This window comes from Nitrospira sp., assembly GCA_037045225.1.
Taxonomy (GTDB): domain Bacteria; phylum Nitrospirota; class Nitrospiria; order Nitrospirales; family Nitrospiraceae; genus Nitrospira_A.
This window is the reverse complement of record JBAOHZ010000009.1, coordinates 2816358-2874028: the sequence shown is the minus strand read 5'-3', so window position 1 is coordinate 2874028 and position 57671 is coordinate 2816358. Positions and strand designations below refer to the sequence as shown.

Sequence of the window (57671 nt, the reverse complement as noted above, 5' to 3'; positions counted from 1 at the left end):
GAAGATGGGGCGAAGGGACCGGGGATGAGGGAACAACGGCAGTGCTAGGCAAGCGATTGGTCCGCAAAGACCCTTGCATGAGCACCAGACTAAGCCTCGCCGGCAACCGGCGCAACAGCGGCGGGACAAAAAACAACCGATATCCCCGGCATCAAGGGCCGAGGATCCTTCGGCGGACGTCACTCCAGGAAACGAGGTGAGGGTGAGACGACTCGAGGTCCTTGAAGCGGCGTGCGACTTCCTGCTCCCAATCCGTTTCGGTGGCCGCATCAACACTCGTATCCAGGTTGCCCAACAAGGACCCAGTCATGGCAAGCGTTCTTTTCAGACTTGCGGTAAAATATCGCTGTAACGAGTCGCCTTCCCTTCAGGAGGCTTACATGACACGGAGCAACCAGTCTCAGCGCGACCACGATCTGCGAGAACGTGCGCTCAAATTATTTCCGTGGATCTGTGCGCACTGCGGGCGTGAATTCGACGGGAAGAAACTGAGCCAGCTCACGGTCCACCACAAGGACCATAACCATGCCAACAATCCGCCCGATGGGAGCAACTGGGAGTTGCTCTGTCTCTACTGTCACGACAATGAGCACCAGCGATACCAAGCCGCTGGCGAGTCGGAAGAATCGCCGCCTCGCCGGAAGCAAGACCAACCTTCGACCTTCACGCCCTTCGCCCATCTCTCAGACTTGCTCAAACACAAAACCTAGCCAAAGAAACAATCGCCGCGAAACGGACGGGAAGCCTCCACGCTAGCGCTGGTGGCATCTTCAGCCTGACTCACGGCGACGAGTCGGTCTGCCCGACCAGCAGTGCACCTCTACCTACACCACAATAACAGCCTGACCAAACCGCTCCTCCCCTCACGATAATTTGATTGCATGCCCTCCCGCAGAATAGTAACATTCGAGTTACTATTCTGCGTCAGAGATACGCATCCTCGAATATCTTGACCTCAAATCTAGGTCGCCTTTTGCCACATGGTTCGAAGGCCTCCCTGCTGTCGCTTCAGCAAAAGTTGCCGCAGCGCTCTATCAGCTAGCTGCTGGAAACTGGTCGAACGTGAAGGGGGTTGGGGCTGGAGTCTTTGAGCGGAAGATCGATGTTGGGCCGGGATATCGTGTCTATTTCGGTAAGGACGGAGACCGTCTTGTCATCCTACTAGGCGGCAGCACAAAGCAACGCCAGCAACAAGCGATCGAGACGGCTAGAGAGCGCTGGGCAAATTACCGTCGTCGTAAGGATACCAAGAAAACGTAACAGGGAACGGAGAAACCTATGCCACTCACACGACAGTTCAAAGACACGGTCACGGCCCGCGTGGAGCGTGATCCGCGCTTTCGTGAGGCGCTGTTTACCGAGGCGATGAATGCCTATTTCGCCGGCGATACCACTGTGGGCAAAGCCATCCTCCGTGATCTGGTTAATGCCACCATCGGGTTTGAAGAGTTAGCCCTGACCCTCAAGAAGCCGAGCAAAAGCCTGCATCGGATGTTGGCCCCGCGCGGGAATCCAAGTACAGACAACTTCTTCAGTATCTTAAGCGCGCTCCAGAAGAAGACTCACGTCAAATTGCGCGTGACGGCCAAAGCCAGCTAAGAGCGAATGGCTTTGTGCCTGCGCCACTCTCACTCCCTTCGGTTGACTCCGCTTCCGCTTGACGATGAACGCGCTTCTCGCCAAGTAGAAGGGCGACTAGCCCGCATTATTCAGGAGTGCACATGCCCCACGTATTGATCATTCACGACGTCGATGCCTACCCAGCCTGGAAAGCCGTCTTCGACGACGCGGCGGATCTCAGGAAACGTGCCGGGGAAATCAGTTACCATCTCCTGCGGTACGATGAGGATGCCAACCGCATCGTCCACTTCTCGGCCTGGTCTTCGTTAGAAAACGCCCGGCGATTCTTCGAGTCGCCGGAGTTGGTCGAATTGAGGCGAGCCGCCGGCGTGAAGGCGCCGGAGTTTCTGTATCTACACGAAATTGAGCGAGGGATCCTCTAGCCACGCCCTCCATCGGAACAGAGAAGAGGGCCGGCGGTGTAAAGCCACCGGCCCTCTCACACCCCGCCATGTTAACCTAGCGGGATGCTGGCTCATGCTCCTTGAGATCGGAGAGGGCCTCTTTGATCACCCTCATCGTATGCTCGATGTCATGATTCTTCTCCCGCTTGGACTCTCGTTTGGCATCCCGAGGCTCTTTTTTCAGCACCGCCCCATGCTCCATCAACGATTCCTTGAATCGTCCGAGATAGTATTCATAGTCGGTCCGCCCTAGGGTCGCGATGGCCTGCTCCTTTTTATCAAGAAGAGCGCTCGTATAGAGCTGCCGTGCCTCCTCGATTCGAGGGGCGGTGTGACGGAGACGACCACCGGCCTCCTTTGCGGACGCCACCTCCCCCATCCGATCCCCCATGTCGAGCACCTTATAGTCCTTCGCCAGCGGCGCAGCCAACGCCACACGCGCATGAAAAGCCACCGCACGATCGCTGAACCGGTCACTCACCTCCCGGAGCGTCTCGTTCCCTTGACGGAGTATGGCGCTCCCATCGAAATTGAGGATACGACCCACGTCGTCAGAGAAGAAGTCCTGCGCAATAAACTCTTCGTCGTAGCCCCGTGGAGGAGCGACACGGAGGGTCAGGGCTTCAGAGACAATATCTTCCGTCTCCATATGGAGGGCGATCTGGATCGTGTAGTATCCCGGCTCGGCAATATCCCACCCGTTCCGCCCGACCGAGACGAAGAGCGAATCGGTCACAAATTCCCCGGGCATCACCACCTGAGCCTGCAGATCGTGGCAATAACGCGCAAACGGCATGTACTGCCGAGCCGCCTTGCCCCGCTTCTTGACGATGACGGTCATATGATCCGTCATGGACAACAACTCCTTTTCCAGCACCAGCGGGCGCGAACCGATATTGGTGAGCTTGAGCTCAAGCACGACCGGTTCGAGGAATTGGTAGGTGGCTTGTGCCCGATCGACTCGAAGGTTGAGCTTCAACGCGGGCTCCGGTGACACGTTCGCCTGCTCGAATCCATGGTGATCGAACCAGTCGGCATTCCCCATCTGCACAAACCGCTCCGGCGCATGGCGCATGAAGACCAACTCGTTGTCACTGAACCGAAAGGCAAAGTCGGCAAAAAACGCGGTCTGTCCGCCGGACACGTTGTATGGATAATTCATGAAACTGCGGGCTTCCGGCTCGTTCGCCAACGGGATCCATGGAGTCCCCCAGTCCGGCGGGTGTTGCTTCTGCCACGAGTGCGCCAGGTTGAACGCATGTCCCATTTCATGGCACGCCGTCCAGAACCGCATCCGCTCGACCCACGCCGCCGGTTTGGCATCGCCGGTCGGGGCTGTCGCAATGAACGACTCGTTGAAAATCGCCGTCCCCTGGCGATGGTTCGACCCGATATCGTCGAACATGATGCCGCCCAGACTCGTGCCTTGCTCGTGCAGCCTGGCAAACAACACCCACAGCGACCACTGCGCCTTGCCCGCAAATCGCGACCAGTACACTTGCATCGCATCATGCATCTCATTGTCGCTCCACCGCGCATTCGGGCCCGCATCGCCGATGGGAACGATGCTATCGCTGCCGGACTTCCGCACATCGAACCCGGCCCTTCGATACACGTCTTCAATGCTGAGCGTCTCGTTCGGCAACGTGGCTGGACGATTCGGGTGGGCATGGGTACCGATGCGCGTGGTTGCGGTGACGCCGGTGGCGCAATCGAACTCGAATTCCACCTGCCTGAAATACGATGATTTGAACGCCAACGTTCTCGTACGAACGGATGTGCCTCCTCCTGAGAGTCGCACCACGGCTTTGCGCTGGCTGGAAAGAAAGGACGCCGTCGTCGTGATCTCGACGGTGGTGTAGGGAAAACTGGCGACAGCGCCATCCTTGAACCAGATCGAGCCGGTCCAGGCGTTCGGCCCGGATGCGGTGAGACGGGCAATCCAATGCACACGTGTGGCGACAATGCCATAGAGCGTTCCGCTGGCCATCATTTGCGGATAACGCCCGTCGACATCGAGACGCAGCTCTTCACGAAGAAAACTCCAGGGAAGGAGTTCTTCAATTTGCCCCGGACCGGCTGCTGGTGTCGCCGCACCCGGCAATGGTTGAGGCAGGGGAATGGGCTGAGTCGGCAAGGGGCCCGGCACCGGGACGGGAGACGTGACGATCCGGGAAACGGCATACAAACCGCTCACACGAACACGAAGCGGCCAGGGCAGGATGGGGATGAGAGGCTCTACTCCCGGACGGACTCGTTCGGCGGCTTCGGCAAGATACTCCTGATCCATGTGGTCTTGCTCTTCCATGTTGCGCCTCCTGTTGTGATAGGTCGCGACCGTCATGCGTAACCGCTGATTCGGCACACCTCGTCACAGGTACCCGAAGGGTTCGTACGAAGTTTTCCAGGCGAGAGTCCCTTCCGTTGTGAGTGACACACCGAGATAGGTCGGACGATCCACCGGAACCGATGTCGTTTGGGCTACCCCCCTCTTGCCCAGCACGACCACGACCACGACCGGGGTATGAGTGACGTCGACTTCCACAGCAGCCGCATATCCCGTCTGTCGCCGCGTCGTGAGGTCGGCGCTGACCAACGCCTCTCGAGCATCCACCAGCACACGCACATCGTCGTGATGAAAACCTTCCTGCAACGCGATGTGCAGCAACACGAGCCACCTCGTTCAAACCGTGGAACGATCGACATTGCCTAGGGGAGACATCCCCTGCGTTTCGCTGCTGATGAATAGGAGCAAACGGTGTACCGAGTGACGTGGTTGTCCGAACGGGAAAAGTGAGAGAAATACGGGCATTTAGAAGACAGCGAAATGTCTTGCCGCTCTCAGCAGGGTGACGCTGAGCAGGCACACACGACGCAGACTTCACGGGACTCGTGAGGCCTGCCAACGGGTGTCCTCGTATCCGATACGATACGAGGGCGGTATCTGATGCGATACACGCGTCCTGGTCGCAGCTGCGAATCCGCGATGGCGACAGCAGCGCTCGTGAATAATACAGGCTAGGCCTTCTGGAAGATTGACTTCGCCCTGGCGGGTCGGTACGATCACTTTCGACAGCTAGGGGTGCCATCCGGCTGAGAGTCCGAGTGATCGGGCGACCCTCACAACCTGACCTGGGTAATACCAGCGTAGGGAAGCGACCGGTTGACTGGCTTCGTGATCGCGTTAAGCCGCACCCTCGCTGGATGCGGCTTTTTTTATTTCGGCTGTCAGACGCTCACCTTCGACGAAAGGATGTCCGCTATGAGCGAGGCCCATACACAGAACGGTTCCAACAACGGCCACGGCTCCAAGCCCTCGACCGCACGCCTCACCACGACCCCGTTTGCGGCCTCGCACAAGGTGCACGTCGACGGTGCGCTCCCCGGTGTCCGAGTCCCGATGCGCGAAATCAGCCTGACGCCCACACAGTCGGCCAACGGCCAGGGCTCCACACCCAATCAGCCGATTACGATTTACGACACCTCCGGCCCTTATACCGATCCAAATGTAACGATCGATGTGCGCGCCGGGTTGCAACCCTTGCGCCGGGCCTGGATCGAGAGTCGTCAGGATACGGAAGAACTTCCGCAGGTCACGTCCCAGTATGGACGTCAGCGAGCGGCGGACCCGAAATTGACCGACCTCCGGTTTACCCATATTCGGAAGCCGCTTCGGGCCAAGGCAGGACACAACGTCAGCCAGATGCACTATGCCAAGAAGGGCATCATCACACCTGAAATGGAATTCATCGCCATCCGGGAGAACCAATCCAGGGCAAGGGCCAAGGAGTTGATGGCATCGAGCAACGGCCATGGCGGCGGCGTGCTGCAGCATCCCGGTCAGGCCTGGGGTGCGCGTATTCCCGCCATCATCACCCCCGAATTCGTGCGCGACGAAGTGGCCCGCGGACGCGCCATTATCCCGAATAACATCAATCACCCGGAAACCGAACCGATGATCATCGGCCGGAACTTTCTCGTGAAGATCAATTCGAACATCGGTAATTCCGCGGTTGCTTCCTCGATCGAGGAAGAAGTCGAAAAGATGATCTGGTCGATCCGTTGGGGCGCCGACACCGTCATGGACCTCTCGACCGGGAAGAACATTCACGAGACACGCGAGTGGATCATCCGGAACTCCCCCGTGCCGATCGGCACCGTGCCGATCTATCAGGCACTCGAAAAGGTCAACGGCAAGGCCGAAGATCTGACCTGGGAAATTTTCCGGGATACACTGATCGAGCAGGCCGAACAGGGCGTCGATTATTTCACGATCCACGCCGGCGTCCTGCTGCGCTATGTCCCGATGACGGCGAAACGCATGACCGGCATCGTCTCACGTGGTGGCTCCATCCATGCCAAATGGTGCCTCTCGCACCATCAGGAAAACTTCGCGTATACCCACTTCGAAGAGATCTGCGAAATCATGAAAGCCTACGATGTGGCCTTCAGCCTGGGCGATGGCTTGCGGCCCGGTTCGATTGCCGATGCCAATGACGAGGCGCAGTTCGCCGAACTGGAGACCTTGGGCGAACTCACCAAGATCGCATGGAAACATGATGTCCAGGTGATGATCGAAGGGCCCGGCCATGTGCCAATGCATATGATTCAAGAGAACATGGAGAAGCAGTTGAAAGAATGCCAGGAGGCGCCCTTTTATACGCTGGGGCCGCTCACCACGGACATTGCCCCGGGGTATGACCACATCACGTCAGGCATCGGTGCGGCGATGATCGGCTGGTATGGCTGCGCAATGCTCTGTTACGTCACGCCGAAAGAACACCTTGGCCTCCCGACCAAGGAGGACGTGAAGGTCGGAGTCGTCACGTACAAAATTGCCGCCCACGCCGCAGACCTGGCCAAGGGCCATCCTGGCGCGCAAGTGCGTGATAATGCCTTATCGAAGGCGCGCTTCGAGTTCCGCTGGGAAGATCAATTCAACCTGTCCCTGGACCCGGACACCGCTCGCTCGTACCACGATGCCACGCTGCCGGACAATGCCGCGAAGGTCGCGCATTTCTGCAGCATGTGCGGACCGCATTTCTGTTCGATGAAGATCACGCAGGACGTCCGCGACTATGCCGCGCAGAAACAGCTGGAAGAGCAACAGGCCATCCAGATCGGCATGAAAGAAAAGTCTGAAGAATTTAAGAAGGCCGGTGCCGAGATTTATCTGTAGGCTGAAAAAATAGCTGCCAGGCAAGGCCGCAGGCGACTCCACACCGGAGGTGTCCCCTCTCAGGGGTACGTTGAGGATGTGGAACAGCTGAGCACGAAGCCGGAAGCCGTTTTCAACAGCCGTTGAAGGGAAAGACCGCATGGGGAAGCCAAAACCGGCGCCATTACGCGAGCGCGACATCACCCGCCAGATTGCGCGGGAATACTATAAAGAGTTCGATCAGCTGATCGAGAGTGACGTCATCATCGTCGGCGCCGGGCCGTCCGGCCTCATTTGCGCCCACGATCTTGGTCGGATGGGCATCAAGACCCTCATCGTCGAACAAAGTCTCGCCCTGGGCGGCGGTTTTTGGTCCGGCGGGTATTTGATGAACAAAGCCACCATCTGCGCCCCCGCGCATAAGATTCTCAAAGAAGTGGGCGTGCCCTGTAAGCAGATCAAGGAATGCCCAGGCATGTATATGGTCGATCCTCCACATGCCACCGGAGCCTTGATTGCCGCCGCCTACAATGCCGGCGCGAAGATTATGAACCTGACGCGGGTCGTCGATCTGATCCTGCGCCGCGAAGGTGTGCTGGAAGGCGTCGTCGTCAACAGCACCACCGCCGAAATGGCCGGGCACGATATCATTCATGTCGATCCGATCGCCTTGGAGAGTAAAATCGTGGTCGATGCCACCGGACATGACGCCGTGGTGGTCAACCTCCTGCACAAGCGCGGGCTCTACCAGCAGGTGCCGGGCAACGGCGCGATGTGGGTGTCGCGGTCGGAAGAGGAAGTGATGGACCGGACCGGGGAAGTCTCCCCCAATTGCTTCGTAATCGGGCTGGCCGTCGCAGCCGTGTTCGGCACGCCACGGATGGGCCCGGCGTTTGGATCGATGTTACTCTCAGGCCGGTACGGTGCAGAGTTGATTCAAAAGAAGCTGAAACAAGGCAAGAGCGTATAGCTGATAGCAAATGGCTGGCGGCACGGAACCAGACACTCTGATCTGCTATTCGCCATAAACCATCGGCTCTTGTGACCACACATGGATGTACAAGATTTTCTCATACAGGGCGACGGCAGCGAAGAAGACAAGCGCGAAGCCTGGCAGCTCTTTCAGCAAGCCTACGAACAGCAGATGAAGGGGAAGCTGGAAGAGGCCGTGAATCTGTATAAACTCTCGCTTGCGACGCATCGGACGGCTGAGGCCTATACGTTCCTCGGATGGACCTACAGTTTCATGGGCAAGTTGGACGAGGCCATCGACGAATGCCACAAGGCCATCGCCTGTGACCCACACTTTGGGAACCCGTACAACGATATCGGCGCCTACCTGATCGAAAAGGGCGATCTGGACGACGCGATTCCCTGGTTTCAAAAAGCCATGCAGGCTCAACGCTATGAAAGCCCTGCTTTTCCCCACCTGAACCTGGGCCGCGTCTACGAACGCCAGGGCAAGTGGAGCGAAGCCATCGACTGTTACAAGCAAGCGCTGGCCCTCAACCCGAACTATGCGCTGGCAAAAAAAGCCCTGGGCCGGCTTATCAGTTCATTGAATTAGCGACCCACAGGACAGGAATACGATGAGCACCACTATTTTAGTGGCCGTGACCGACATTTTCTTTTACACCAAGGTGCGCGATGCTTTGCGGCCGCAGGGCTATACCCTGGACCGGATTCGTACCCAGGACGAGGTCGCGGAGAAAACGGCTTCAGCCACCCCGGCCGCCCTGATTCTCAACATGAACGACCTGACCCTTGATGCCTTCAAAGCGCTGGAAACGCTGCGAGCCAACCCCGCATTGCGCTCGCTCCCCATCCTGGCCTTTGCCAATCACGAAGAAGTGGACACCTGGCGTCGTGCCAAGGAACTGGGCGTGACCAAAGTGGTGTCCCGAAACGAATTTTCCGCACGAATGAGAGAGTTGGTCGAAGAAGTCACCGCCAACAGCGCTCAGCCATCAGCCGTCAGCTCCGAGCTGAATGCCGACCGCTGAACGCAGAGAGCAACCATCCAATGAAACAATCCCGACTCCACGATCAGCACCAACAACTGGGCGCCATTTTCGAGGACACCGCAGGATGGTCGATACCGACCCACTACGGCGACCCTGCAGCGGAATATGCCGCCGTCCGTGGCGCCGTCGGCCTGTCCGACCTGTCACACCGCGGGAAGATCAAGGTGACCGGCGACGATCGCGTCAAGTGGCTGCAGAGCATTATCAGTAACGACCTCCTCCCGCTCCAAGCAGGGCAGGGACGCTACTCCAGCTTCCTGACCCATAAGGGGAAAATGCTCGGCTACTTCCGGGTGTATGTTCAAGCCGATGCGGTGTGGATTGAAGATGTGGGCGAAGTGGGTGATGCCACGTTTCTCGCGCTCAGGAAATTTCTCCTCTACGGCACCAAGGCGAAGATGGAGAATGGCGGAGAAAGCTGGGGATTACTGTTGGTGAGCGGGCCCAGATCGGCGGAGGTCATCAAGGCGGCGTTCGGAGTCGAACTCACTGCCCTTCAGCTCTTGCACACCCTCCCCGCCACAATCGACGGGCAGCACGGACTGATCCTGCGGACCGAAGAAACCGGCGAACAGGACTTTGAAATCTTGCTGCCGGCCGATGCGGTCCCCGCCGCCTGGAACCAGCTCATGGCAGCAGGCGCACCGTTCGGCATCAAACCCGTCGGCGCACAGGCGCGCGAACTGTTGCGCATCGAGGCAGGTCTCCCCAAGGCCGGCCCGGACCTCAACGAAGAGATCGTCCCGCCGGAAGCCAACCTGGAAGGCAAGGCGTTCAGCCTCTCGAAGGGTTGTTACCCGGGACAGGAAGTCGTCGCTCGGATGGATACCTATGGGAACGTGCGACGGCATCTGGTCGGATTGATCATCCAGGATACAACGGTTCCGCCTGCGGGATCGAAGTTGTTCAGCGGAGATCGGGAAGTGGGATGGGTCAGCAGCGCCGTCTTTTCGCCGCAACGCAATGCCGTACTGGCCTTCGGGTTTCCCTTGCGCGACTTTTCAGCCCCTGACACGGCACTGACGGTCGACGTGGCAGGGACGCGCCATCAGGCTACCGTCCATGCCCTTCCATTTCAGAAGCACTCGTAGCAGGATATTGAACACGTCCGCCGGCGTCGTTCCCTCGTCGTTCAGCGCTGCCCGTACCTCTGAGGCTACGCGTCAGCGCGTCACCGGCCGCGGTCTTGCTGAACGACCACCTTAAACATCCTGCGGGGCGTCAATCACTCACACCGATGACCGCCCTTTGTCGAGTTGCAGCGGTGCGCTACTTTTCAGGATTGCGTACGGCCGACACGGCTGAGGCGAATCCGAGCAGGCTCTTCCGCTCTTCATCATCCAACGCCAACAACAGATGCGTCTCTTCGGCGTGCATCAGCCGGAGGCTCAGGAAAGGCTCTTCCCGGCGCTTCTCACGGTTGTCCCACATGGCGTCGATCACCTGCACCTTATCCAACTGGCCGACGGACACGACATCGTAGCGGAAATAGGAATCCCCGATGACAATGTCGAAGATCACGTTGCCGGCAGTGAGCAGCACCAGATTAAACCGTCCCTGATCCTCGTACCCTTCGGGTAGGAATTTATTGATATGGCATCGTGCCACCTTGCGATCGCCCAGCGCGGCCCGGAACTTGAGCTGCAAGGCGTCATAATCGATTTGGAGCGCCTTTTCATCGGCACTGGTCGCGCCGACCGCCACATCCTTCGCCTTTTCAAAAATCTCGTCTGCTGACAACAACCCTGCCATAATTCCTTACTCCTTCGTTACAAGACTGCCGATGTTTATTGTATCTAGGCGATTTAGAGGCTTCGCACTGTCCGTCTGGCGCGAATCGCCCGGGCGACTCCCACCAGTGCAATACCGGCCCACGCGAATTCCAGCAGGACAAAACCCACCCGTCGGTCTTCAATGGCGACGATTCCCAACAGCAACGACCCCACGATGTTCAGCGCCAAATACCCTGCGTCCAATTCCCGCCACGTTCCGGCTTGAATCAGGCCATACGCGATGAGCACCATCAGTGCTCCGACCACCGATATCACTTGCATCGCCATAGTATGCTCGCGCGCTTGGTGCCGGACGTCACGGGAGAACGGAGTACGGTACCTGGCTGCTTGACACGATTGCAAGCAGAAATTCCCCCGGAGGACGCGGGCGAGGAAATGCTCATCTGTACGTGCCGATGCGTCCGGAGGCCGATTACGCTCGCGGTGCGAGACGGTCGGGTTCCCCACTACGCATCACGGCATCACCGGTCACCGCATTGCATTTGCGAGTCGATCTCCGGCATACTTTGCCGGAATCAAGGGGAGGCACCGATGAGCGCACAGAGCTGTTTAATCGAAGGATGTCAGGCGAGAGTGTATGCACCGGCGGGAACCCATTCCGTCTGCAAGGATCACTTTCTCGGATTCCTTACCTGGCGACGACGACGGGGGCCGCAAATGTTTCGTAAATATGCCGGGATGACGATGACCGAACGCGATACGATCGCCGGTGAGTGGCTCCAGACGCTTGGCACGAAAGATCTGCCTCACCCCATTCCCGGTTTGTAACTCTTCTTCCCCGGTCTCACGCACCTATCGTCCGTCAGCAAACTTGCCGCCTGGCCAACCGGCCGCTGTATCCTCTTGAGGCTCACCGCTCTTCTCTCTCGCCGGTCAGCCCTGCCCCGGAGTGCGCCTGCAGGAGGTCTCCCTCCAACGCCGCCTTCAGTAACTGCGCCGTATTAGACGCGCGCAGCTTTTTCATCATGTTCGACCGATGGGTATCGGCTGTCTTCATGCTGATATTGAGCTGCCCCGCAATGCCTCGATTCGTATGGCCATCCCAGATCAGACGAAGAATTTGCAACTCCCGCGGCGTGAGGTCTTCCGGCCGGCGCTTCTCGGCAGCCAACGCAACCTCCTCCGGCAGCACACGGGTGGTCATCAAGGAGCCGCGCTCCCCCATGTCCTGATTTTCCGTCTGATGGTCTTTCTTTTCTCTCACCATCACAACCGCCCTCCTTCATTATCCTCCCGACTTCCAGACATTCACACAGCGGGTCGACCTGCTAGTTTCCCCGCACCACGGCAGGTTTGGAAGTGTCCCACAAGCGTTGTAGATAGCCTAAGACAGCGGTAATGGCCTGCGTTCTCGGCTGCCAGGCACCCTGCGCGCTCCCAGTGAGCTCGACCCAGCTCCCATCGACCTTCTGCCGGACAATCAGTCGCTCAAACACGCCGTGAGTCGCCGGTTGGATCGCCAACAGATACTCCTGCTCTTCTGTATCCTTGAGTAAGAACCCCTTCACCATCATAATCGCTCCTCCGTTTCGTATACTCAGAACTCTTGAATCCCGGCTCCGACAAACTCCTCAAGGTCTTTGCCCTACGAGGAATACCACCCACTACATCAAGGCCCGTGCCAGCGACCTCATGGCACAATCTTTCGACAAGGAACCCAATATTTATGCACGGCTCAGCGTTGAATTGTGCCGGCCGATAGCTGTGCCAGGGGAAACAGGGCTGTGCCAACAGCTCAGCGTGAGACAATATTCTGAGACAGTTTGAAACAATCTGATGCCCCATCCTGTCGTGAGCAGAACTTGAAATCTGGCGAGCCAAGGCACAAGGGGAACAGGCGCAACAGGGAGGAGGAGATAAGAACGACAGCCTTGAGGAGACGGTTACTCAGCGCAGGCGCACGCGTCGAGCGGACGAGTCGCGAGATAGATCAGATTGTTGGTGTACCGGATGAACCCCTTCCGACGGCCATACAGTCGCAAAAGACAGTCTTCCCCCTTGCGTTGGACAAAGAAGCTATAGTCCGTGCCGGACGGAGAAGACACCCCAAATGGACGGGGCCCCAGTGAACCGGTCGACAGAACCACGGTGGTGTTCACCGCCACGCGATGCGCCACATCAGCCCGTTCGCCCTCGTCTGCAAGGATGGAGTGGAGCTGATCTGTGACCTGCCGCCGGCAGGCCTCATCCGACCACGTCGTCACCTGAGCGACGGTGGCACAACCGGAGAGGAATACGGCACCAATTCCCACCCATCCTGGCCTCACCGGCTTTGATCCACACCAGGCATCCGTCACCTCCTGACGCCGGTTGGCTGCGCCTATCCCATCACGGGCGAGCCATGATGATGAATCATCAACCACTCGTCGCCGATACGCTCAAAGAGATTGGTGGCAAGAACCCGGGTTTCGATCGGCTGGTCGTCCTGGCGGCTGGTGAGATGTTCCGTGCAGATGACCCAGCCCAGGTCGCCTGCAACCTGAACCTGCACATCGGACAGCTCAAATTTCATGGAGAAGGTGTTGTTGAAGATCAGCACCCACGAGTCGCGCACCGCCGGCCAATCACTGCGGAGGCTCCACCCGGGATGGATGCAGGTGACATACTCCAGATGCGCCCAGACTTTGTCCATCTGGAGCATGTCCAAACTTTCAAAGGCGGCGTAAAAGGCGAGATTCGCACGAGTGATTTCTTCGATGCGTTGTTCGACCACAACTCGCTCCTGCGACGGTGCGGCATTGTACTGCAAACACCGCCGCCGGCGCGAGCCTGATTTATGCGGTGAGGGGGCGGGTTCGCGGGGAGCCGCTGTGCAGCCGAGAGAGGGACTTCTCCCGGGAGCACAGGCCGCCGCGAACCCCATCAGCTCGCCTGGGTGGCGAGCAGCCCCTCTTCCAGCGCCGTCTTGAGCAATTGTGCAATGTTCGAGACCCGCAACTTCTTCATCATGTTGGCACGATGCGCTTCGGCCGTCTTGATGCTGATATGCAACCGCTCTGCGATCGTGCGATTCGTCATGCCGGCCCACACCAGTTGCAAAATTTCCTGTTCACGAGGGGTGAGATCTTCCGGACGCCGCTTGGACGACAAGCCGCTGGCCGATTTCGGCCCATTCCCAGATACTGCGCTCTGCACCTTCGCCTCGCGATCCATCTGCAACCCATTCTGTTGTTCACTCCACATGGTACAATCTCCTTGGTTCTAGTTCAGGCCCCTCACTCACGAGTCGCGGACGGAAAACCTGCTGAGATCGGCGGGAACCCACGCAAGTAGGTCAGCACGGCTTCGACCGCTCGCGTTCGATCCGTCCAGGTTCGATGCGGCACTCGAGCGACATCGATCCACAATCCACCAATCAGTTCTTGGACAGTCGGCTGGTCGAACGGCCCCAGAGAGGAGGGTGAAATCGTCACCAGCACCTCGCGATCCGCGTCGTTGGAAAGCAAGAACCCTGTGACATCCATTCGCATCCTCCCTCGCCCGTCGCCCCGACTTTGTCCTACTTCATCGTGGGTAGCTTCTAGAAATCATGACAAGGATGTATCAAGGATCATGCCACCCGTGCTGCAGTGTGAAGCTTCAAGAAATAGTAGGGATTTACGCCGATGCTCCAATAATTCATGCATGCTGTGCGTCAAGCGCATGGCGCAATGCGTTGTGCCACGCGTCTCTCAGTTGGCTCACAACCCTGTCGCAATCCACATCGGCACAGGCCACACGCCCCGACCGCACGATTCGTCCTGCTGCAACTTGTAAGATAACGGTCAAGACAGTAGGAGAGGTCCTACGCAGCCGACAGGGACGCTGTATGCCGGAAGACGATTGCTCCGATGGTAGAAGTAGCGCGACTCGCCTCGACATCATCATGCAGGTGACCTACTGGAAGGGTGACTCGAATCCGTCGCCCACCGCCGAGACATCGTATTCCGCCAGGCGCCGATAGAACGTGCGTCGGCTCATCCCCAATAACCGTGCGGCTTCCGAGCGATTGCCCCCCGACTGCTGCAAGGCCCCCAACATGCGGGTCCATTCGTCCGGACGATGAATGGGCACATAGGTCGCCGCCGACTGCGAATTGCGCACCTCGGACGGAAGATCCTCTGCCCGCACCACCGTGCCCCGGCAATGAGTCAGAGCCGACTCCACCGCACTCTTGAGTTCTCGAACGTTGCCGGGCCAGGAATAGCTGACAAGCATCTGCAGCGCGTCCGGACTCACCTGCAGAACAGGCTTTTCCATCACGGAACGGAATTGCCCGAGAAAGGCATGCACTAACAACGGAATGTCGGTCGACCGTTCACGAAGCGGGGCGAGTTGGAGGCGAGCGACCTTGATACGATAGAGTAAATCTCTTCTGAACGCGCCTTTTTCCACATCCACCGAGAGGTTGTGGTGCGTCGCCACCACGACCCGCACATCAACCTTTCGTGGCTTGGACTCTCCCAGTCGAGTAACTTCACGCTCTTGCAACACACGCAACAAGCTCGTCTGTACAGCAGGTGAAATATCCCCGACCTCATCCAGGAAAATGGTCCCACCTTGAGCCGCTTCGAACACCCCTTCCTGGTTGTCGATCGCCCCCGTGAAGGCCCCCTTCTTATGACCAAGGAGGTGACTCCCCAGACTCGAATCCGTGAACCCGGCGCAATTGACGGCCAGAAACGGTTGGGACGCACGGCGGCTCGACAGATGAATCGCGCGCGCGACCAATTCTTTCCCCGTCCCGGTCTCGCCCTCGATCAAGACCGTGGCATCCACGGCGGCGATCTGTTGGATCTCTTCGTACAGCACCACCATCGCCGGACTACGGCCGATCAAGTCGTGAAACTTCCCGTGATCGGCCAGCTGCGACTGTAAGGCTTGCGCTTGATCTTCCGCCGTAAATCGACGACGCACACTCTCCACCCATTGCTCGGCAATCGTCAACCGAAGCTTCAAGAACTCCACCCCGACGGGCTTCACCAAATAGTCGTTCACCCTCGCCTGAAGCGCCATTCGCAATGCGTCCGGAGAGTCGTGCCCGGCAATCATAACAATGACACAGCGATCGCCGCTGGGGCTCGCTCGAATGGCCCGGCACACCTGCAATCCGTCCATCCCACGTCCCCCTAATTCCCAATCGAGCAGCACAAGTTCATACGGTCGGCGACTGTAGGCCTCCCACGCCGACTCACCGTCCGCACAGGCCGTCACATCATGCCCTCGCGCCTCAATGACCTGCTCGAACACCCGGCGGATATCACAATGATCTTCCACCAGCAAGACTCGCATGACTGACTTACTCCCTACACATAGACGAGCTGCAGCCGCTCCAGAAAACGATGGAACGTGTCGAGCTCCTCACGAATACCGGGAACGCTCCCCAGCGTCGCCGCCGCTTCCAACGCCCGGCCGTGGGCACTGATCGCGTCGAGGCCATAGGTGCCTCCGGCCCCCTTGAGCCCGTGACCGATCTCCCGGATCGTCTCGAAATCCAGCCGATCCAGCGCAGCCTTCAGCTGGGCGAGTTCTTGGCGGCGATGTTCCAAGAACTCCGGCATGAGGGCCTCAAACTGTCCGCTCACCTGCAACACAACGGGTTCAACGAATGCCCCTGACGGCGTCGGCGCACTCGAAGTGGCGGCGTGGACATACAGGTGAATGGCTTCCAGCAAGTGGGCCTTTCGAATGGGTTTCGTCAAATGCGCCGTACACCCGGCCTCAAGACTCCGCTGCACTTCACGCTGCATGGCATTGGCAGTCAGCGCGAGAATCGGCACCGGACTTCGCCCCCGGCCCTGCTCCCAGGCTCGAATGGCCCTCGTCGCAGCATACCCATCCAACAGGGGCATCTGAATATCCATGAGGACCAAGTCATACGATCCTCGTTGAAACATCTCCACGGCGACTTGGCCGTTCGCGGCCGTCTCAACACAATGCGGAGTCGATTTAAAATAGAATTCCATCATGCGGCGGTTGTTGACAAAATCTTCGGCTAACAGGATCTTCCACCCCGGCAGACCATCCGGGCCCTCCTGCCGGTGAGACACGTCCCCCGTCCCTTCTGCCAGCGCTATTTTGCCGAGCAACGATGTCATGCCGTTGAACAGATCCGATCGTCGGAATGGCTTCGTGAGATACCGCAGCACGCCGTATTCACGAGCACGCGCCTGATCGCCGGGGCGCCGCTCCGAGGTCAAGATGATGATGGATACCCCGGCCAAACCGGCCGTGTGCGCAATCGTCTCCGCCACCTGCCATCCACTGAGTTTTGGCATACGCACATCCAGGATCACTAATCGATAGGGCAGCCCGGCTTTCAAGGCGCGATGCAGCTCACGTAGAGCCTCTTCACCGCCGGGCACCTCCGCCGAGGGAATTCCCCATCCCGCAAGTGTTTCCCGCACAATGAGGCGGTTGGTCGCATTGTCGTCGACGACCAGGGTACGCAAACCGGTCAATTGCTCCCATTGTGCGGGAGGCACCACGGACGCCGGTTGAACATGCACAGCAAACTTGGCGGTGAAACTGAACGTACTCCCCACTCCCAGCTCACTCTCGACCCACATCTTGCCGCCCATCCGCTCCACCAGTCTCCGAGAAATCGTCAGGCCGAGTCCGGTCCCACTGTACGGCCGAGTCGTCGACGCATCCACCTGAGTAAACCGTTCGAAGATGGTGCCTAGTTTGTCCTGGGGAATGCCAATTCCGGTATCCCGCACCGTGAACAGCAGAGTCCCCGGGCCGCCCGCTTGCAGGTCGCGTTCGACACGCAACACGACTTCCCCCTCATCGGTGAACTTGATGGCATTACCCAGCAAGTTCAGCAACACTTGCCGAAGACGGTTCGGATCACCCACAAGCGACGTCGGCACATCCGACTGAATTTGATAGATCAACTCCAGGCTTTTCTCGCTGGCTCGAACCGCGACCAGTTCGGCTGCCCGCTGGACCAGGTCACTAAGGTCGAAATCCACCACATCCAAGTCCAGATGACCGGCTTCAATCTTCGACAAGTCAAGGAGATCGTTGATCAAGCTCAGCAGGTTGCTTCCGGCATCGCGAAAGATCTGCACGTACTCGCGCTGATCCTCACTCAAGGGGGTTTCCGACAGCAGGTCCGCCAAGCCCACGATGGCGTTCATCGGCGTTCGAATCTCATGGCTCATCGTTGCCAGAAAGTCACTCTTGGCTTGGTTGGCCAACTCGGCGGCTTCCTTGGCAGTCAGGAGGGCATTTTCGGCTTCCAGTCGTTGCTTCGCCTCGTAGGCCAAGGTCACCAAATTTCCAACGGACGTGGCAAACTGCACTTCCTCCGCTGTCCACTTGCACGGGACTCCGATGCGCTCGTGACAGACCACCCCCGCCAATCGACCGCCAAAGAAAATGGGTACGTCCAACAACGAGGTGACTCCCAAGGCTCGGAGATAGGGCTGCACCAACTCGCTCGTCCGCAAGTCGCCGAAGACATCATAGGCATCAACCACTTGTTCCTGAAGCAGTTCGGCAAAATAGCGTGGATACTCAGCCACATTCAGATATTGTCCCCGCGAATGCCGTGCGGGCCCCTGTTCGTACAGCTCAACACACTCCAGCACCGACCCGGTCCGGTCCAACAACCACACACTCGCCCGGTCCACGCCAAGCGCCGCCGCCGATGTCTGCATCAGCTCTTCCAGCGCCGCCCGCCAGTCGCCGGAGCCGATATGTTGGCTCTTGGTCAAGCGCATCAATGCCCGTTGATGCGCTTGGAGGATAGATTGACTGAGACGTAATGCCGCCTCCGCCTCAGTGCGCCCCGTAATATCCAGCACGAGGGTGAGCAGGTAGGTCTCCTGACCGATGCGGACCGGCTCAACATTGAACAGCCCGTGCCGCACCTCACCGGATTTCGTACGGTAGGCGTGCTCGAGATGTCGCAGACATCCCTCTCGCTGCAGCCTCTCCGCCAGCTGTTGGCGATCCTCCGGATTGACCCAGATTCCGATGTCGAGCGAGGGCGTGCCGATCAACTCGTCGCGTGAAAATCCGGAGATCCGCACGAATGCTTCATTGACATCGAGGACCCGGCCATCTTCCAGACGGCTGATCGTCATTCCGGCGGGACTGCTCTGAAATGCCTTGGAGAACCGTTCTTCGCTTTCGCGTAATGCCTGCTCCACGCGTTTCCGTTCGGTGATATCACGCGCCACCACTTGGAACCCGCTGATCGTATCTCCCTCCACGAGGAGCTGCGTATGTTGCCCCAACCACACCTCTCGGCCGTCCTTGGCGGCCACCGGCAACTCATAGACCGTGCGCAATGTTTGGCGGATAAACTGGCGGCCATAGAACTGCGCAGCCTTCCGACGGTACTCCGGCAGAACGATCTCCAGGTAGTGGCGTCCGAGTAATTCCTCCGGAAGGTAGCCCAGGACAGGAAGTGAGGTAGGATTACAGTAGGTGAGCTTCCCGGCGACATCGGTTCGATAGATAATGTCGCTGGCCTCTTCGACCAACGCACGGTATCGCGCTTCGCTCTCTCCTCTCGCCTCCTCGGCCTGCTGTCGCGCCGTGACATCCAGATGAATGCCCGTCATTCGGACCATCCGTCCCTGCTCATCGTACATCCCTGTCCCGAGCGCAGAGATCCACCGATAGGATCCGTCGTGATGCCTGAGTCGATGGTCCGAACGATACTGTTTGATAGACCCGTCTTGAAACAACCTCACCGTCGCCAACGCCTGCGCCCGATCATCGGGATGCAGACGCGCCTCCCAGTCGGCGACCGTCGCCCCGATCTCCGAGTCGTGACATCCAAGCTGACTTTTCCAGCGCGGTGAATAGTAGGCCGTCTGCGTTTGCAGATCCCACTCCCACACCCCCACGTCCGCACCTTCTACCGCAAATTCGAACCGCTGACGACTGTCGCGCAACGCGACCTCGATCGCCTGCTGCTCGGCTAATTGGGCGGTGAGCCGATCATTGGCCTCGCGCAGGTTCTGCGTTTGCGCTGCGACTTGCAGCTCCAAACGACTATTGGCTCCACGGAGCGAGGCCTCCGCCTTTCGTCGCTGCAACAGAAGAACGGTCACACCCCAAATCATCGAGACACCCAAGGCACGATTGAATATCGCCATGGACAGATCCACACCTGGACGCCCGAGCCACACCCCCGCCGCGAGCAGGATCGTACACACGGCGGCATACCGTACGAGAGCTTCAGGCCAGTCCAGGCGAGAACTGATCCAGAGCGGGATTAAGTAGAGGACCCAGATCTCGTGACCAAGCGGAGTCGTCACGTCCAGGAGAAAGACGCCAAGAGTCATGAGGAAAATTGCGGGGAGCATCTTCGAATTGTCTCCTCGAGCCTGCCACAAGAAAAGATCATCCATACGTGATATTCTCAGGGGAAGTTTCCCGTAAGATACGCCCATGTCTCAGGGAGGTAAACCCTGGCAATCGGCCCTAGTATGGCCCTATAAGCAGGTCCGTTGAGAACGACCGACGGCCGTAGACGCAGCAACAGCCCTCGCGAGGTACCCTGGGCATATTACGGGCGGGCGCTGGGGCAGTGGGAGGGAGCTCGACAGGCCGTGCGCCCTGTTTCGCGTAGGAGAACCTGAACGAGACGTTCAATGAAAAGGGAAAGATGATTGGGAGGATTCGCGCACACAGGCGGGCACGGGAATTCGAGACAGCACTTAGTCGACTCGTTCTAATTTCCAGCTATGATCCACGAACATGCCCTTCCCTCTCCACCCATCATGGGGATACATTTTCCCGGTCCCATAATAATCGCCGTCCAGGACCTGCAACTCCGCCGCATACTGAACCCAATCCTGCGTGAGCGTATCGTTTTCAATCGCCACGTGCAGGAAATAGCGGCCGCCACAGAGCGGGAGGTGGGGGATATGGAAATCGACAAACCCGGTCCCTTCGAGGGTGAGGGGCGTCCGGTCGACAAGGTCCGTTGAGAGAATGCAGGCGGTGCGTTCGTCACGGTTGAGCACGACCATGACACGCATATTCTCGAACACCTTCCGAACGTGACAGGCATAGTGCACACGCACCACGAGATGTTGTCCGGACAAGGCCGGCTGTACCGGCGCCAGCTTCTCATTGAGAAAACTGATCGCCTGCACCATCAACTCGTGCTTCGTATAACGATCGGTGCGGTCGGCTAACGATGCCCCGCCTCCCGTGAAGGCCTCGCTCATATACTGTTCAATGATCTGCTGCGGACGACCGTTGCCCACAATAGTGCCCTGACGCAACAAAATGGCGCGTTGGCACAAGTTGGCCACAACCGGCAGATCGTGACTGACCAGGATGACGGTTCGCCCATCACGCCGGACCTCATCCATCTTCCCCAAACATTTCTTCTGAAATGCACCGTCGCCCACCGACAACACCTCGTCGACGATCAAAATCTCGGGATCCAAATGGGCCGCGACGGAAAACGCCAATCGCACATACATGCCGCTGGAGTATCGTTTCACCGGTGTATCGATAAACTGTTGCGTGCCTGAGAATTCGACGATTTCTTCGAGGCGACGATCGATGTCGACCTTACGCATCCCGAGCATGGCAGCGTTCAGATAAATATTCTCCCGGCCCGTCAACTCGGCATGAAATCCTGTGCCGACCTCAAGCAACGAGGTCACCCGCCCGTAGATGTCGATTTCACCGCTGCTCGGCTCCGTAATCCGTGAGAGCACTTTTAATAACGTGCTCTTTCCGGCGCCGTTGTGCCCGATAATGCCCAACACCTCGCCTTCAGTCACGTCAAACGACACATCGTTCAACGCATGAAAGGTCCGCGGTCCGTCCTCACTCGTGGCCGACTTCCTGAACACAGACCGACACGCATGGGCGATCCGATCGCGCAGAGTATCGTGGTTGACTGACGCAATCACGTATTGCTTGCTGACATTCCGGGCGGAGATCGCAATTTCAGCCATTAGATAACATCCGCAAAGGTGCGCTCCATACGCTTGAAGTAGATGACCCCGCTCACAAACAACAGCAACACGATCACGATGCTCGGCAGCATCATCTCCAGTGAGGGCGCGCGCTGCCCCAGCAAGGTCCACCGAAATCCCTCGACCACGCCGACCACGGGATTCAGGCTATAGAGCGCCCGCCATTGCTCGGGAATGAGGCTGACGGGATAGACGACCGGAGAGGCGAACATCCACAACTGCACAAAGAAGGGAATGATGTGTCCTACGTCCCGAAACTTCACATGCAAGGCCGAGAACCACAAGCTGACCGCCAAGGCCGCCAGTAACGCCATGACCAGGAAGATGGGAAACAAGAAGATCTGCCACCCCGGAGTCATGCCGAACCATAACATCAGCGGAATCATCATCAGCAAGGAGCACACCAAATCGACGGCCGGAGTCGCAGCGGCGGCCAGGGGGATGATTAAGCGGGGGAAATACACTTTGCTGATGAGATGGGATTCCCCCACCAAACTGGTGCCGCTCCGGCTGGTCGCTTGCGCGATAAAATTCCACGGCAGCAACCCGGCATAGGCAAACAATGGATAGGGCACTCCATCCGAAGGCAATTTGGCCAGATAACTAAAAATCGCCGTGAACAGAAGCATGGAGATCAGCGGCTGAAATACGGCCCAACCGGCCCCGATGATCGCCTGCTTATACCGCACCTTGGTGTCGCGCCACACTAGAAAGACAAGTAACTCGCGATACTGCCAAAGTGCTCCCAAATCGAGATGGAGCCATCCCCGACTCGGTCGAATTTTGACGGTCGGTGTTCGCACAACTTGCCCAGGAGTGGGAATCGGCACGGAAGGGACATCGAGACTGTTTGAGGCCTTCATCGTCATAGAAATCCCACTAGCGTTTGATGAGATGCGGTTCCCAAAATGAACGGTCGTACCGCGGCCAGGCGTGGCAGCCGAACGGAAGGCGACGTTGATTGAGTTCGAAACAGATCTGCGGCGTCACTTCAAACCCGAAACGCAAGCCCTCCTCAACGGAGGCCACCCTAAATTCAGGGTCGTACCGCACTGCCTCAGTCGACCAGAAGTGGTCCTCATTTCTGGTCCCATCAGGCCGCAAATACCACTGGCTCACTTCTCGTGTCACTCCGTTGTACCGCTTGATGTACTTGAACCATTTCCATGGAAGATACAGCCATCGCAGGGGGATCGACGTGCTGGAGACCACCGACTGCCAATACACCTCGGGATCGATCCAATATCGATCGGACGACAGTACCTTGAGAAAACTCGGCACCTTTCTCAGCGAAAACCCGCCGTTTCCGACACGAGGCGTCGACACCCAGGGGCTATCTTTCGAGTGCATCCATGGCGAGCCGATGTAATCCAACCCAGTGGCGCACCACTCGAGCAATTGATCGGAAAACACCAGGGCATCCAGTTGATAAATTAAGATGTACTCGTAGGCTTTGAACGCTTCGTAGAAGAGCGGGGAAAGCATCAACCTGGTATTGGCATTCGCGCTGCCGAAATACGAATCCGCAAACCGTTGGATGCGGTATCCCGGCCGCTCAATGTCCAAACTCTGTGGCACGACGAGGTATTTGTCATACCGGCCGAGAAAATGCTCCAGGTGTCGAAACGAAATGTCTTCATCCGACGTAAATTCCGTCCGGTTGTATGCAGGCACCACCACCGCAACACGACTGATGGCTTCGGCTTGCGCAGTACGTTCGTTTGCCACGAATACTCCCTCAGGACTTTGCCAGTGACGGCTTAAACCAGAACGACCGCCGGGGCGAACCGGACCGGAGCAATTCCGGAACCGTTACAAATCGGTATCGCCCCTTCGATTGTTCCAGCAGGGTCTCCAGGGCCTCCAACATCGCCCGACGATCCGGCCAAGATTGGTGTTCCGCGTCGATGCCATGTGCAGGAGCCCCCTTATCGAATAAGGTATCATGCAGCAGGACGATCGCACCCGGTTCCAGGCTGTCCAGCAGATAGCGGCTCAACGCGACGGGATCCGATTCATACCAGTCCCCGCTATTGACGTTCCACCCTACCACCTCGTAGCCCAGTAGCAAGGCCTCAAGGCGGGTCACCACTGTTTGTTCGCCGTAGGGAGGGCGAAAAAGACGGGCGGCGTGGGAGCCCAGCTCGCGTTCACAGGCACGGATTTGTCGTCGTCGCTCGCGACCGGAAAGGCTGGGAAAGGCGCGATGGTCCCATGAATGGAGACCGATCGCATGCCCGCCGGCGGTCATTCGCTTCACGAGATCAGGCTGGCTGGCGGCGGCTTCTCCGACCAGAAAAAACGTCCCTCGTGCGTGATATTTCTCCAGAAGGGCCAGGACCAGCGGTGTACTCTGGGAGTCCGGTCCATCATCAAACGTCAGCGCTGCAATGGACTCCCCGGTGACCACATGGGTCACACTCCCGAACACTTTCCTCAGCGCTGTGGAAATCACCGTCCTAGGATGCATCGGTTGGTTCTACCGCTACTCCACCATGGCCGGAGGTGCCCAAAACCGCAGACTGCCTTTGAGCGATCCCATCAGACGGCCAAGTCGCCACCACAACATCGCTTTTCCTTCCGGGGTCCGGAGCAATTCCGGAACACGCGTTAAGAGAAACCGCCAAGCTTGTCCGTACTGACGCCATCGCCACCACTCTGAGGAAGATCGCAGGCCATATCTCTTGTACAGGAACACCTCGTACTCCGCATAACGCGAGGCTTGAACATAGGCGCCTCGGGCACTTCCGCGCAGGCGGCAATGCAGCACCGCCTCGGGAACAAACGTCAACTTCGTCCCCTGCTGCTGGATTCTCATACAATAGTCGACATCTTCACAAATTGGAATCGCTTCATCAAATCCGCCCACTGCCTCATGCAGCACCCGCGTGATCCCCAACGTTCCGGCGCCGGCATGCGGAAACGGCAAGAAGCGGAACTGCTGCAGTGCAGTGGCCTGTGTATGTTGACGTGCCGTTCGAAGCGACGGAGGATTGAGCTGCTCGAAATCCAGGCGACAGGCGACAAACTCATATCTGCGTAGAGCCGACTCCATCGCAGCGGCCCAGCCTGAGCCAGGAACGTCATCCGCATCGCAGAACAATACCCCTTCCCCTGTCGCAGCCTTGACACCCACGTTTCTGGCGTGCGCGGCGCCTCGCCTGGCGGATGCATCCACGATACGTAGACCGGGTAACTGCCCCTCATAGCGCGCGACAACGTGCCGGAGATCGTCCGTCGAGCCGTTATCCGCGACAATCACTTCCCACTCATCCGACCACGCCTGATCGAGCAGGCCGCGGAACACGTCTTCGATCGTTGGCGCCGCATTCCAACAGGGAACTATCACACTCAGTTTCATGGACGACTCTGCCCGGAGTTGACTTACGTACAGGCGCTATCGACTGGAACCCACAGATGCGGCCTCCGCGACGCGTGGAGACTGGAAGGCAAGTCGATAGACATTCGCCAACCGCCCCCACTGCACCCAGTAGCCGGGATCCTGGAACAATGCACTGAGCGCCACCACCCTGGCCATCCGAGGGGAACCGCTCTGAAGCGTCGTGGCGGCCGCCTCCAGCAACTCTCCCAGCAGCCGACGTGTGGGAGGGGCGGAAGGAGCCGGACCGGCGGCAATGGCACGCCCGATGTCCTCCCACAAGGACTTCACTTCGCGAACCGGATTCGTCGACGCAGCCGCCGACGTACCGGCGACACGCTTCAGCCAATCCAATACTGCCGGCTCCTGCAGCAACCAGGGCGCGGCACGAAGCGACATCAGCAGATGCTCGCGAGTCGGCTTCAATCCCCCGCCGCTCCACCACCGTTGGTGAGCAATACTTGCGCACACGGCGGCCCGAGCCTTTCGCCTCACACGATCCGCTTCCGCTGTGGCGGGCAACCGTTCCAGCGCGGCTTCGACAATCCGCGGGAGTTGCTGTTCGTTGGTACCGTTTACAATCGTGCTGTACCATAGCCCTTGTTGCGAGTAACGCCCGCGCGCAACCGGCCCGCCGGCAAGAAACATCCAGGGTGTCAGCGCGGCGATTCTGAGCGCCATGTCATAATGTTCCATCCCGGCTTTCGTCTCATCGAAATACCCTGCACGTTCGAACAACTCTCGCCTGACGAGCCATGTGGGCGGATGTAGAAAGTCGTCGGTCGTGGTGACAAACGCCTCCAGGACGTTTCCGGATGGACCCCACTCGGGCCAGAGCAAGAGGGGGACCTCACTGCCGGTCACGACACTTTGGCCATACAGCACGCCGACCTCAGGATGCGCCTCAAGAATCGGAACCTGCACCATCAGCTTGTGCGTGAGGAATTCGTCGTCGTCGTCCAGGAGCGCCACATATTTACCTCTTGCCCGCTTAATGCCCGCATTGCGAGCCCCTGATGCCCCGCTATTCTTCTGCAATCGCAGGTACTGGACTTGCGGAAATTCCGCCGCCACTTGAGGGGTGTCATCCGGCGAACAATCATCCACCACGATGATCTCCATGTCGAAGAGTTCACCGGATTTCTCCTGCGCCAGTGCAGAAATAATGGCTTTCCTGAGGAGCTGTGCCCGCTTATAGGTTGGAATCACCACACTGACCAAGGGACGTTCAACAGGCAGTGCACCCATTTCCCCAGCCCCTGGTTCGCATTGCGGTTTCGCGCTGGTCTCGCTCATAACCGTCACAGCCCCCTAGTCAAAAGTGAAGCCATACATCTGGTGAGCACCCCACCTGGCGATTTGCCTTGCCGAATTGTCGACGGCCACTCTCGTACGACCGAACGGCGCGTCCCACGCTGCGGCACGGTAAGAAAGCCACGGGAAGTAGTGTGCACCATGCGGAAGCCACGTACCCGGAACGGAGCCCTTTCCTTCAGAAGCAGACCGCCCCCGTCGCAGGCTGTGGGCAAAGGCCGTTGGATGCACTCCAGCTACAAATCGTAGCATGCCACCCACTGACGGGCGAAAAATACTTATTTTCTCGCCTCCCACCATCGACGCGATGGCGTCCCACGCCATCAATCCCCTCTCCAAGCATGCGGGAGCCGGAGCGGTCTTACCGAGCGCCCTTCACTTTAGATGAATCCACGGCTGCCGAGGAGCGGTATCGAGTACGGCGGAAAGCGCTTGCTGAACGGCGTACCCATCCATAAACGAGGCATCGACTTCACGATTCAAGCGCCCCTGCAGGCAGGCCTCAACAAAACTCCGCATCATGCGCGCCAGGCAATGGGGCCGGCCATCAGAAGCCTCTTCGGGCAAGGGCACGACCTCCCAGGCCGGCCGTGTGGGACGCGACACCTTCAACACATCGACTGCACCGCGGCTCAATGAGGCCTTGAGCGCGCCGCGCTGCCCGACCACCTTGATGTAAGATTTCTCGCCGGAGTCCGGTGTCGCACGACTCGCGAACAACTGTCCACGAACTCCATTCCTGCAGAGGAAGGACGCCGACGCAATATCATCCGTCTCGACCGGAGTGAGCCTTCCAGTACTGGGATCCGGACGTTCCCTCGGGACCAGGACGGTACTGCCGGTGACAGCCTCAATCGGCCCGAGCACAAACCCCACGATGTCGAACAGATGAGACCCGACGTCATAAAGCACGCCGCCACCCGCAACGGCTAGCTGATCACGAAAACCGATCGTGGCTTCCGGGTTCATCCCATCCCACGAATCAAAGTGCACCGAGACGTAATACGGGTCTCCGATCTCCCCGTTCAACAATCGACGCCTCAGCTCTTGCACCCCATACAAATATCGATACGTAAATGCGACCTGGTGAATCTTTTGACTCTGTTCTGCGGCTCGAAGCATGCTCGCGGCTTCCGCGACGTTCATTCCCAGTGGTTTCTCACAGAAGACATGCTTCCCGGCGGCAAAAGCAGCCAAGGCCTGGCGAGCATGCAGCGCGTTCGGCGTCGCAATGGTCACCGCATCAATGTCGGGGCGGGCACACAGGCCTTCGTAGTCGAGGGAGGTTTCCGGCACACCGAGTCGTTGCGCCACGGCACGAGTACGAGACTCATCCCGTCCACACAGCACAACCACCTCAGCCTGCGGATGCGACTGCAGTCCGGGCACGTGGCATGTTTCAGCGAACGCCCCAGCGCCGATGACGCCCACTCGTAGCGTTTTCATGCCATCAAAACGTGGGGGCGGATCATCGGATGCGAGGCCGATATTCGCACACACAGCTCCCTACAAGCGGCAGTTACTAATCGCATGCTGGACCACGGGGGGTAATAGGGGATTCCCTGAGCTGTCCACCAAATTATACCTGAGGGGCTGAACGACAGGCTGAAAGGGAACTTGCGCACACTTGTACACAATCCACGGTCATCCCTCATGCATCAGGCTGAACCAGTCCCGTCCGAATGGCCAAGCGGACAAGGCCTGGCACATCGTGAATCTCTAAGCGTTCCATCAATTGTGCGCGGTGAGTCTCTACGGTCTTGACGCTCAGATCAAGGCGCTGGGCGATCTGCTTGGTTGAACAGCCTTCGGCAATGAGCTGAAGTATCTCACGTTGACGTCCCGTCAATTTCCCTAATGGGCCGGTCCTCGAATCATCCTGGCGGCAGTAGGCTTCAAGAGTAAACTTCGCTACCGCGGGTGTCAAATACGTCTCCCCGCGACGCACCGTCTTGATAGCCAGTTCAAGCTCCGCTCGATCGGCATCTTTGAGCAGGTAGCCGGATGCGCCTGCTCGCAAGGCTTCCTTGAGATATTCTTCGTTGGTATACATCGACAGCATCAACACTTTCGTCCGCGGACATTCCTGTCGCATGCGACTCGTTGCTTCCAGTCCGTTCATGCCCGGCATCGCAATGTCCATCAAGACCACATCCGGAACAATCTCCTTCGAAACCTTTAAGGCCTCTAGACCATCGCTCACTTCCCCGACGACTAGAATGCCGTCCAGCTTCTCCAGCAACGCCCGAAACCCGGCCCGTACCAGCGTATGATCCTCTGCCAGCAGAACTCTGATCCTGTTCATCGAGACACCTCTCGCGCGCCATCCGACTGAACATGGATCGGGAAGACCGCCCGAACCTCCGTTCCTTCACCGGGCGCTGACGCGATGGTGAACTGCCCGCTGGTCAGCCGTACGCGTTCCTCCATCCCGGACAGGCCGACACTCGTGCCCGCTCGAGCCCCGGTGCGCACCGCCTCCGGATCGAAGCCGACTCCATCATCGCAAATGACAAGGATCAGCGCTTGCGCCTCCATCTCCAGTCGGACGTCGACCTTCCTGGCCTGTGAGTGGCGTGCCACATTCGTAAGCGCTTCCTGCGCGAGGCGGAAGCAGGCAATTTCGATGTCCGGGGAAGGCCGAGCGAAAACCCCTTCCGCGGTAAACTGCATTTCCCACCCGGCGCGTTCGGCTTGTCTGCCGACGTACCACCGGAGAGCGGGAACCAACCCCAATTCATCCAGGAGGGCGGGCCTCAGATCCAATGCCAGACTACGAACACGCTGAAGCACTTGTGCCAGAATCTCCAAGCTATCCGCGATCGGCTCCTCGACAGGCTCGCAATTCGGGAGCGTGCGCAGTTCCCGCAGGTTCAACTTGACCGCCGTCAGCGCCTGCCCGATCTCATCGTGCAAATCGCGGGCAATCGCCCGGCGCTCCAACTCCTGCACCTCCATCAACCGGCGGGAGAGCACGCGAAGACGCTCATTGGCCTCGCTCAACGCAGCCGTGCGCTCTGTGACCCGCTGTTCCAATTCCTCATGGGCACGGCTCAGGGCCTCCTGAGCCCGTTGTTGTTCGGTGATATCCGTATTCATTTCAAGACTACCGCTGGGCACGCCCTCCGAATCACGCAACAACGTCCATCGGCTCGAGACCGTGATGGCCGTTCCGGCACGAGTCGTGTGCCGCAGTTCACCACTCCAATATCCGTTTCTCAGGAATTCCCGTTTGATCTCCCCCAGCGGCAAGGGAAACTGCGTCCTCAAAAAATCATGAATATAGGCACCCAACGCGTCCTTTGCACTCCACCCATACAAACGCACCGCACCATCGTTCCAATACGTAATCGTGTCCCGCTCCAAATCCCGAACCAGAATCGCGTCGTTGGCCAAATCCAACCACTCAGCCTGCCGGCGCAATTTTTCCGCCGCACGCAATTGTCCGCGTCTATCCTGCGCGACCATGCAGTAGCCCGCCACCTGACCCGTGCCGCCCGGTACCGCACTGACCGAGAGGACGACGGGGAAACGATACCCATCCCGATGCACGTAGGTCCATTCCTCCTCGCACACATGCCCGACCGTGACCCGCTCAACGAGCATGCCAAATTGATGTCGTTCCGTCATGTCGGGTGGGATAGACTTCGCTGCCATCCGGCCCACCAGCTCGGTCGGGTCATGAAACACGACCGGGGTCACCTGGCCGACAACCTGCGTCGCATCAACTCCCAGCAATCTCTCTGCCGCATGGTTGAAACCCGTGATGATTCCCGCTGCAGTGGTCGAGATGATGGCCGGCGTGCTCCCATCATCAACTTCTTCAACCATGGCCGTCTCCAACCTGATCGAGGATAATGGCTGCCCCCAACGATTGGCGGAGGCACTCGTGACAGGGCAAGCTCTGCCACCACAATGAGCGGCTACAATCATACTACAGCCATCCCCTGGAAACGATGATCCCTCGACATGGAGCGGACGGCAGGTCGCGGGCACACCAACTCGTGTGAAGGCCCTAAGCGTTCTGTTCTGGGGAATGAACCGTTCTCGTGACTGGTCCCGCAAGAAATCGGGAAAGAGGTTAGATCGATTGCTTTAGCCGAGCCGATTGCCAACCGACCAACCAGACGCCGGCAAGGATAAGCGCAATGCCCACGATCTCGCGGAGGCCGATCGCCTCACCCAACACGACGGCGGATAACAGGAGGGCTGACACTGGGATAAGGTTGACGAATACGCCGGCCCGGGAAGGACCGACCCCTTGCACGCCATACAACCAGGCCTGCTGCCCCAAGGCTGTGGCAAATACGATGAGATACAGCAACGCCAGCCACCCGGAGACCGGGACCACGCTCATACCAGTGAGAAGCAGCTTCTGATCAGTCCAGAGCAGCGGAATCTGCAACAAGAGCGACAGGAGGAGTGTGGTCCAATTCACGGTCAACGGCGAGAGACGCTCCATCACCTGCCGGCCACCGATGGAATACAGCGCCCAACTGACCAATCCCAGTAGCACCAAGGTGCCGCCCAACCAGGGATTGTCCCCGCTCGGAGCCTGCCCTCCGACGCCGGACACCAGTGCCACCCCGGCAAACGAAACCGCACAACCGGCCGCCACCGTCTTGAACGGAATATCACGCACGAGCAAGGAAGACAGCAGTGCGGTAATGGCCGGGCTGGCACCGATAATCACGCCGGCGGTCGCAGCGCCGATGTAGCGCAGCCCGAACAGCGTGAGCAGATGGTTGCCCAATACCCCGAGGCCCAGCAGCGACAGCACCTTAAGATCGCGAGTGGTGAACGTCGTGCGGCCACCTTCGGCCCACCACCAGAGAGGAATCAGGATCACCAGCGCGCCGAAGCCGCGCAACAGGGACGTCTCCACTGCCGAAAACGCGCCCAGCGCCAGCTTCTGCCCGACAATCGACCCGCCCCAGACCAGCGCCGAGGCGGTCAACGCGGTATAGGCGGCGAACACCGATGGTTTCTGCATCTACGGACTGCCTCAATTCACGACACACGTGGCATGCAACGAACCGCGAGCCCCGCACTCTAGAGGTCTAGGCGGTTGGTGCCGGCGTGATAATCCAAATACCGTCCCGGATGGTCGCCAACACTGCGGACACCCGCGTATCCGCCCTGACGACCCGGTTAAGCTCCTGAATCGCCGCAGTACGCTCATCCGGGGGCGGCTCCACTAGGACATCACCGTCCCACAACACATTGTCGATGAGAATGACCCCGCGCGGGGACAACAACTCCAGCGCCCGGCGGTAATAGTTCACATAGTTCAGTTTGTCGGCATCGATAAAGATAAGATCGAAGGGACCCGTGAGTTCCGCCATGGTCTCCAATGCCGGCCCCATACGGATCTCGATCTTTCGGCCATGGGGGGATTGCGCAAAAAATCGCCGAGCCACCGCCGCCGACTCGGCATCGACATCGCACGTAATCACCCGGCCCTGATCGGGTAACGCTTCCGCAAAACAGAGGGCGCTATACCCCGTGAACATGCCGATCTCCAACACACGCGTGGCCTGCACGAGACGAGTCATCATGTGCAAGAACGCGCCCTCGAGGGGGCCGACCAGCATCCGCGCAAACTCCATCGTCCGTTCCGTTTCCTCACGGAGCGCACGGCGCGTGGATGTTTCAGGCAATGAAACGGCAGCCGCATAGGCGTCGATCCTTGGCAATACGAGGTCAGTCATCGGTTTCACTCCAGAAGAGAGTTGTGCGACAATTCGCACCGGCCGCGGAATCATAACATGGACGTCCCCGGAGAAGGAGCTCGAAGGTGAAGACACTGGCGACATTGGAACCGTTGACAACACGTTTGCTGGAAATTCGGCGCATCCAAAGCGCGGCCGCGGTACTCTCCTGGGACCAGGAAACATATATGCCCGCTGGCGGCGGAGCGGCACGCGCGGAGCAAATCGCGACGCTGGAAGGCCTCGCTCACCAGAAGCTCGTGTCCGCCGAGCTCGAAGCACTGCTGACCGAATGGATCGATCCCTCGACCGGACAGGCCGCCGAGAGTTGGGATGAACCTTCCCGGTCTCTGTTGCGAGAAACCTGGCGCGACTTCAGTCGGGGCAAGAAACTTCCATCCGACTTTGTGATCCGCCTCAGCCGCGAATGTTCCTTGGCTCAGCAGGCCTGGGTGAGCGCCCGAGAAGAGAATCGCTTTGCGAAGTTCTTGCCGTCGCTGAACACGATCCTCGGCCTCAAGCGTGAGGAGGCTGAGTACCTCGGATACCGAGATTCACCCTACGATGCCCTCCTTGATGCGTATGAGCCTGGTGCCACCATCGCCCAACTGACACCGCTGTTCGCGCAACTTCGTGGACGCCTCGTCCCGCTCTTACAGCGCGTTCAAGCCAGCCGCGTCACCATCGACGACCGTTGCCTGCACCAGAGCTTCGACCAGGCCAAACAGGTCGAGTTCGGGCGGCTGGTGCTGACCGCCATGGGCTACGACTTCGACCGCGGGCGCCTCGACCTCTCGGCTCATCCGTTCACGACCTCTTTTCATCCGACCGATGTCCGGGTGACGACACGGGTCTTCGAGAGAGATCTGCCCTCGTGCCTGTTTAGTTGCATCCATGAAGGGGGCCACGGCCTGTACGATCAAGGCTTAGACCCTCGGTACTATGGCACTCCCCTGGGCGAGTCCGTGTCACTCGGCTTTCACGAAAGCCAGTCTCGCCTCTGGGAAAATTGTGTCGGCCGCTCCCGTGCGTTCTGGCACTGCTTCTACCCGATACTGCAGCACACGTTCCCGCAACAGTTGGCGGATGTGCCCCTCGACCGGTTCTACGCCGCCATCAACCGGGCCAGCCCCTCGCTGATTCGCGTCGAAGCCGACGAATTAACCTATAATTTACACATCATGTTACGCGTCGAGATTGAACAGGCCCTTATTGAGGGGCGGGCACAACCCGATGATCTGCCTAGCCTCTGGAATGAGAAAATGCGGTCGTATTTGGGTATCGTGCCGGAACGGGACGCCGAGGGTGTCCTGCAAGATGTACATTGGTCCATGGGCGCCTTCGGCTACTTTCCGACCTACACTCTGGGAAACCTCTATTCCGTGCAGTTCTTTGAACAGGCACAGCAGGAACTTCCACAACTGGACGAGGACATGCGGGCAGGACACCTTCTCCCACTCCGACGGTGGCTCGAACAGAAAATCCACCGGTGGGGACGCATGTTCACCCCTGATCATCTGGCTCGCCGCGTCACCGGCGGTGGGGTAAACCCGGAACCGTTTCTACGCTACCTCGACGCGAAATACACGGAGTTATACCGACTCTGAGCTCTGCGCCAACTTGCCACCGATCCTCCCCGAAAGCCCTGCGACCTCCCCCTGGCGCCACTCCCGTGTGCGCCAGGATCACGACATCAGGTGAGACCTAAGTATAGGGCCACAACAGGGCCCTTTAGCTCTATGGGCCTCATTGGTGTTCGTGGTACTACTCGTATGCGCAATAAATACATAGGAATATTCGCCTAGTTTGTTACCCTGCTCAAAGGAATGATCGGCTAACCACGTGGGATCCGGAATCGACAAACGCATCCTCGCCTCTTGGCGTTGTAGCCCGAAAGGGTTCCGATCGATCGAGGTCGTGAGAGTCGATATTCGAGTGTTCGGTTACCACGAGTAGGCGGCCTGCAGGAGCGTATCGAATGGTCTCTCCGATTACGACCCAAACCCTGACAGCCCTCCCCCGCCCCACCAATTCGCCAGCGGAGCGGCCCATATCGATTGCTCAGACGGGGACGGACAGGGCTAGACTGCGAGGTGCACCATGAACGGCAATCTGGCTGTGGCTCCATACCAAGACGCATCATCGATGAAAACCGATATCCGAATCTTGCTCGCGGATGATCACGCGTTACTCCGCCGCGGCATGAGGGAGTTCCTCCAAGACTTTCTGAGTGAAGATGGACTGACTCCGCACATTAGCGAAACCGACTCTGCCAGCGGCGCGCTAGAGCAGGTCCGCACCGCCGCCTGGGACCTTGCCATTCTGGATTTGAATTTGCCGGACATGCCCGGGCTTGAAATCCTGCGCATTTTCAAATCCCTGCACCCGTCTCTGCCTGTGCTCATTGTCAGCATTTATGCCGAAGAACATTATTCCGCGCGTGCGATTCGGGCCGGTGCATTCGGGTACCTGACAAAAGCACGAGGTCCTCAGGAACTCCGAATGGCAGTCTCACGAATTCTACAAGGCGGAAAATACCTTCCTCCTCCCGACGTGGAACGCCTCCACGGCGAAGGAGCACACCGGCCACCTTCCGGCGACGACCCCCTCCCCACAACGCTGTCGGATCGAGAGATTGAGGTGCTTCAGTGGATTGCACAAGGGCGCCGTCTCACTGAGATCGCCGGACAGCTGAACCTGAGCATCAAGACGGTGAGTACCTACCGCGCTCGCCTCCTGATGAAACTGGGGAAAAGCACCACTGCAGAACTGATCCGTTACGCTCTGGGCCAGCAGTTAGTCTGACACGTGCCGCTTCACGAAATGATGCACCAGGTCTATCCGCGCTACACACTGGCAGGCAAGTTCACTCAAATTGCGGACCGGTTCGCGGCTGCCGGTGAGGCTGAATCGTCATTTCTTAGGGGAATCCTATGGCCAACATTTTGATCATCAATGCCGACGAGAATCTCAAACGGCTCGTCCAGCTGGCGCTCCCTGGCATGGAACACTTTATTCAGCACAGCCGTTCCTTACGGATGGCCCGCGCTCAACCCGTCCCGTCCAGGCTCGACTTAGTGATCAGTCGTCTCGTCGCGCAAGACGATCAAGGCCCTGAAGATTTGGTAGAGCTTCGCGCGACCTTCCCGACTGCTCGTCTGATCATCGCCGCAGCTCTGCACGCGCCCACGCTGGAAGGCGAAAAATTTCACCGGATCGTTCGCGAACTGCGCATCGAGTATTGTTTGCTCGAACCGATTGAGACGGGCGCCATGCTCCAGACCATCAATACGGCCCTCACGCTTCCGAAACGGCCCTAGGCTGGACCGGACAGCCACCAGTCCCCCATACAATGCCGCAGGCTGCCGAACAGCTGTCGTAGCGGATGCCGATCGAAGCAGCCGCTCGAGCGCGGCCGGAATCAATACCCCATGGCTGTATTGAGCTTCGTCAAATGGCTGGCCGGCAGGAGAAACTCCGCCGACGCTTCGATACGGGTTGGCACCAACAGCGTGGTGTGAAACACAATATCGCGAATTGGAATTTTAAACTCAGGTTGCTGCGGGGTGCTCAGTTCGACTGATTCGACAGATTGTGTAATGGCCGTGACATCCTGCGGCCCATAGGTCGTGATGACCGCCTGCATGAGATCGCGAATTTTCTCGTTCGTTTCATGTCCGTCAATCCCCTTCATCAACAACGGAAGCACCTCGTCGCGAACCTGATCGGACGGACTGAAGTTCTCGACCCGCTCCTTGCGTCGAAGCGAGGTGAGATCATTGTCGAGATCGCGGCTGAACGCGCCATAGGCAAACCGGACGAACTCGAAATGAAAGCCCTTCAGGCCTTTCCCGAACATCTGTAGCTCGCACAGGAAACAGAGCTGCTGCAGCTTCACGTCACTTAATAATCCATAGGGCTCGGCCAACGAGAGCGCATACAGGAGCAGCGCTCGATCAATCGTCATTTCATGGGACTTGCGCACAGGTTCAATCTCCTCTGAATCGTCGATAACCGGCAGGACTATAAACAGGCGCGTTTGGATTCGTCAATCGATGATCGCGCCAGTCGGATACCCCCTTGACCCATCGATCCACTTTCGTCTTTAATGGGCCACTTTCATCCCCATTCACACACAATGTCACAGACCATGAGCAAAACGCTTAAAGAAATGGAGGTGCTTCGCCAGCACCTGGCCAAGCACCAGCTGAAGCTGACTCGGCAACGAGAACTGATTCTGACGGCATTCCTCCGACAAGAACACGTCACGGCCGAGACGATGTACCATCAGTTGGCCAAAAAGGACCCCCACCTGGGACTTGCCACAATCTACCGCACCCTGAATCTGTTCTGCGAGGCGGGCATCGCCCAAGCCCGACACTTCGGCACGCAAACCCAATACGACAATATCTCGCACAAGGGCCATCACGACCACCTCATCTGTACCGGCTGCGGGACTATTGTGGAATTTGAAAATTGTGAGATCGAACGGCTGCAAGAAGAGGTCGCCACGAAGAACGGCTTTGTGATCCAAACCCACCGACTGGAGCTCTACGGCCTCTGCGCCCGTTGCCGCCATTGACGGACCGCCCTCGCATCCAGTACCATATTGAGACAGCTTATCAATTTCAACTAGGAGGCCCCGAGGGCCGTCCCTACACGTGGAGGCATGCCGCATGGCTTCATTCCCTCGCGCATTTTTAGCGCTGACCTTGACCCTCGGTGCACTGGCATTCCCGCAATGGGTGAATGGAACCGCGGAAGCGGCCGACAAGCTGGTGGTCTACTCGGGTCGCGCAGAACGCCTCATCAAACCGGTACTGGACGAGTTTCAAGCGAAAAGCGGCATCCAGATCGACCTGCTCTCTTCCGGCACCACTGAACTGGTCAACCGATTGCAAGCCGAAGGCGATCGCACCCCGGCCGATGTTTTCTTGACGAACGATGCCGGCAGTCTCGAACATGCCCGCGAACTCAAGCTTCTCCGCCCCATGAACATGCGCGAAGTTGAACGAGCGATCCCACCCCAATTCCGAGCCACCGACAACAGCTGGATCGGACTTTCCGGTCGCTTCTGGATCGTCGTCTACAATACCAACCTGGTGAAGCCGGACCAGATCAAATCATTGTTCGACCTCGCCCAGCCGCAATGGAAAGACAAGATCGCCGTCCCCAACTCCGGCAGCGAGTATCTCCAGGCCGGGGTGTCGGTCATCAAGGCGACCTTTGGAGATGAGCGGACGAAGCAATTTCTCCAAGGGCTCAAGACCAATGCCGGCACGCAGGTCTATCAGAAGAGTTCGCAGATCGTAGAGGCCGTTGCGAAGGGCCAAGTCGCCGCGGGCATTGTGAACCACTACTACATCTCTCGCCACCTTGCAGCGCAGCCGACCGCTCCAATCGCGGCTGTCATGACGGATCAGCAGGAGGGCGGCATGGGCGCCATCATGAATGTGACTGGAATCGGCGTCACTCGAGCATCCAAGCATATCGACAGTGCGAAGCTCTTGATTGAATTCCTAGTCGCCCAAGCCGGGCAGAAAATGTTCGCGGACCTGGACAAGGAATACCCCCTGCATCCGGAGGTGAAAGCCGACCCGGCGCTCATCGACCGTCACACCTTCCGGGCGGCTCAAGTTCCGCTCGCTCGACTTGCTGAGTTGCGCGAAGCCACCCTCACACTCATTGAGCAGGTCGGCCTTCGCTAACCTATCCATTCCATGCTGACCGCCACGAGATCTCACGCGCCCTCTTCACTCCAGTGGATCAGCCTGGTGACGGCGGCCTTCCTGATCCTCCCCACCTGCTATATCGTGTACGTAGCACTCACCGCCGCGCCGACCGTGTGGAGTCGCCTCTGGTCGACGCGTATTCCCGAACTTCTTTGGAACACGCTCTCGCTGGCCACCGGCGTGGCCGTAACTACGCTCCTCCTGGGCGTCTCACTGGCCTGGATCATCGTTCGATACGAATTTCCTGGGCGCCGAATCTGGGAATGGGCACTCGCCCTCCCCCTCGCTATGCCGACCTATGTGCTGGCCTATGTCTATGCCCATCTCCTCGGGATGGGCGGCCCGGTAGAGCACTGGTGGCAAACGCTCATGGGACCAGATGCTCGGCTACTCTCCCCGCAAGGATTTGTCGGCGTGACACTCATCATGGCTCTCGATACGTTCCCGTTCGTGTACCTCCTGGTTCGAGGGGCCCTGATGAATCTGAATCTCTCCTTTGAGGAAGTGGCACGCGTGTGCGGCGCGTCTCAATGGGCAACCCTCCGACGGGTCACGCTCCCGCTCATCCGCCCCGCCGTTGCCGCAGGGCTGGCACTCGTGATCTTGTACGTGATTTCGGACTTCGGGGCGGTCTCGCTCCTCCGCTACCAAACACTGACCTATGCGGTCTATCAGCAGATGACCAGCCGCTACGATCACACGGCCGCCAGCATCCTAAGCCTGCTCCTCGTCGTGATGGCGATCATTTTCCTCGTCACCGAGCGATGGTTTCGGCAGCGAAGCCGCTTTTATCAAACGGCCGGCCGATACCGGAACGCCACTCGGCGACGCGCAGGTCCCATGGGGACCGCGCTACTCACCAGCTACGTGGTGCTGGTCTTCGCGGCGGCCTTCGGGATCCCCGCGGCCATGTTGATTCAATGGAGCATCGAGGCCGTATCCCAAGGTGCCCTGGACGCGCGCTTCTTCGGCTTTATCTGGAACAGCAGTTTTCTAGCCGCACTGGCGGCGTGCGGGGGGGTGATCATCGGTCTACCGCTGGCCTATCTCGCCAGCCGTCGGCCCTCGCGACTCAATCTCGCCTGCCTCCAAGCCGCCTATGCCGGCTACGCCCTACCCGGCCCAGTTGCCGCACTCGCTGTGCTTGTGCTCTTCACTCAGTTCGCACCTGCCCTGTACGGCACCGTGGTGGTCTTGCTGGTCGCCTACATTGTGCACTTTCTGCCGGTTGGGCTGCAGTCGATGGAACCGGCCCTCCAGCAAGTCACGCCTAATGTGGAGGAAGTAGCACGTACCTTGGGCTGCACAACTCGTCATACACTTCGGCGCGTGACTCTGCCGCTCATTCGTAATGGGTTTATTGCCGCATGGGTGCTGATGTTTCTTCAGACCATGAAAGAACTTCCAGCCACATTGCTGCTGCGGCCGGTCGGATTTGATACACTGGCCATTCGCGTCTGGCTCGAGGCGAGCGAAGAATATTATCAGTTGGCGGCACCCGCGGCCTTATTGATTGTTCTCCTCAGTCTACCGGCGCTGCTACTGCTGGTGTCGAAAGATTGGCGAGGACGCGCGCAGGAGGTCGTGAGGTGAATTCCATGAATAGCTCGGACACCCACGCACAATCAGGAAAGACAACCGCGACCGCGCTTGAAGCTATGGATATGGCGGCTGAGCGCTCCTCGGTTCTGGAGCTACGCGAGGTGTCCTGCGCATACGAGCCGAAGCGGCCGGCTGTCGAACACATTACCTTCACGGTGCACCAAGGCGAAATTCTCTGCCTCTTGGGCCCATCCGGATGCGGAAAGACCACCATTCTTCGTGCAATTGCCGGATTCGAACGGGTGACCGCCGGGAGCATCGTCCTTTCGGGGCAACTCGTGTCTTCGCAGGACGTGATGGTGCCGACGGAAGAACGACAGATCGGCATGGTTTTTCAAGAATATGCGCTGTTTCCACATCTGCGCGTCGAAAAAAATATCGCCTTCGGTCTCAGCCACCTCTCACGCACACAGCAGCGGGCCATCGTCGATGACCTCCTCTCCCTCACCGGCTTACGCGGTCTGGAGCAGCGGTATCCGCATGAGCTCTCGGGGGGACAACAGCAACGCGTGGCACTCGCCCGCGCCCTCGCCCTGCGCCCCGTATTGTTGCTGCTCGACGAACCGTTCAGCAATCTCGATCCCGACATGGCGAGCCGCATGCGACAAGATCTCCACGCCCTGCTTCGACAGACCAAGACCACGGCCATCCTTGTCACTCATGACCACGACGAAGCATTTTCCATGGCCGACCGCGTCGCAGTCCTGAACCGGGGACGGCTGGAACAGTTCGACACTCCGGAAGCGATTTACCACGTCCCCACGACTCCCTTCGTAGCCGACTTCGTCGGACAAGCGGATTTTATCCCCGGGGTCGTGGCCCATGATGTGGTAACCACCGAGATCGGAGACTTCCCCAACACCCGGCACCTCGCGACAGGAACCCACGTGGTCGTGATGATTCGCCCTGACGACATTCATATCGTCCCGACCAAGGGCGCCAATGCCCATATTCTGGCCCGGCAATTCAAAGGCTCTGAAAACGTGTACACCATCCAACTGCCATCTGGGCAAGTTGTACACAGCAGCGAGTCGTCGCTGAGCATCTATCAAACCGGCACGGCGATTGCCCTTCGAGTGGTGGCAACCCATACGGTCCTCTTCCCGCAACCACTCGAACCGACGGCAACACAACAGGCAGGGCCCGACGCGGCTTGTCCTCCGTAATACGGCGCTCAATCCGGGCTGCATTGAAGATTAAACGGGGGTTACCCCACAGAGAGACAACCGTGCGAGGCGGAGGATCGACGAATGGATCTGCTGAAGAATGCGGTAGAATATGGAATCATCGGCATGCTGATCGCCTTGAGCGTCTGGTCGGTGGCGGTGGCGATCGAGCGATGGCTCTACTATCGACGCGTAGACCTGTCACAATTCACGGACATTCAAACGTTCGAAATGGCGTTGACCAAGCGTTTGGTCATTATCGGCACCGTGGCCGCCAACGCTCCGTACATTGGATTGTTAGGAACGGTGCTGGGGATTATGATGACATTTCATACGATGGGAACGTCCGGCACGATGGCCGTGAATACCATCATGATCGGCTTGAGTCTTGCTCTGAAAGCGACGGCCGTCGGCCTACTCGTTGCCATCCCCTGCGTTGTGATGAACAACATTCTTCGCCGACGCGTCACCGAACTGCTGACGATCTATAAGGTGCAACATGGAACGCGAGGTTAATCAAATCAACGTCATTCCGCTGGTCGACGTCATGCTCGTGCTGCTCGTCATCGTCCTCACCACCGCCACCTTCATCAGTACCGGCCAGATTCCTGTAAACCTTGCCAAGGCCAAAGAGGCCGGCGATCACAAAGATGTCCCGGTCGTGGTAACCTTGACCGCAAACGGCGACCTGTTCCTCAACGACCGCCCCATCCCCCCGGACGGGCTCAAGACTGTCATGTTAGCGCACCCCCGCGAATCGCCGGTGGTGGTGCGGGCCGACAAAGTCACCTTACTGGAACGGTTTGTCTCGGTGGTGGACGAAATACGAGGTCTGGGATTTCAATCCGTCAGTCTGGAGGTCGTTCGCCTGTGACCGCACAGCCCGGCATTTCTGAACCCTTGATCCGCTTCCAAGCAAGCGGGTGGATCATCTCGCTTTGCCTGCATGGTAGTGCAATATTCCTAGCCGGACTCCTAGTCGCCAAGATCGGTCTGGCCCCTCCATCCTCATCCTTTCATTGGGATGTCACGGTCATCGGCGCTCAACCTCCGGCGACGCCTGCCCAATCAGCACCCGATTCCCAGACACTTGCTGCCGAAGTGGTCCGACCGGCTCAACGGCGCACTCCGGCAGCGACTCTTTCTCCAACCGCCTCTCACACCGCGCTCCCGACCACGCCGACCACCACAGCCTCTCTGCCGGCGGATGCACCTTACGAGGCTGCGTCGGTCCTGACTCCACCAATACAGGAACCACAACAGCTGGTTGAACCAACCCGTACGGGTCTCCCTCCAGAGCCTGAAGTTGCGAGGATGGAGTCGCAGCCTGCACTCCATGCGACATCAGCACCCGTTGAGGCTCCCATGCCACCACAGACGGCTGCTTCCCCTGCGACGGCAACTCCTCTTGCCTCAGAAGCACCCTTGCCGACGAGCGCTGTACCGTCCACCACCGAACAGGCCACAGCCCCGCCTCAAACGGCATCCCTCGCCCCATCGAACAGCTCGCCTCAGGCTACGAGGAAACCGGACTACGGCTGGCTCGCAGGGCCTTTACTCCAGCGAATCGAAACGCTCAAGCAATATCCCGTAACGGCGAGGCTGCAACGATTGGAAGGTCGGGTAGTTGTCCGGATCGTAGTTCAGGAAAACGGAGACATTACATCGGCCACCATCGCAAAAAGTTCCGGGCACGATCTGCTCGACCAAGCGGCACTGGAGACCATTCGCCAAGCCTCCCCTCTTACCTTATCGCAGCCGCTCGAAAAATCTTCCATCACGATGCAGATCCCACTCGGGTACTACCTGGACCGGTAAGACGGAAAACTTATCCCTGGCACTGTTGCTGCTCCCAACGTCGCAAGACCGTCTGCTGGTCGAACGTCAGGACATAGGCCCGACAGCCCCCTCCCCGCACTTGACCGCCATACCCTGCCGTCCCGCTGCCCCGCTCGAAATAGGTCCAAACTTCTCCCCCGTCTGAGGCAGACTGTGTCTTGTGTGGGGATCCATACCGTTTCCCCACCATCTCCTGCGTCGCCTCGTTGACCCCATCTTGGAAGTACTTGGAACTGGCGCTGCAGGCGCTTAACACGAACAGGCCGATCATTAGTCCTGTCAACGCACCTTCTCGGCACCAGCCACGGACCAAGCCCCAACGGGAACGTCCGCCATGGATTGAACTACTCGATGCCATCATTCATCCTCACCCTCCCGTTGAGATACGAAGACACCCAGACTTTGCCATCACGATCCACGATCACGGCACCGACCCCCGGCAACCGTTCAACAAGCGCCAGCCCTCGCTCACGACCCATCACAAAAATGCCGGTATCCAGGCCATCTGCCGTCACTCCATCGCGGGCGACCACGGTCACACTTTGACAGTCACGAGCCGGCTGCAAGGTGATCGGATCGAGAATATGGTGATAGCGCACTCCATCCCGTTCGAAGTACCGTTCATAGTCACCGGCCGTCGAAATCGCCTCATCCTGCAGATCAATAAAAGCCAGCACCGCCCCTTCGTGCCTCGGATGCCGGATGCCAAAGGGAAACTTCATGCCGCCCGGAAGTCTGCCGAAGGTCCGGATATCCCCCGAGAGGGCCACGACCCCTGCAGTAGCTCCGGCCTTCTGCATAGCCGCGACAGCCATATCCGCGGCAAAGCCTTTGCCGATCCCGCCCACATCCACCCGCATGCCCGGCTGGGCCAAATAGGCCGTCACCTCCGCGATATTCAGGCGCAACGAGCGCAGATCCGTCAATGGGCGAACCGCCTGCAAGACCGCATCGGAAGGAATCTGTTGCCGATCGAGAACACTCCAGGCCTCAACCGCCGGCCCAACGAGAATATTAAACCCTCCTTCCGTCAACCGGGCCATTTCGAGCGAAGCCTCCAATACCCGCATCGTGTCGCGACTGAGCGTGATGGCGTCCCTGCCGGCGGCAGCATTCACACGCGAAAGCTCACTTGTCGCAATCCAGGTACTGAGCAACTCCTCCAAACGATGAATCTCCTGAAATCCAACCGAAGCCGCATCCTGCGCCCGCTGGCGATCCGACGCCACCGATGTAATCGTCACGAGCGTCCCCATCTGCATCTGCGTTCGCTTCACCACAACAGGAACGGATTCAGACCTTGTCGTCACACATCCGGACGAGAACAAAAACAGGAAGATCCCGCTCATCACTGCAAGACGATATCCCATCGACACCTCACCACCTGAGACAAATATGGCAACCACACTGCGCGTGGCACTCAATGGAAGGCGCAGTTCTGTTGACACAGCCCACCACCGATCTGCGCACGCATACAGCTTCATCTTCTGCGGCGTACCTGCAAAATGCAAATACACACTCCCCCGCTCCCACTCTATCTTGCAGGAACCACCTATGACGAACGTGCCGGGCACGCACAAAGACAGTCCGTCTTTAATTTGACGCCCGGCTTGACATTCCCTCACTGATCGGGATATTAATAATCGTTCTCAATTTCACCAACGAGACTGACCACCCACTATGATCACCGAGAAACGTTTGGCAGCCCCTTCGTGCCAGGACAGTGAAACACGCTGTGAGTGCGGACAACTCATTGCGAAGGTCCGTGGACAAGGCCTTGAGCTCAAATGCAAACGCTGTAAGCGCATCGTCGTCATCCCCTTCACCTCAATCGAAGGCTGGGGCACCGTCACAGCATGATTCGATATTTGAAAGGAGGCCTCACAACCAGGCACACCGCAGGGTTTCGATCGCATACACCTGCGTTCCCCGCAGACCAGAGACCTTTGAGTCCCGAGTCCAACCACAACCTTACTCGCGGATGGAGGATACCTATGAAGATTCGGGCAATCCTCGGGGCTCTCGTCTTAGCCAGTTTACCGGCGATGCCGGCGTTGGCGGAAAACATGACCCCGGAGGACATTAAGAAACTCGTGGATGAGGCAGTCGAGAAGCGGCTGCAGGAACACGAACGACGCGACGGCAGCATGCAACAAGGCCAGGGCGAAGCCGCCTCGGCTCCGCAATATCCTGTGTCATCCGGTCCCATTACCGATATTCGGGTAGAGAGAAAGGGCGAGGAAAAGGTTCCGTTGGGATTCGGATCAACCGGGTCCGGCAAACTGATTTACGCCAAGCCTTTCTTAAGTGCCCCGAAAGCAACGGTCGGTGGATATGCCGATGTCATGTACAACTCGCTGTCCCGTCAGAATCTGGATAATCCTAGCCGCAATTCTTTCGGTCAACAACGACTGGTGCCGTTTATTTATGCGGATATTACTGACCATATCAAGTTCGCAACGGAAATTGAGATCGAGCGCGGCGGAACAAATGCGCCCCAGGGCACTGACGGTTCCATGCAGATTGAGTTCGCCCAGCTGGACTACCTGGTTAACGAAGCCATCAATCTTCGAGCCGGTATTTTGTTGATGCCGGTCGGCAAGTTTAACTTGCTGCACGACTCACCGCTGAACGACCTCGTCGACCGACCAATGGTGTCCCGCATCGTCATCCCCAGCACCTGGTTTGAAGCAGGAGCTGGCATTTACGGAACCCTCTATCCCTCGTCACGATCGAAGCTGGACTACGAAGTCTACGCCGTCAACGGGATGAGCCAGACAGCAGGCGGCATTACTGACCTCGGCGTGCGGAGCGCGCGAGGGAGCGTCTCCCGGGATCGCGATGACAGCAAAGCCGTCGTCGGCCGTATCGCATTCAGCCCGATGCTGGGCATTGAAATCGCCGGGTCCGGGTACCATGGGGCATACAAGCCGGCTGCCGGAGCCGTGGGCGCAGGCTACATCGATATGTTCGCATTGGACTGGACTCTCCAGAGAGGCCCGTTCGAAATCATCGGAGAGTCAGCCTGGACGAGAGTCAGCAACAACAATGCCACCGGCGTTGCCAACCGGGCCATCGGACCGGCCGGCATGCAAGGGTACTACATTCAAGGGAATTATCACTTCATGCCTGAATTCCTCAAAAAATGGGCCCCCAGCCATTTCACCGACGCCTCCACGTTTACAGCAGTCGTCCGGTGGGAACAGGTCAATACCGACACGGATGATCGCACCAAACAAAACACGCTCGGGGGCCAGCGGAAGCTTGAGCGCTTGACCCTCGGTCTCAACTTCCGGCCAATCGAAGACACAGTGATCAAATTCGACTGGCAATTTAATACCCAGCAGGACGCGAAAGGACTGGTCGCCGCCGGAGACCTCGGCACTTCAGGCAGCCCGATGAATGGAAACGGATTCCTAATCCAGGCAGCCACATACTTCTAACCGGCACCTCGTCCAGGCCGTCCCATTCCGGACGGCCTGGACGACAGTGACAGAATTGATATGACACGACACTATCGCCGACTCAGCGCCATCCTGCTTCCCGCTCTCCTGACCGCCTGCGCCTCGTTAGGCGGCATGCAGGAACGATTTGCCGTCTGCAGCTACGACCATGCCTGGGACGCTGCGCTTGACGCGGTAAAAGATCGGGCAATTGCGCGGCAGGACAAAGGCGCAGGCGTGATCGACACCACTTGGCTTGAAATACCCATGCCAGGACGGACCTTTGGTGCCCTTCAACGAGATTTGGGGGACAGCAAAGATCGGTCCCGAATTTCCCTCACTGTCAAACGCCTCGACGACGTCACAAAAATTGGCTTCATCGAAGAACGGCAACGCTGGGCATTCCGTGGCGGTTCCCGCCTGTTCGGCTGGGCTGACACCGAACCCTCAGCAGAGATCATGGCCGACGTGCAGAACCGCTTGGACACCAAATTGAAGGAGCAAGGATGTTCAGTACATTGAGTGCGTACCGCACCGCAACCGCAGTCGTATTGCTAATGACCTCGTCCCTCCCCGCTTTGGCGACGGAGAAAGTCTGGGACAGTGAACTACGCCGATACATTACCGACGACGACTTCAAGTATGAAGAGTTCATGACGGAGGACGAGGCCGTCAAGGCGATCCTTCCCCAGTCGCAACGAATCCGAAAGGAAACGCTCCGCCTGGCGCAAGACAAGAAGAGTACCGTCGAACAACGCATCGGCTGGAAGTTCCCAGAGGACTCATTCGACCTGTATATCGGCGAGACTGGCGACAAAGTGGACGGATATGCGATGATCCACAACACCATCGGCAAATATAAACCGATGACCTATATGGTTGGAGTGGATCCCAAAGGGAATTGCACCGACGTCGAATTGTTAGTGTTTCGCGATGCAAAAGGCAGCGAAGTCGGGAAAAAGCGATTCAACTCCCAATATGACGGCAAAACGGTCTCGGATCCCATACGAATCAATAAAGATATTATCAACATCAGCGGGGCTACAATGTCCGTCCGGTCGATGAGTGCCGGCGTCAAACGTGTGCTGGTCCTGGTGGACGAGTTTTACTTGAAGCCGGCCGGCTTAGGAAGCGACACGGTCGCGGTGCAGAAGGCCGAGAGAGGATTCTTAGGGACCCTGTTCGGTAACTAAGGCCGTCGGGATACTGCACAGGCATGCGAAATTTTAATGCTCGATTCCGCCTGCGTGATTCGGACCGCCACATCAGGCTGCTGTATACACAGTTTCTCTTTTTGATGCTGGTGGGATTTCTTTTTTCTTTCTTCTGGGCGCACAGCATGACCAGCTTGAGCCCACAAGGAATCGCGGATCACTACCGGGGCTCGGATGCGACCTTCGGCGAGCCGATGTCGTTCCGCGAACTGGCTGAAGTGACGCACTTCCACCTGTTCACCATGCCGGTGGTATTTATGATCCTCGTTCATGTCCTCTATCTCACGCATGCCAGTCATGCGGTACAAGTCTGGCTGACATGGCTCTCGTTCGGAGGCGTGGCGCTGGATCTGCTCTCCCCCTGGCTGATCAGCTACGTCTCACCTATTTTTGTGCTCACCATGCTGGCAGGGGACACCCTGATGATGGGCAGCTTTCTCGCAATGATGGCGATCCCGCTCTATGAAATGTGGATACTGAAACAGCCACTGATGGCCGGGAAGCGAGGGGAAGAGCCATGAGCACCTAGAAACAGCCTATCAATCTCGTTGCGGCCAGAGGCATTCAGCCCAGAGCCCAAGATCGTTGACCACGATCTTGGGCTCTTTTTTTTGGAGGACTCCCATGCATCCATCAATAGTACCGATCAATCTCACAACTCAACTCATCCGAGAGATAGCCCGGCAGCTTGATGCCTTGAATTCTCTACAGCTCCCCAAAGAGTCCTTACACGCTGTCCGCCTGCTCCAACTTCGACGCCTGACGAGAAGAATCGAAGCCCTCATCCCAGGACACTTCGGACATGGCGAGCGCACGGCACATTATGCCCGCATGCTGGGCGAAGCCATCGGCCTTACAGACGATCAACACATCGACTTGCAGTATGCCGCGCTGTTGCACGATATCGGACTCCTCATGTTACCTGGCAGACTGCTCGACGAGACAGAAGCCCACACATTGGACGACTATGCTCTGATCCAAAGTCATCCTCGAGAAGGTGCTGCACTCCTGAATCCCTATCGATTCCTTTATGAGGCCGCCCGCCTGATCGCTCATCATCACGAACGATGGGACGGCGCCGGATATCCGTATGGGCTTCGCGGAGCCTATATCCCCCTGGCCGCAAGAATTCTGGCCATTGCAGACGTGTTCGACAGCATTGCCGTCCGATCAATTTCGTTACACAGCGCCCTGCGAACGCTCCAAGCGTCGGCAGGCTCGCAGTTTGATCCGGCACTGACCACCATATTTTGTGTACGGTTACGCGATCAAGACCGGTTCCCGGCTCTCTCAGTGAATGCAGTGAGTCTGACCGCTCTCACTGTTGAACCGACCGTCGACCAGCTCAACTCCCCTCACACGTCCCTTTCAACATTCTAAAGAGTCCAACGAAGACAGTCCGTACCCGCTACGGTCTATTGGCCTCACTGATGGAGATGAATGATGATACACAACACGCCCGACATCACCATACCAACTGACCGCCTCCAGAATATCTCGTCTGAGCTTCGGGCACAGTCACCAAAGTGGGCTGATCGTCTCGAGCAGGCCACGACGGAGCAGGAGCTCCGCAATCTCGTGTGTGATCTCTTCAACCTCTCCCATGCCCTCCCATCTGACGGAAAATCATCCGGTGAGAGACACGCGCTGGCTGGACGCATCACCCGCTTCATTCACGAGAATCTCCACCGTGGACTGACACTCAAAGTCCTGGCGAATTTCCTCGGCTACTCGGAGAAATATTGTTCTGATCTGTTTGGCCGCATCATGGGTGAATCGTTTTCCGGGTACATGAGACGACATCGGGTCGAACGTGCCAAGTCACTCCTCGCCACGACTGCGCAGACGCTGGCAGAAGTTGCGACCGCAGTCGGATTCAGCGATCAATTCTCTTTCAGCCATTTCTTCAAACGCGCCACCGGGCATTCTCCCAGTGAAGTTCGATCTCGACGGATACACCAACGGCATCGGCTGACAGTCCACACCATGCAGAAGGTACTGTAAGCTCACGCAGCGCACACACGCATGGTCTCGCTATTATTGAGCAGGCAGAGCACAGCCTGCCCCTGAATAACCATGGCATGCAGAACGATTAAATTGCTTCGCAGCCGTGCGGGGAGCATGAATAGGCGGGGTCGTCCGGACTATCGGACCGAGGAAATCAGACACGCATGCATGTTCGGGAAAACAGTACCAGGGAGGAGGGCCGGCCAGCGGGACCCCAGATGATCCCACCGGCCGATCGTCTGCGCTCGCAAAGGCTAAGACTTTTCGGAATGAATCTGCTCGGCCAAATATCGATCAAGCCCCACTTGCTTGATGGTACACAGCTGGGTCTCGAACCAATCGATATGCTCCTCGGTATCAACGATCATTTCCTCCAGCCGATTCCGGGTCGTGAAATCGCCGACCTTCGTGCAATGGGCAATTCCGTCACGAAGGACTTCCGCGTCGTCACGCTCGAAGGTCAGATCGCCCTCCAGCAGATCCGATACTTTCTTTCCGGTCGCAACCGCGTCCAGATGATCTACTTTGGGTGCACCGCCTAGATACAAAATATGATCAATCAAGCCCGAGGAATGACTCACTTCCTCCTGGGCCAGGTGACTGAACCGTTCGTGCAGCCGGCCATAACCCCAATGTTTGCACAAGGCCGCATGCAGAAGATATTGATGCACGGCCGTAAGCTCACTCACCAACACTTTATTCAGGATATCGAGAACGCCCTCTTTCGCTTTCATGCATGCTCCCATTCCCACGCCGGACCGGCACTCGATTAACTGTCTTTGTGAATCTGCTCGGCCAAATAATTCTCAAGCCCTACCTGCTTGATCGTCTCAATTTGGGTCTCGATCCAGTCGATGTGCTGATCCACATCCTTCGCCATGTCTTCAAGCATATGACGCGTCGTAAAATCTCCCACTTTGGCGCAATGCACAACCCCGTCGCTGAGCAGCGTGAGCATTTCCTGTTCGGCCTTAAGATCAAGCTTGAACTGCTCGGGAACAGTTTCTCCGATCTGCACCGTATTCATACGCTGAACATTCGGCACCCCTTCCAAGTACAGAATGTGGCTGATCAGCTCATCCGCATCTTTCATTTCATCGATGCTACGTTCTCGAACTTTGTGATGCAGCTGTTCATAGCCCCAGTTTGAACACATTTTCGCATGGACGAAATATTGGTTGATCGCAGTGAGATCCGCAGTGAGGACCTTATTCAGAAGCTCAATGACGCCTTGTTTCGCTTTCATAGGTCCCTCCCTCCAGCTTGGAGTGCAATGTTTTCAACTGGCCCGTTGGCTCAAGCCGGCGCTGATATGCGTTCGACTGACTCTTTACTCTACATCTTAATTAGAGATTCTCAACGGGCTTGTCAACAAGAGATATACGTATAAATGAGGCGAGTTATCAACATCGCCGAGAACGCTTCTCATTCTTCTCATCAGGACAGGATCGTGAACGGGGTGTTCTGCGGAAGCCCGGCGGCGAAAGGAACTGGAATCGAGAGGTGTGAGAGACAGGAAAGACTATTCAAGCGAGCGAACGACGACACAGGAACAAATGCCCTCGGACTATCCGGCTTCCCGATAGCCGCACTCTTCCTTGTGACACTGCACCGAACGGCCGGCCTGCTTACTGACCTTCTCAATGAGGAATGGCGCCTGACACGTGGGACAGGGCTTATTGATCGGGCGGTCCCACAAGGCATACTCACATTGTGGGTAACGACTGCACGAATAAAAATTGCGGCCCTTTTTCGTACGCTTCTGAACGAGATCTCCCCCGCAACCAGGCTGGGGACATTTCACACCTAAGGCGATCGCCTTGGTGGTCTTACATTCGGGATAGGCGGAACAGGCCAGAAACTTCCCGAAGCGGCCGGATTTGACCACCATAGGGCTTGAACACTTTTCGCACTTCTCGTCCGTCGTCTCTTCCACCTTAGGAACAATCTTGATCGTCCCATCAGGCAACTTTTCAAAATTTTGCGTATTCTTGCAGGGAGGATCTTCCTTATAGGCGGGGCAGGCTAAGAACTTCCCGTTCCGGCCCCATTTGATTTCCAACATGCGACCGCATTTTTCACAAGGAAGGTTCGTGGGAGGCTCGACGATATCCTTCGGCCCGGGGATCCCTTGAGCCAGCTCCATCTCCCGCACAAACGGAGTGTAGAAATCGCGTACGGCTGCGACCCAGGGCTTCGTACCTTCTTCAACCTCATCGAGTTGCTCTTCCATGTGGGACGTAAATTCGGTATCCAGCAGATCCGGAAATCCCTTCAACAGAAAGTCGTTCACCGTCCTCCCGGTTTCAGTGGGGAGGAAACGGCCCTCGACTTTCTCGACATACTTTCGATCCTGGATCGTCGAGATGATCGAGGCATAGGTGGAGGGACGACCGATCCCCTTTTCTTCCAGCTCCCGAATCAGCAAGGCTTCGTTGTAACGCGGCGGGGGCTGAGTGAAATGCTGTTTGGAGACGAGGCCGGGCAAGGTCTGGGCTTCCTGGGCGACCAGACGCAACCCTTCACCTTCACGCAATGCAGGAAGTTGACGATCTGATTCGTCGTCCGCTTCCTGTTCATTCCTGGGCTTCTGCGACGGCAATTCTTTGTCGGTTCCCTCTAAGTACACAGCCGTATGGCCAGCAAACTTCACCACGGTGCCGGTGGTACGAAACACATATCGATCCGTGGTTCCGACCGGAGAGGAATCCACACGCGTCACATCCATAATGGCAGGGACCATCTGCGAGGCAATGAAACGGTTCCAAATGAGCTTATACAGATTGTATTGATCCTGCTCTAGGTATTGCTTAACAGATTCAGGATCGCGCGCGGCCGCAGTCGGGCGGATAGCCTCATGCGCTTCTTGCGCGGCTTTCTGTGTCTTGTACACGTTCGGGGTAGCGGGCAGATACTCAACGCCGAACCGTTCCCGAATCACCACTCTGGCGTCTTCCGTCGCTTCTTGCGAAATTCTCGGCGAGTCCGTTCTCATATAGGTAATGAGACCGGTCGGCCCTTCTGCCCCAATTTCGACGCCTTCGTACAGCTGCTGCGCCAGCGTCATCGTCTTCTTCGGGCTGAAATGCAACTTCCTGGCGGCTTCCTGTTGAAGCCGGCTGGTGATGAAGGGGGCGACCGGATTGCGTTTCTTTTCTTTGCGTTCAATCGATTGGACAACGAACGGCTTCCCCTGCACCGCATCCAGAATTTGCTGGGCCCGCTCACCTGTGCCGATGTCGGCATCCTGACCGTTCACGGAATGCAATTTGGCTTCAAATGCCGGTGGATTGTCCCCGGTCAACAACGCGACGATCGACCAGTATTCTTCCGCCCGGAAGGCTTCTCGCTCCTTCTCCCGATCGCAAATCAACCGCACGGCCACGGATTGAACCCGGCCCATGCTGAGTCCGCGACGCACCTTTTTCCACAGCAATTGACTACCCTGGTACCCCACGATGCGGTCAAGGACTCGTCGGGCCTGCTGGGCCTGGACCAGCTTCATGTCGATTTCACCCGGCGACTTCAGAGCCCGCTTGATCGCCGATTCCGTGATTTCGTTGAACAACACACGAAAGACTTTGCCGTCTTTCTTCTTCCCCTTGCCGTGCAACTCCTGCGCAATATGCCAGGCAATCGCCTCTCCCTCTCGATCAGGGTCCGGCGCCAAAAATACGGTGTCGACTTCTTGGGCTTTCTTTTTGATGTCGGCCAGCACTTTCGACTTGCCCTTGATCGTGACGTACTGGGGCTCGAAATCATTTTCGAGATCCACACCCAGCTTGCTGGTAGGGAGGTCCTTGACGTGGCCGACGGAGGCCATGACAGAATAGCCACGCCCGAGATATTTCGTGATGGTGCGCGCCTTGGTCGGCGACTCAACAATGATCAGCGATTTGGCCATGGGGCTTCACGTTCCTCAGTACCTACGCCCAGAGTACCACACCCACTATAACAAATATTGCGGCGCTGTCAGCTCTAATCTCTCAATGCCTGCCCACGGTGAGACGCACATACTCGTTACCGGGCAATTGACGAATGTGATTTTTCAGTTCGAGCGATAACAGGATCGCCGCTACCTGAGCGGCCGGCAATCCACTGCGCCGGATCACCTCATCGACCGATTGCGGCAATACGGATAAGGCATCGTACACCAACATTTCCTCGGTGCCTAACTGTAACGCTGGCTTGACATCCGCCCCTGCTCCCGCACCAAGCCGCTCACGAAACGTTGCATCAAGCTGCGGCAACAATTCATCGAGAATATCCTGCGCCGACTCAACCAAACGAGCCCCATCCTTAATCAAACTATTCGGTCCGCGGCTGGATTCGGCTTTCACAAATCCCGGTACCGCGAAGACTTCCCGTCCCTGTTCACCGGCCAATCTCGCCGTGATGAGGGACCCGCTTTCAATTGCCGCCTCGGTCACCACGACTCCCAAGGACAATCCACTGATGATGCGATTGCGGCGCGGGAAATGATAGCTGTGCGGCGCCGCTCCCAACGGGAGCTCAGACAATACCGCGCCATGTTGCTCGATCGTCTCCCGTAACTGCCGATGATCCGCAGGATAGGTCCGATCTAGGCCACAGCCCATCACGGCAAGCGTCCGCCCCTTACCGGCAAGAGCCCCGCGATGCGCCGCCGCATCGACCCCACGCGCCAACCCACTCACGATCGTAAAACCCATCCGCGCGAGCTCACGCGCCAATTCTTCGGCGAAGATGCGTCCGGCGGCGCTGACTTTCCTCGTGCCAACAATCGCCACCGCATGCCGATCGGTGTCCAACAACGAACCCTGCACATACAGCAACGGAGGTGGGTCTGGAATCGTCTTGAGCGGCGCGGGGTACTGCGTATCGAGATACGTCAGCACCGTAACCTTCCGGCGCTGCAGGTGATCTAATTCTTGGTCGAGATCCCGGATCGCATCAGGAGTCGGTCCACGGTGAATGGCCTCGACCAATGGGGGCCGGCAACCAATCTCCTCCAGGGCCGCCTGGGTGGCCATGAATACCGCATCCGGTGTCCCGAATGCGTGCACAAGCTTGAGGAGGGTCCCGTCGCCCACACCGGGAATCGCGCGCAACAGCAACCACGGACGGAGAGCTCGATGATTCACGATCGTCTCAGCTCATCACATGGCGTCGGTGCGATGCGCAGGCCCATTGTACTGGAGAAACACCGCGCCCTGCGGCAGGACATACACCCGAAAGAGATCCCATCCGGTTGCGTGCCGGACTACATCACAACCAGATCGAATTGTTCCAAATGCAACCGATCGTCTGGAGTAACCAGAATTTTTGCACTATACCGACGTTCGAGCTCCTCGACTCCCGGTTGCTCCTGTTCCTGCAAGAGCAGCGCGACGGCAGGATGTGCCCCGACGACGACGCGTTGCTGTTCGATTTCGTGGCCGAGCCGACGCACTTCGCGGAAAATTTCGTAGGCCACCGACATCGGCGACTTGGTGTAGCCGCGCCCATCGCAATAGTGGCAGGGCTCCGATAACGAACGCAGCAAGTCCTCTCGCACACGTTCACGAGAAATTTCGATCAGCCCGAGATCGGATACTCTGGAAATTCTGGTGCGCGCTTTATCCGACGACATGGCATCCACCAATGCATGGTAGACCTTGTCGCGATTTTTCTCCCGCTCCATGTCGATAAAGTCGACGATGATGATGCCGCCGATTCCCCGCAGCTTCACCTGATAGGCAATTTCGCGCGCCGCTTCCAGGTTGTTTCTGAGGATGGTTTCCTCCTGATCGCGCTTACCGACAAAGCGGCCGGTATTAACGTCGATCACCGTCATGGCCTCGGTGTGGTCGATGACCAGATACCCTCCGGACTTCAGCCAGACCTTGCGGCTCATCGCACGAGCGATTTCCTGCTCCACCCCCAGATAGTCGAACAGGCTTTCCTCTTTGTCATAAAAATGAATACGCGAGGTTTGCTCCGGTGAAAACCGTTGCACAAACCCTTTGATCGCGTTGTACTCCTCGCGGGAATCGATCAACAACCGATCGACCCGGCGACCGAACAAATCCCGCACGACACGGAAGCTCAAACTCAAATCGCTGTGCAAGAGGCTCGGGGCGGGCAGCTGGTCACGCTTTGTCAACACGTCCTGCCATAAGACATGCAAAAACTCGACGTCCGAGCGCAACTCCTCTTCCTTCACCCCTTCGCTGACTGTTCGGACGATGTAGCCGAACCCCGGGCGCCGCGCCCGCTTCATGATTTCCTTCAGCCGCGCGCGCTCCTCGTCACGAGGAATACGGCGAGAGACGCCGATATGTTCAACCGTCGGCATGAACACCAGGTACCGGCCCGGCAAAGAAACATACGTGGTGACGCGCGATCCCTTGGTGCCGATGGGACCCTTGGAAATCTGCACCATCAATTCCTGTCCTTCGGACAGCAACTCTTCAATCGGTTTCGAACTTTGCCGCTTGGGCTTGGGAACTTCCGAATCCTTGCTGTCGTCGTCGTCACCATCTACGAGAGTATCCCCAGGCTCGACATCCATCGAGAGATCAGACACGTGCATGAATGCCGCCTTCTCTAACCCGATATCGATGAACGCGGCCTGCATTCCCGGCAGCACCTTTGCCACACGCCCCTTGTAGATATTCCCGACGAAGTCCTGATCTTTCGCGCGGTCGCCATAGAGATCCGTGACGACCCCGTTATCAAGCACCGCCACGCGGGTCTCTTCCCGCGCTATGCTGATTGCTATCTCGACACCCATAGACACTCCTTTACACTCAGATCGGGCGGATCGGCAGACGAACGCGGACACAAAGCCCGGGTTCCTTCTCGTGTCGCCGTCGGTCCGTCCCCAATCTGGTTCACATGGTTATTTCATACCCAGTCGGCCCCTGTCCAGGCTTGGCCTAATAGAACAAGGTCAACCGACGTCGTTTGACGTTCAACAATAATCCCAACGAGGCCATGGTCATGATGGTCGCGCTTCCTCCGTAACTGACCAACGGAAGCGGAATGCCGACAATGGGAAACATCCCTGCGGTCATCCCGATGTTGACGACCACACAAAAACACAGCATCGCCACAATACCTGCCGCGAGTAGCGCCCCCAATGTATCCTTCGCACGCGCGGCAATTTCCAACGAGACCCAGATCAACGCGATAAAGAGGGCCAGGAGGACCAGCACTCCGACAAACCCCCATTCCTCCGCATACACCGCAAAGACGAAGTCGGTATGCCCTTCGGGAAGGAACTTCAGCTGGCTTTGTGTGCCGCCATAGAGCCCCTTGCCTGACAACTCACCGGAGCCGATGGCAATTCTAGACTGAAGTGCGTGGTAGCCCTTTCCTCCCGGGTCGTAATCGGGATCCACAAAGGCCATGACACGTTCCCGTTGATAGTCGTGCAACGACGCCCAGACCATTTCCCACACAAATGGAAAGAGCATGACGGAAAGCAACAGAATCACACCCAGCGTCTTCGAGCGCACGCCGACCATCAATAACATAGCCGCGTAGACGGCCAGAAAACTCAACCCGCTTCCCAGGTCAGGCTGCTTGAGGATCAACAGCAGCCCAGGCAAGACAATCAACCCCGGCAGGACCACCCGGTGCAGCCACCCTGCGCGAGAGACCCGAGAGTAATAGTTCGCCAACACCAACACCAAGACCAGCTTGGCAAACTCAGACGGTTGAAAGGCGAAGGGGCCGATCGGAATCCAGCGTTGGGCTCCTCGACTGGACTTGCCCATGACCAACACGACCGCCAGCAGAATCAGAATCACCGCATAGGTCGGATAGGCCAGCCGCGCAATTTTGTGGTAATCGGACAGATACATCACGAGGAACGCGATGGTGCCCAGAAGAATCCACACGAGCTGTTTGAGGTAAAACGGAAAGGCTGTGTCCTGAGAATGTGTGACACTGTAGATCGACAGCACCCCGACCGACAGGATAACCGCGATCAGCCCCATAAAGCGGAGATCGAAACTATCCAACCCTCGGTTGTCCATGACTCGATCAATCATCATGTCTTCGGTCGCGTTTCAGCGGTCGCCGCCAGCGGCTTTGTTCGCCCAGCCGGAGGAATCTGCTTGAGCACCTCGGGATAGGCCTTCACGTAGGCTTCGATCACGTCCTTCGCCAAGGGGGCCGCGGCCGATCCACCATGCCCCATGTGTTCCGCCAGGACCGCCACGGCAATGCGAGGCGCCTCGACCGGAGCAAAGGCGACAAACCAGGCATGATCCCGAAGCCGTTTGGGAATATCTTTCTCAGGACCGGTGCGCAGCGCCGCCGTCTGAGCCGTCCCGGTTTTTCCGCCAATCGTCA

The 57671-nt window shown here is 58.0% G+C and carries 58 protein-coding genes and 1 riboswitch (1 of these 59 only partly in view); of the genes, 25 read left to right on the top strand and 33 right to left on the bottom strand.

What is annotated here, in order from left to right; all coding sequences use genetic code 11:
• Positions 1 to 380: 380 nt before the first annotated feature.
• The 3 genes from V9G17_14290 (at position 381) to V9G17_14280 (ending at position 2003) form a co-directional block, all read left to right on the top strand.
• Positions 381 to 710: a YajD family HNH nuclease gene (locus V9G17_14290; protein ID MEI2753767.1), complete on the top strand. Its 330-nt coding sequence runs from the start codon at positions 381 to 383 to the stop codon at positions 708 to 710.
• Between the two features lie 568 nt (positions 711 to 1278).
• A complete protein-coding gene (locus V9G17_14285) occupies positions 1279 to 1599 on the top strand; it encodes a transcriptional regulator (protein ID MEI2753766.1) in 321 nt (106 codons plus the stop codon).
• A 122-nt stretch (positions 1600 to 1721) separates the two neighbouring features.
• On the top strand, positions 1722 to 2003 hold the full coding sequence (locus V9G17_14280; protein ID MEI2753765.1) for an antibiotic biosynthesis monooxygenase: 282 nt from the start codon (positions 1722 to 1724) through the stop codon (positions 2001 to 2003).
• A 76-nt stretch (positions 2004 to 2079) separates the two neighbouring features.
• On the opposite strand, the gene V9G17_14275 is transcribed toward V9G17_14280, so the two are convergent.
• Positions 2080 to 4332, bottom strand: a complete 2253-nt coding sequence (locus tag V9G17_14275; protein MEI2753764.1) for a hypothetical protein — start codon at positions 4330 to 4332, stop codon at positions 2080 to 2082.
• Between the two features lie 63 nt (positions 4333 to 4395).
• On the bottom strand, positions 4396 to 4695 hold the full coding sequence (locus V9G17_14270; protein MEI2753763.1) for a hypothetical protein: 300 nt from the start codon (positions 4693 to 4695) through the stop codon (positions 4396 to 4398).
• Positions 4696 to 5092: 397 nt separating this feature from the next.
• A riboswitch (TPP riboswitch) is annotated at positions 5093 to 5195 on the top strand.
• A 91-nt stretch (positions 5196 to 5286) separates the two neighbouring features.
• On the opposite strand from V9G17_14270, the gene thiC reads away from it, so the two are divergent.
• From thiC to V9G17_14245, 5 genes are all read left to right on the top strand, one after another.
• Positions 5287 to 7203 carry a phosphomethylpyrimidine synthase ThiC gene (gene thiC, locus V9G17_14265; GenBank protein ID MEI2753762.1) on the top strand — a complete coding sequence of 639 codons (1917 nt, stop codon included), beginning with the start codon at positions 5287 to 5289 and terminating at the stop codon, positions 7201 to 7203.
• 139 nt (positions 7204 to 7342) lie between these two features.
• Positions 7343 to 8152, top strand: coding sequence for a sulfide-dependent adenosine diphosphate thiazole synthase (locus V9G17_14260; GenBank protein ID MEI2753761.1), 810 nt, complete (start codon positions 7343 to 7345; stop codon positions 8150 to 8152).
• Positions 8153 to 8233: 81 nt separating this feature from the next.
• Entirely contained in the window at positions 8234 to 8749 is a 516-nt protein-coding gene (locus V9G17_14255) for a tetratricopeptide repeat protein (protein ID MEI2753760.1), read from the top strand.
• A gap of 22 nt (positions 8750 to 8771) precedes the next feature.
• A complete protein-coding gene (locus tag V9G17_14250) occupies positions 8772 to 9185 on the top strand; it encodes a histidine kinase (protein ID MEI2753759.1) in 414 nt (137 codons plus the stop codon).
• 20 nt (positions 9186 to 9205) lie between these two features.
• The gene (locus V9G17_14245; protein ID MEI2753758.1) at positions 9206 to 10297 is read left to right on the top strand and encodes an aminomethyltransferase family protein; all 1092 of its coding nucleotides are present in this window, start codon (positions 9206 to 9208) and stop codon (positions 10295 to 10297) included.
• A 178-nt stretch (positions 10298 to 10475) separates the two neighbouring features.
• Here the strand turns inward: V9G17_14245 and V9G17_14240 are convergent, their stop codons facing one another.
• Entirely contained in the window at positions 10476 to 10958 is a 483-nt protein-coding gene (locus V9G17_14240) for a hypothetical protein (protein ID MEI2753757.1), read from the bottom strand.
• A 53-nt stretch (positions 10959 to 11011) separates the two neighbouring features.
• A complete protein-coding gene (locus V9G17_14235; protein MEI2753756.1) occupies positions 11012 to 11266 on the bottom strand; it encodes a hypothetical protein in 255 nt (84 codons plus the stop codon).
• A 264-nt stretch (positions 11267 to 11530) separates the two neighbouring features.
• Here V9G17_14235 and V9G17_14230 point away from each other — a divergent pair, with 264 nt between their 5' ends.
• Entirely contained in the window at positions 11531 to 11767 is a 237-nt protein-coding gene (locus V9G17_14230; GenBank protein ID MEI2753755.1) for a hypothetical protein, read from the top strand.
• Positions 11768 to 11849: 82 nt separating this feature from the next.
• Here V9G17_14230 and V9G17_14225 read toward each other — a convergent pair whose 3' ends face one another.
• The 19 genes from V9G17_14225 to V9G17_14135 form a co-directional block, all read right to left on the bottom strand.
• Positions 11850 to 12206 (bottom strand): LuxR C-terminal-related transcriptional regulator, encoded by a 357-nt coding sequence (locus V9G17_14225; protein MEI2753754.1) that lies wholly within the window; start codon positions 12204 to 12206, stop codon positions 11850 to 11852.
• A 61-nt stretch (positions 12207 to 12267) separates the two neighbouring features.
• Positions 12268 to 12513, bottom strand: a complete 246-nt coding sequence (locus V9G17_14220; protein MEI2753753.1) for a hypothetical protein — start codon at positions 12511 to 12513, stop codon at positions 12268 to 12270.
• 369 nt (positions 12514 to 12882) lie between these two features.
• Positions 12883 to 13266: a hypothetical protein gene (locus tag V9G17_14215; protein MEI2753752.1), complete on the bottom strand. Its 384-nt coding sequence runs from the start codon at positions 13264 to 13266 to the stop codon at positions 12883 to 12885.
• 53 nt (positions 13267 to 13319) lie between these two features.
• Positions 13320 to 13712 (bottom strand): nuclear transport factor 2 family protein, encoded by a 393-nt coding sequence (locus V9G17_14210; GenBank protein ID MEI2753751.1) that lies wholly within the window; start codon positions 13710 to 13712, stop codon positions 13320 to 13322.
• Positions 13713 to 13861: 149 nt separating this feature from the next.
• Complete coding sequence (locus tag V9G17_14205; GenBank protein MEI2753750.1) at positions 13862 to 14182, bottom strand: LuxR C-terminal-related transcriptional regulator; 321 nt, start codon at positions 14180 to 14182, stop codon at positions 13862 to 13864.
• Between the two features lie 32 nt (positions 14183 to 14214).
• Positions 14215 to 14463, bottom strand: a complete 249-nt coding sequence (locus V9G17_14200; GenBank protein ID MEI2753749.1) for a hypothetical protein — start codon at positions 14461 to 14463, stop codon at positions 14215 to 14217.
• A 412-nt stretch (positions 14464 to 14875) separates the two neighbouring features.
• Complete coding sequence (locus V9G17_14195) at positions 14876 to 16270, bottom strand: sigma-54 dependent transcriptional regulator (protein MEI2753748.1); 1395 nt, start codon at positions 16268 to 16270, stop codon at positions 14876 to 14878.
• A gap of 14 nt (positions 16271 to 16284) precedes the next feature.
• Positions 16285 to 20307 carry a PAS domain S-box protein gene (locus tag V9G17_14190; GenBank protein MEI2753747.1) on the bottom strand — a complete coding sequence of 1341 codons (4023 nt, stop codon included), beginning with the start codon at positions 20305 to 20307 and terminating at the stop codon, positions 16285 to 16287.
• Between the two features lie 354 nt (positions 20308 to 20661).
• Positions 20662 to 21921, bottom strand: a complete 1260-nt coding sequence (locus V9G17_14185; GenBank protein ID MEI2753746.1) for an ABC transporter ATP-binding protein — start codon at positions 21919 to 21921, stop codon at positions 20662 to 20664.
• Positions 21921 to 22811, bottom strand: coding sequence for an ABC transporter permease (locus tag V9G17_14180; protein ID MEI2753745.1), 891 nt, complete (start codon positions 22809 to 22811; stop codon positions 21921 to 21923). The genes V9G17_14185 and V9G17_14180 overlap by 1 nt, the downstream gene beginning before the upstream one ends.
• Before the next feature lie 10 nt (positions 22812 to 22821).
• Positions 22822 to 23670, bottom strand: coding sequence for a DUF5672 family protein (locus V9G17_14175; protein ID MEI2753744.1), 849 nt, complete (start codon positions 23668 to 23670; stop codon positions 22822 to 22824).
• Between the two features lie 10 nt (positions 23671 to 23680).
• Positions 23681 to 24412 (bottom strand): polysaccharide deacetylase family protein, encoded by a 732-nt coding sequence (locus V9G17_14170; GenBank protein ID MEI2753743.1) that lies wholly within the window; start codon positions 24410 to 24412, stop codon positions 23681 to 23683.
• Positions 24413 to 24427: 15 nt separating this feature from the next.
• Positions 24428 to 25303 (bottom strand): glycosyltransferase family 2 protein, encoded by an 876-nt coding sequence (locus V9G17_14165; protein MEI2753742.1) that lies wholly within the window; start codon positions 25301 to 25303, stop codon positions 24428 to 24430.
• A 36-nt stretch (positions 25304 to 25339) separates the two neighbouring features.
• A complete protein-coding gene (locus V9G17_14160) occupies positions 25340 to 26569 on the bottom strand; it encodes a glycosyltransferase family 2 protein (GenBank protein ID MEI2753741.1) in 1230 nt (409 codons plus the stop codon).
• A 441-nt stretch (positions 26570 to 27010) separates the two neighbouring features.
• Positions 27011 to 28081, bottom strand: coding sequence for a Gfo/Idh/MocA family oxidoreductase (locus V9G17_14155; protein MEI2753740.1), 1071 nt, complete (start codon positions 28079 to 28081; stop codon positions 27011 to 27013).
• A gap of 205 nt (positions 28082 to 28286) precedes the next feature.
• Entirely contained in the window at positions 28287 to 28940 is a 654-nt protein-coding gene (locus V9G17_14150; GenBank protein ID MEI2753739.1) for a response regulator transcription factor, read from the bottom strand.
• Positions 28937 to 30466, bottom strand: coding sequence for a PAS domain S-box protein (locus V9G17_14145; protein ID MEI2753738.1), 1530 nt, complete (start codon positions 30464 to 30466; stop codon positions 28937 to 28939). The genes V9G17_14150 and V9G17_14145 overlap by 4 nt, the downstream gene beginning before the upstream one ends.
• A gap of 250 nt (positions 30467 to 30716) precedes the next feature.
• Positions 30717 to 31628, bottom strand: coding sequence for a DMT family transporter (locus V9G17_14140; protein MEI2753737.1), 912 nt, complete (start codon positions 31626 to 31628; stop codon positions 30717 to 30719).
• 67 nt (positions 31629 to 31695) lie between these two features.
• Positions 31696 to 32346 (bottom strand): class I SAM-dependent methyltransferase, encoded by a 651-nt coding sequence (locus tag V9G17_14135; protein ID MEI2753736.1) that lies wholly within the window; start codon positions 32344 to 32346, stop codon positions 31696 to 31698.
• 86 nt (positions 32347 to 32432) lie between these two features.
• On the opposite strand from V9G17_14135, the gene V9G17_14130 reads away from it, so the two are divergent.
• From V9G17_14130 to V9G17_14120, 3 genes are all read left to right on the top strand, one after another.
• Entirely contained in the window at positions 32433 to 33953 is a 1521-nt protein-coding gene (locus V9G17_14130) for a carboxypeptidase M32 (protein ID MEI2753735.1), read from the top strand.
• A gap of 493 nt (positions 33954 to 34446) precedes the next feature.
• Positions 34447 to 35151, top strand: a complete 705-nt coding sequence (locus V9G17_14125) for a response regulator transcription factor (protein MEI2753734.1) — start codon at positions 34447 to 34449, stop codon at positions 35149 to 35151.
• Positions 35152 to 35279: 128 nt separating this feature from the next.
• A complete protein-coding gene (locus V9G17_14120; GenBank protein MEI2753733.1) occupies positions 35280 to 35666 on the top strand; it encodes a hypothetical protein in 387 nt (128 codons plus the stop codon).
• A gap of 101 nt (positions 35667 to 35767) precedes the next feature.
• On the opposite strand, the gene V9G17_14115 is transcribed toward V9G17_14120, so the two are convergent.
• The gene (locus V9G17_14115) at positions 35768 to 36331 is read right to left on the bottom strand and encodes a hypothetical protein (GenBank protein MEI2753732.1); all 564 of its coding nucleotides are present in this window, start codon (positions 36329 to 36331) and stop codon (positions 35768 to 35770) included.
• 165 nt (positions 36332 to 36496) lie between these two features.
• Between V9G17_14115 and V9G17_14110 the strand changes: the two genes are divergently transcribed.
• From V9G17_14110 to V9G17_14080, 7 genes are all read left to right on the top strand, one after another.
• Complete coding sequence (locus V9G17_14110; GenBank protein ID MEI2753731.1) at positions 36497 to 36928, top strand: Fur family transcriptional regulator; 432 nt, start codon at positions 36497 to 36499, stop codon at positions 36926 to 36928.
• A 94-nt stretch (positions 36929 to 37022) separates the two neighbouring features.
• The gene (locus tag V9G17_14105; protein ID MEI2753730.1) at positions 37023 to 38054 is read left to right on the top strand and encodes an extracellular solute-binding protein; all 1032 of its coding nucleotides are present in this window, start codon (positions 37023 to 37025) and stop codon (positions 38052 to 38054) included.
• Positions 38055 to 38120: 66 nt separating this feature from the next.
• The gene (locus V9G17_14100) at positions 38121 to 39671 is read left to right on the top strand and encodes an iron ABC transporter permease (protein ID MEI2753729.1); all 1551 of its coding nucleotides are present in this window, start codon (positions 38121 to 38123) and stop codon (positions 39669 to 39671) included.
• Between the two features lie 5 nt (positions 39672 to 39676).
• Positions 39677 to 40846, top strand: a complete 1170-nt coding sequence (locus tag V9G17_14095; GenBank protein MEI2753728.1) for an ABC transporter ATP-binding protein — start codon at positions 39677 to 39679, stop codon at positions 40844 to 40846.
• Between the two features lie 84 nt (positions 40847 to 40930).
• On the top strand, positions 40931 to 41362 hold the full coding sequence (gene exbB / locus V9G17_14090; protein MEI2753727.1) for a TonB-system energizer ExbB: 432 nt from the start codon (positions 40931 to 40933) through the stop codon (positions 41360 to 41362).
• Positions 41346 to 41720, top strand: coding sequence for a biopolymer transporter ExbD (locus V9G17_14085; protein ID MEI2753726.1), 375 nt, complete (start codon positions 41346 to 41348; stop codon positions 41718 to 41720). Before exbB ends, V9G17_14085 begins: the two co-directional genes overlap by 17 nt.
• Before the next feature lie 491 nt (positions 41721 to 42211).
• Positions 42212 to 42664, top strand: a complete 453-nt coding sequence (locus tag V9G17_14080) for an energy transducer TonB (GenBank protein MEI2753725.1) — start codon at positions 42212 to 42214, stop codon at positions 42662 to 42664.
• Positions 42665 to 42674: 10 nt separating this feature from the next.
• Here V9G17_14080 and V9G17_14075 read toward each other — a convergent pair whose 3' ends face one another.
• Together V9G17_14075 and V9G17_14070 are read right to left on the bottom strand one after the other, a co-directional pair.
• The gene (locus tag V9G17_14075; protein ID MEI2753724.1) at positions 42675 to 42956 is read right to left on the bottom strand and encodes a hypothetical protein; all 282 of its coding nucleotides are present in this window, start codon (positions 42954 to 42956) and stop codon (positions 42675 to 42677) included.
• Positions 42957 to 43029: 73 nt separating this feature from the next.
• On the bottom strand, positions 43030 to 44055 hold the full coding sequence (locus tag V9G17_14070) for an FAD:protein FMN transferase (protein MEI2753723.1): 1026 nt from the start codon (positions 44053 to 44055) through the stop codon (positions 43030 to 43032).
• Between the two features lie 624 nt (positions 44056 to 44679).
• Here V9G17_14070 and V9G17_14065 point away from each other — a divergent pair.
• From V9G17_14065 to V9G17_14040, 6 genes are all read left to right on the top strand, one after another.
• Positions 44680 to 46128, top strand: a complete 1449-nt coding sequence (locus V9G17_14065; protein MEI2753722.1) for a hypothetical protein — start codon at positions 44680 to 44682, stop codon at positions 46126 to 46128.
• 60 nt (positions 46129 to 46188) lie between these two features.
• Positions 46189 to 46650, top strand: a complete 462-nt coding sequence (locus V9G17_14060) for a hypothetical protein (protein MEI2753721.1) — start codon at positions 46189 to 46191, stop codon at positions 46648 to 46650.
• The gene (locus V9G17_14055) at positions 46635 to 47321 is read left to right on the top strand and encodes an FMN-binding protein (GenBank protein ID MEI2753720.1); all 687 of its coding nucleotides are present in this window, start codon (positions 46635 to 46637) and stop codon (positions 47319 to 47321) included. The genes V9G17_14060 and V9G17_14055 overlap by 16 nt, the downstream gene beginning before the upstream one ends.
• A gap of 23 nt (positions 47322 to 47344) precedes the next feature.
• Positions 47345 to 47863: a hypothetical protein gene (locus V9G17_14050; GenBank protein ID MEI2753719.1), complete on the top strand. Its 519-nt coding sequence runs from the start codon at positions 47345 to 47347 to the stop codon at positions 47861 to 47863.
• A 103-nt stretch (positions 47864 to 47966) separates the two neighbouring features.
• On the top strand, positions 47967 to 48722 hold the full coding sequence (locus V9G17_14045) for an HD domain-containing phosphohydrolase (GenBank protein ID MEI2753718.1): 756 nt from the start codon (positions 47967 to 47969) through the stop codon (positions 48720 to 48722).
• Between the two features lie 60 nt (positions 48723 to 48782).
• On the top strand, positions 48783 to 49346 hold the full coding sequence (locus tag V9G17_14040) for an AraC family transcriptional regulator (GenBank protein MEI2753717.1): 564 nt from the start codon (positions 48783 to 48785) through the stop codon (positions 49344 to 49346).
• A gap of 257 nt (positions 49347 to 49603) precedes the next feature.
• On the opposite strand, the gene bfr (V9G17_14035) is transcribed toward V9G17_14040, so the two are convergent.
• The 7 genes from bfr (V9G17_14035) to mrdA form a co-directional block, all read right to left on the bottom strand.
• Entirely contained in the window at positions 49604 to 50083 is a 480-nt protein-coding gene (gene bfr / locus V9G17_14035) for a bacterioferritin (GenBank protein MEI2753716.1), read from the bottom strand.
• Positions 50084 to 50118: 35 nt separating this feature from the next.
• On the bottom strand, positions 50119 to 50595 hold the full coding sequence (gene bfr / locus V9G17_14030) for a bacterioferritin (GenBank protein ID MEI2753715.1): 477 nt from the start codon (positions 50593 to 50595) through the stop codon (positions 50119 to 50121).
• Between the two features lie 321 nt (positions 50596 to 50916).
• Positions 50917 to 53253, bottom strand: a complete 2337-nt coding sequence (topA, locus tag V9G17_14025) for a type I DNA topoisomerase (GenBank protein ID MEI2753714.1) — start codon at positions 53251 to 53253, stop codon at positions 50917 to 50919.
• A gap of 82 nt (positions 53254 to 53335) precedes the next feature.
• Complete coding sequence (dprA, locus tag V9G17_14020; GenBank protein ID MEI2753713.1) at positions 53336 to 54472, bottom strand: DNA-processing protein DprA; 1137 nt, start codon at positions 54470 to 54472, stop codon at positions 53336 to 53338.
• Positions 54473 to 54591: 119 nt separating this feature from the next.
• A complete protein-coding gene (locus V9G17_14015; GenBank protein ID MEI2753712.1) occupies positions 54592 to 56103 on the bottom strand; it encodes an Rne/Rng family ribonuclease in 1512 nt (503 codons plus the stop codon).
• Positions 56104 to 56248: 145 nt separating this feature from the next.
• Positions 56249 to 57370 (bottom strand): rod shape-determining protein RodA, encoded by a 1122-nt coding sequence (rodA, locus tag V9G17_14010; GenBank protein ID MEI2753711.1) that lies wholly within the window; start codon positions 57368 to 57370, stop codon positions 56249 to 56251.
• Positions 57367 to 57671, bottom strand: partial view of a penicillin-binding protein 2 gene (gene mrdA, locus V9G17_14005; GenBank protein MEI2753710.1) — the end only. Its footprint extends 1579 nt past the window's final position; only the last 305 of its 1884 coding nucleotides appear in the window; its start codon lies off the right edge, out of view — the gene reads right to left on this strand; its stop codon occupies positions 57367 to 57369. Before mrdA ends, rodA begins: the two co-directional genes overlap by 4 nt.

Bases quoted from the DNA above. Each gene is read 5' to 3' on its own strand.
- V9G17_14290 (MEI2753767.1), top strand. From the start codon at position 381: ATGACACGGAGCAACCAGTCTCAGCGCGACCACGATCTGCGAGAACGT.
- V9G17_14285 (MEI2753766.1), top strand. From the start codon at position 1,279: ATGCCACTCACACGACAGTTCAAAGACACGGTCACGGCCCGCGTGGAG.
- V9G17_14280 (MEI2753765.1), top strand. From the start codon at position 1,722: ATGCCCCACGTATTGATCATTCACGACGTCGATGCCTACCCAGCCTGG.
- V9G17_14275 (MEI2753764.1), bottom strand. From the start codon at position 4,332: ATGGAAGAGCAAGACCACATGGATCAGGAGTATCTTGCCGAAGCCGCC.
- thiC (MEI2753762.1), top strand. From the start codon at position 5,287: ATGAGCGAGGCCCATACACAGAACGGTTCCAACAACGGCCACGGCTCC.
- V9G17_14260 (MEI2753761.1), top strand. From the start codon at position 7,343: ATGGGGAAGCCAAAACCGGCGCCATTACGCGAGCGCGACATCACCCGC.
- V9G17_14255 (MEI2753760.1), top strand. From the start codon at position 8,234: ATGGATGTACAAGATTTTCTCATACAGGGCGACGGCAGCGAAGAAGAC.
- V9G17_14250 (MEI2753759.1), top strand. From the start codon at position 8,772: ATGAGCACCACTATTTTAGTGGCCGTGACCGACATTTTCTTTTACACC.
- V9G17_14245 (MEI2753758.1), top strand. From the start codon at position 9,206: ATGAAACAATCCCGACTCCACGATCAGCACCAACAACTGGGCGCCATT.
- V9G17_14240 (MEI2753757.1), bottom strand. From the start codon at position 10,958: ATGGCAGGGTTGTTGTCAGCAGACGAGATTTTTGAAAAGGCGAAGGAT.
- V9G17_14235 (MEI2753756.1), bottom strand. From the start codon at position 11,266: ATGGCGATGCAAGTGATATCGGTGGTCGGAGCACTGATGGTGCTCATC.
- V9G17_14230 (MEI2753755.1), top strand. From the start codon at position 11,531: ATGAGCGCACAGAGCTGTTTAATCGAAGGATGTCAGGCGAGAGTGTAT.
- V9G17_14225 (MEI2753754.1), bottom strand. From the start codon at position 12,206: ATGGTGAGAGAAAAGAAAGACCATCAGACGGAAAATCAGGACATGGGG.
- V9G17_14220 (MEI2753753.1), bottom strand. From the start codon at position 12,513: ATGATGGTGAAGGGGTTCTTACTCAAGGATACAGAAGAGCAGGAGTAT.
- V9G17_14205 (MEI2753750.1), bottom strand. From the start codon at position 14,182: ATGTGGAGTGAACAACAGAATGGGTTGCAGATGGATCGCGAGGCGAAG.
- V9G17_14200 (MEI2753749.1), bottom strand. From the start codon at position 14,463: ATGGATGTCACAGGGTTCTTGCTTTCCAACGACGCGGATCGCGAGGTG.
- V9G17_14195 (MEI2753748.1), bottom strand. From the start codon at position 16,270: ATGCGAGTCTTGCTGGTGGAAGATCATTGTGATATCCGCCGGGTGTTC.
- V9G17_14190 (MEI2753747.1), bottom strand. From the start codon at position 20,307: ATGCTCCCCGCAATTTTCCTCATGACTCTTGGCGTCTTTCTCCTGGAC.
- V9G17_14185 (MEI2753746.1), bottom strand. From the start codon at position 21,921: ATGGCTGAAATTGCGATCTCCGCCCGGAATGTCAGCAAGCAATACGTG.
- V9G17_14180 (MEI2753745.1), bottom strand. From the start codon at position 22,811: ATGACGATGAAGGCCTCAAACAGTCTCGATGTCCCTTCCGTGCCGATT.
- V9G17_14170 (MEI2753743.1), bottom strand. From the start codon at position 24,412: ATGCATCCTAGGACGGTGATTTCCACAGCGCTGAGGAAAGTGTTCGGG.
- V9G17_14165 (MEI2753742.1), bottom strand. From the start codon at position 25,303: ATGAAACTGAGTGTGATAGTTCCCTGTTGGAATGCGGCGCCAACGATC.
- V9G17_14160 (MEI2753741.1), bottom strand. From the start codon at position 26,569: ATGGGTGCACTGCCTGTTGAACGTCCCTTGGTCAGTGTGGTGATTCCA.
- V9G17_14155 (MEI2753740.1), bottom strand. From the start codon at position 28,081: ATGAAAACGCTACGAGTGGGCGTCATCGGCGCTGGGGCGTTCGCTGAA.
- V9G17_14150 (MEI2753739.1), bottom strand. From the start codon at position 28,940: ATGAACAGGATCAGAGTTCTGCTGGCAGAGGATCATACGCTGGTACGG.
- V9G17_14145 (MEI2753738.1), bottom strand. From the start codon at position 30,466: ATGGTTGAAGAAGTTGATGATGGGAGCACGCCGGCCATCATCTCGACC.
- V9G17_14140 (MEI2753737.1), bottom strand. From the start codon at position 31,628: ATGCAGAAACCATCGGTGTTCGCCGCCTATACCGCGTTGACCGCCTCG.
- V9G17_14135 (MEI2753736.1), bottom strand. From the start codon at position 32,346: ATGACTGACCTCGTATTGCCAAGGATCGACGCCTATGCGGCTGCCGTT.
- V9G17_14125 (MEI2753734.1), top strand. From the start codon at position 34,447: ATGAACGGCAATCTGGCTGTGGCTCCATACCAAGACGCATCATCGATG.
- V9G17_14120 (MEI2753733.1), top strand. From the start codon at position 35,280: ATGGCCAACATTTTGATCATCAATGCCGACGAGAATCTCAAACGGCTC.
- V9G17_14110 (MEI2753731.1), top strand. From the start codon at position 36,497: ATGAGCAAAACGCTTAAAGAAATGGAGGTGCTTCGCCAGCACCTGGCC.
- V9G17_14105 (MEI2753730.1), top strand. From the start codon at position 37,023: ATGGCTTCATTCCCTCGCGCATTTTTAGCGCTGACCTTGACCCTCGGT.
- V9G17_14095 (MEI2753728.1), top strand. From the start codon at position 39,677: ATGAATAGCTCGGACACCCACGCACAATCAGGAAAGACAACCGCGACC.
- exbB (MEI2753727.1), top strand. From the start codon at position 40,931: ATGGATCTGCTGAAGAATGCGGTAGAATATGGAATCATCGGCATGCTG.
- V9G17_14085 (MEI2753726.1), top strand. From the start codon at position 41,346: ATGGAACGCGAGGTTAATCAAATCAACGTCATTCCGCTGGTCGACGTC.
- V9G17_14080 (MEI2753725.1), top strand. From the start codon at position 42,212: ATGCCACCACAGACGGCTGCTTCCCCTGCGACGGCAACTCCTCTTGCC.
- V9G17_14075 (MEI2753724.1), bottom strand. From the start codon at position 42,956: ATGATCGGCCTGTTCGTGTTAAGCGCCTGCAGCGCCAGTTCCAAGTAC.
- V9G17_14070 (MEI2753723.1), bottom strand. From the start codon at position 44,055: ATGGGATATCGTCTTGCAGTGATGAGCGGGATCTTCCTGTTTTTGTTC.
- V9G17_14065 (MEI2753722.1), top strand. From the start codon at position 44,680: ATGAAGATTCGGGCAATCCTCGGGGCTCTCGTCTTAGCCAGTTTACCG.
- V9G17_14060 (MEI2753721.1), top strand. From the start codon at position 46,189: ATGACACGACACTATCGCCGACTCAGCGCCATCCTGCTTCCCGCTCTC.
- V9G17_14055 (MEI2753720.1), top strand. From the start codon at position 46,635: ATGTTCAGTACATTGAGTGCGTACCGCACCGCAACCGCAGTCGTATTG.
- V9G17_14050 (MEI2753719.1), top strand. From the start codon at position 47,345: ATGCGAAATTTTAATGCTCGATTCCGCCTGCGTGATTCGGACCGCCAC.
- V9G17_14045 (MEI2753718.1), top strand. From the start codon at position 47,967: ATGCATCCATCAATAGTACCGATCAATCTCACAACTCAACTCATCCGA.
- V9G17_14040 (MEI2753717.1), top strand. From the start codon at position 48,783: ATGATGATACACAACACGCCCGACATCACCATACCAACTGACCGCCTC.
- bfr (MEI2753716.1), bottom strand. From the start codon at position 50,083: ATGAAAGCGAAAGAGGGCGTTCTCGATATCCTGAATAAAGTGTTGGTG.
- bfr (MEI2753715.1), bottom strand. From the start codon at position 50,595: ATGAAAGCGAAACAAGGCGTCATTGAGCTTCTGAATAAGGTCCTCACT.
- topA (MEI2753714.1), bottom strand. From the start codon at position 53,253: ATGGCCAAATCGCTGATCATTGTTGAGTCGCCGACCAAGGCGCGCACC.
- V9G17_14015 (MEI2753712.1), bottom strand. From the start codon at position 56,103: ATGGGTGTCGAGATAGCAATCAGCATAGCGCGGGAAGAGACCCGCGTG.
- rodA (MEI2753711.1), bottom strand. From the start codon at position 57,370: ATGATGATTGATCGAGTCATGGACAACCGAGGGTTGGATAGTTTCGAT.